The sequence below is a fragment of the Nonomuraea sp. NPDC004186 genome (assembly GCF_053603495.1).
Genome location: NZ_JBSGFQ010000042.1, coordinates 1 through 55,850 on the forward strand (window position 1 = coordinate 1; position 55,850 = coordinate 55,850).

General features: G+C 68.2%; 59 protein-coding genes and 3 pseudogenes (1 of these 62 running past the window's edge). 37 read left to right on the top strand and 25 right to left on the bottom strand.

Annotated features, from left to right (window positions below):
• The 4 genes from modA to ACWEPL_RS30560 form a co-directional block, all read left to right on the top strand.
• Positions 1 to 711: molybdate ABC transporter substrate-binding protein (modA, locus tag ACWEPL_RS30545; RefSeq protein WP_452438183.1), on the top strand; the 711-nt coding region annotated here is incomplete at its 5' end.
• 6 nt (positions 712 to 717) lie between these two features.
• Positions 718 to 975, top strand: a complete 258-nt coding sequence (locus tag ACWEPL_RS30550) for a hypothetical protein (protein ID WP_452438184.1) — start codon at positions 718 to 720, stop codon at positions 973 to 975.
• Positions 972 to 1,229 (top strand): hypothetical protein, encoded by a 258-nt coding sequence (locus ACWEPL_RS30555; protein WP_350735482.1) that lies wholly within the window; start codon positions 972 to 974, stop codon positions 1,227 to 1,229. Before ACWEPL_RS30550 ends, ACWEPL_RS30555 begins: the two co-directional genes overlap by 4 nt.
• 316 nt (positions 1,230 to 1,545) lie before the next feature.
• A complete protein-coding gene (locus tag ACWEPL_RS30560) occupies positions 1,546 to 1,887 on the top strand; it encodes an aldehyde dehydrogenase family protein (RefSeq protein WP_452438185.1) in 342 nt (113 codons plus the stop codon).
• 376 nt (positions 1,888 to 2,263) lie between these two features.
• Here ACWEPL_RS30560 and ACWEPL_RS30565 read toward each other — a convergent pair whose 3' ends face one another.
• Positions 2,264 to 2,485 carry a hypothetical protein gene (locus ACWEPL_RS30565; protein WP_363975334.1) on the bottom strand — a complete coding sequence of 74 codons (222 nt, stop codon included), beginning with the start codon at positions 2,483 to 2,485 and terminating at the stop codon, positions 2,264 to 2,266.
• A 127-nt stretch (positions 2,486 to 2,612) separates the two neighbouring features.
• On the opposite strand from ACWEPL_RS30565, the gene ACWEPL_RS30570 reads away from it, so the two are divergent.
• Positions 2,613 to 3,131, top strand: a complete 519-nt coding sequence (locus ACWEPL_RS30570) for a PadR family transcriptional regulator (RefSeq protein WP_452438186.1) — start codon at positions 2,613 to 2,615, stop codon at positions 3,129 to 3,131.
• Positions 3,132 to 3,141: 10 nt separating this feature from the next.
• Here ACWEPL_RS30570 and ACWEPL_RS30575 read toward each other — a convergent pair whose 3' ends face one another.
• Together ACWEPL_RS30575 and ACWEPL_RS30580 are read right to left on the bottom strand one after the other, a co-directional pair.
• A complete protein-coding gene (locus ACWEPL_RS30575; RefSeq protein ID WP_452438260.1) occupies positions 3,142 to 3,906 on the bottom strand; it encodes a cytochrome c oxidase assembly protein in 765 nt (254 codons plus the stop codon).
• A 148-nt stretch (positions 3,907 to 4,054) separates the two neighbouring features.
• Positions 4,055 to 4,288, bottom strand: a pseudogene (locus tag ACWEPL_RS30580) (CopD family protein); the annotation flags it as partial.
• Between ACWEPL_RS30580 and ACWEPL_RS30585 the strand changes: the two are divergent.
• Positions 4,176 to 4,643, top strand: coding sequence for a hypothetical protein (locus ACWEPL_RS30585; protein WP_452438187.1), 468 nt, complete (start codon positions 4,176 to 4,178; stop codon positions 4,641 to 4,643). The pseudogene ACWEPL_RS30580 and the gene ACWEPL_RS30585 sit on opposite strands and share 113 nt — an antisense overlap.
• Positions 4,644 to 5,022: 379 nt before the next feature.
• Here ACWEPL_RS30585 and ACWEPL_RS30590 read toward each other — a convergent pair whose 3' ends face one another.
• The 7 genes and pseudogenes from ACWEPL_RS30590 to ACWEPL_RS30620 form a co-directional block, all read right to left on the bottom strand.
• Complete coding sequence (locus tag ACWEPL_RS30590; RefSeq protein WP_452438188.1) at positions 5,023 to 7,311, bottom strand: polysaccharide lyase 8 family protein; 2,289 nt, start codon at positions 7,309 to 7,311, stop codon at positions 5,023 to 5,025.
• Between the two features lie 383 nt (positions 7,312 to 7,694).
• Entirely contained in the window at positions 7,695 to 8,516 is an 822-nt protein-coding gene (locus ACWEPL_RS30595; protein ID WP_363975346.1) for an SAM-dependent methyltransferase, read from the bottom strand.
• A 183-nt stretch (positions 8,517 to 8,699) separates the two neighbouring features.
• Positions 8,700 to 9,248 (bottom strand): DUF2278 family protein, encoded by a 549-nt coding sequence (locus ACWEPL_RS30600; RefSeq protein ID WP_452438261.1) that lies wholly within the window; start codon positions 9,246 to 9,248, stop codon positions 8,700 to 8,702.
• Positions 9,182 to 9,385, bottom strand: a pseudogene (locus ACWEPL_RS30605) (DUF2278 family protein); the annotation flags it as partial. The pseudogene ACWEPL_RS30605 and the gene ACWEPL_RS30600, both read right to left, overlap by 67 nt.
• A gap of 61 nt (positions 9,386 to 9,446) precedes the next feature.
• On the bottom strand, positions 9,447 to 10,085 hold the full coding sequence (locus ACWEPL_RS30610) for a hypothetical protein (RefSeq protein WP_452438189.1): 639 nt from the start codon (positions 10,083 to 10,085) through the stop codon (positions 9,447 to 9,449).
• A gap of 112 nt (positions 10,086 to 10,197) precedes the next feature.
• Positions 10,198 to 11,052: a D-alanine--D-alanine ligase family protein gene (locus ACWEPL_RS30615; RefSeq protein ID WP_452438190.1), complete on the bottom strand. Its 855-nt coding sequence runs from the start codon at positions 11,050 to 11,052 to the stop codon at positions 10,198 to 10,200.
• A 65-nt stretch (positions 11,053 to 11,117) separates the two neighbouring features.
• Positions 11,118 to 11,672, bottom strand: coding sequence for a hypothetical protein (locus ACWEPL_RS30620; RefSeq protein WP_452438191.1), 555 nt, complete (start codon positions 11,670 to 11,672; stop codon positions 11,118 to 11,120).
• Here ACWEPL_RS30620 and ACWEPL_RS30625 point away from each other — a divergent pair.
• Together ACWEPL_RS30625 and ACWEPL_RS30630 are read left to right on the top strand one after the other, a co-directional pair.
• On the top strand, positions 11,666 to 13,651 hold the full coding sequence (locus ACWEPL_RS30625) for a TIM-barrel domain-containing protein (protein WP_452438192.1): 1,986 nt from the start codon (positions 11,666 to 11,668) through the stop codon (positions 13,649 to 13,651). The two genes, ACWEPL_RS30620 and ACWEPL_RS30625, sit on opposite strands and share 7 nt — an antisense overlap.
• 15 nt (positions 13,652 to 13,666) lie before the next feature.
• Complete coding sequence (locus ACWEPL_RS30630) at positions 13,667 to 14,707, top strand: amidohydrolase family protein (protein WP_452438193.1); 1,041 nt, start codon at positions 13,667 to 13,669, stop codon at positions 14,705 to 14,707.
• A gap of 78 nt (positions 14,708 to 14,785) precedes the next feature.
• On the opposite strand, the gene ACWEPL_RS30635 is transcribed toward ACWEPL_RS30630, so the two are convergent.
• Both ACWEPL_RS30635 and ACWEPL_RS30640 read right to left on the bottom strand, forming a co-directional pair.
• The gene (locus ACWEPL_RS30635) at positions 14,786 to 15,628 is read right to left on the bottom strand and encodes an LLM class flavin-dependent oxidoreductase (protein WP_452438194.1); all 843 of its coding nucleotides are present in this window, start codon (positions 15,626 to 15,628) and stop codon (positions 14,786 to 14,788) included.
• A gap of 35 nt (positions 15,629 to 15,663) precedes the next feature.
• On the bottom strand, positions 15,664 to 16,608 hold the full coding sequence (locus tag ACWEPL_RS30640) for a zinc-binding dehydrogenase (protein WP_452438195.1): 945 nt from the start codon (positions 16,606 to 16,608) through the stop codon (positions 15,664 to 15,666).
• Positions 16,609 to 17,061: 453 nt separating this feature from the next.
• Between ACWEPL_RS30640 and ACWEPL_RS30645 the strand changes: the two genes are divergently transcribed.
• On the top strand, positions 17,062 to 18,519 hold the full coding sequence (locus tag ACWEPL_RS30645; RefSeq protein ID WP_452438196.1) for an FAD-binding protein: 1,458 nt from the start codon (positions 17,062 to 17,064) through the stop codon (positions 18,517 to 18,519).
• Between the two features lie 180 nt (positions 18,520 to 18,699).
• On the opposite strand, the gene ACWEPL_RS30650 is transcribed toward ACWEPL_RS30645, so the two are convergent.
• Both ACWEPL_RS30650 and ACWEPL_RS30655 read right to left on the bottom strand, forming a co-directional pair.
• Entirely contained in the window at positions 18,700 to 19,257 is a 558-nt protein-coding gene (locus ACWEPL_RS30650; protein ID WP_452438197.1) for a hypothetical protein, read from the bottom strand.
• 185 nt (positions 19,258 to 19,442) lie between these two features.
• On the bottom strand, positions 19,443 to 19,814 hold the full coding sequence (locus tag ACWEPL_RS30655; protein ID WP_452438198.1) for an ATP-binding protein: 372 nt from the start codon (positions 19,812 to 19,814) through the stop codon (positions 19,443 to 19,445).
• 518 nt (positions 19,815 to 20,332) lie between these two features.
• Here ACWEPL_RS30655 and ACWEPL_RS30660 point away from each other — a divergent pair.
• Entirely contained in the window at positions 20,333 to 20,794 is a 462-nt protein-coding gene (locus tag ACWEPL_RS30660) for a GNAT family N-acetyltransferase (protein WP_452438199.1), read from the top strand.
• A gap of 480 nt (positions 20,795 to 21,274) precedes the next feature.
• Entirely contained in the window at positions 21,275 to 22,090 is an 816-nt protein-coding gene (locus tag ACWEPL_RS30665; protein WP_452438200.1) for a CPBP family glutamic-type intramembrane protease, read from the top strand.
• Positions 22,091 to 22,510: 420 nt separating this feature from the next.
• On the opposite strand, the gene ACWEPL_RS30670 is transcribed toward ACWEPL_RS30665, so the two are convergent.
• A complete protein-coding gene (locus ACWEPL_RS30670; protein ID WP_452438201.1) occupies positions 22,511 to 23,500 on the bottom strand; it encodes a DUF5937 family protein in 990 nt (329 codons plus the stop codon).
• 101 nt (positions 23,501 to 23,601) lie between these two features.
• Here ACWEPL_RS30670 and ACWEPL_RS30675 point away from each other — a divergent pair, with 101 nt between their 5' ends.
• Positions 23,602 to 24,780: an MFS transporter gene (locus ACWEPL_RS30675; RefSeq protein WP_452438202.1), complete on the top strand. Its 1,179-nt coding sequence runs from the start codon at positions 23,602 to 23,604 to the stop codon at positions 24,778 to 24,780.
• A gap of 787 nt (positions 24,781 to 25,567) precedes the next feature.
• Entirely contained in the window at positions 25,568 to 25,984 is a 417-nt protein-coding gene (locus ACWEPL_RS30680) for a hypothetical protein (RefSeq protein WP_452438203.1), read from the top strand.
• Positions 25,985 to 26,050: 66 nt separating this feature from the next.
• Here the strand turns inward: ACWEPL_RS30680 and ACWEPL_RS30685 are convergent, their stop codons facing one another.
• Complete coding sequence (locus tag ACWEPL_RS30685; RefSeq protein WP_452438204.1) at positions 26,051 to 26,563, bottom strand: SecDF P1 head subdomain-containing protein; 513 nt, start codon at positions 26,561 to 26,563, stop codon at positions 26,051 to 26,053.
• Positions 26,564 to 26,854: 291 nt separating this feature from the next.
• Positions 26,855 to 27,733, bottom strand: a complete 879-nt coding sequence (locus tag ACWEPL_RS30690; protein WP_452438205.1) for a hypothetical protein — start codon at positions 27,731 to 27,733, stop codon at positions 26,855 to 26,857.
• Between the two features lie 840 nt (positions 27,734 to 28,573).
• Here ACWEPL_RS30690 and ACWEPL_RS30695 point away from each other — a divergent pair.
• Positions 28,574 to 28,846: a hypothetical protein gene (locus ACWEPL_RS30695; protein ID WP_452438206.1), complete on the top strand. Its 273-nt coding sequence runs from the start codon at positions 28,574 to 28,576 to the stop codon at positions 28,844 to 28,846.
• A gap of 44 nt (positions 28,847 to 28,890) precedes the next feature.
• On the opposite strand, the gene ACWEPL_RS30700 is transcribed toward ACWEPL_RS30695, so the two are convergent.
• Positions 28,891 to 29,064: a hypothetical protein gene (locus tag ACWEPL_RS30700; protein WP_452438207.1), complete on the bottom strand. Its 174-nt coding sequence runs from the start codon at positions 29,062 to 29,064 to the stop codon at positions 28,891 to 28,893.
• Positions 29,065 to 29,538: 474 nt separating this feature from the next.
• Between ACWEPL_RS30700 and ACWEPL_RS30705 the strand changes: the two genes are divergently transcribed.
• The 6 genes from ACWEPL_RS30705 (at position 29,539) to ACWEPL_RS30730 (ending at position 32,686) form a co-directional block, all read left to right on the top strand.
• Entirely contained in the window at positions 29,539 to 30,027 is a 489-nt protein-coding gene (locus ACWEPL_RS30705; RefSeq protein WP_452438208.1) for a hypothetical protein, read from the top strand.
• 472 nt (positions 30,028 to 30,499) lie between these two features.
• Entirely contained in the window at positions 30,500 to 30,889 is a 390-nt protein-coding gene (locus ACWEPL_RS30710; RefSeq protein ID WP_452438209.1) for a DUF2690 domain-containing protein, read from the top strand.
• A 35-nt stretch (positions 30,890 to 30,924) separates the two neighbouring features.
• A complete protein-coding gene (locus tag ACWEPL_RS30715; protein ID WP_355199773.1) occupies positions 30,925 to 31,272 on the top strand; it encodes a hypothetical protein in 348 nt (115 codons plus the stop codon).
• A 736-nt stretch (positions 31,273 to 32,008) separates the two neighbouring features.
• Positions 32,009 to 32,245, top strand: coding sequence for a transposase (locus ACWEPL_RS30720; protein WP_452438210.1), 237 nt, complete (start codon positions 32,009 to 32,011; stop codon positions 32,243 to 32,245).
• A complete protein-coding gene (locus ACWEPL_RS30725) occupies positions 32,169 to 32,495 on the top strand; it encodes a hypothetical protein (protein ID WP_452438262.1) in 327 nt (108 codons plus the stop codon). Before ACWEPL_RS30720 ends, ACWEPL_RS30725 begins: the two co-directional genes overlap by 77 nt.
• Positions 32,496 to 32,521: 26 nt before the next feature.
• A complete protein-coding gene (locus tag ACWEPL_RS30730; RefSeq protein WP_452438211.1) occupies positions 32,522 to 32,686 on the top strand; it encodes a hypothetical protein in 165 nt (54 codons plus the stop codon).
• 373 nt (positions 32,687 to 33,059) lie between these two features.
• Here ACWEPL_RS30730 and ACWEPL_RS30735 read toward each other — a convergent pair whose 3' ends face one another.
• Positions 33,060 to 33,605, bottom strand: coding sequence for a TetR/AcrR family transcriptional regulator (locus ACWEPL_RS30735; protein ID WP_452438212.1), 546 nt, complete (start codon positions 33,603 to 33,605; stop codon positions 33,060 to 33,062).
• A 128-nt stretch (positions 33,606 to 33,733) separates the two neighbouring features.
• On the opposite strand from ACWEPL_RS30735, the gene ACWEPL_RS30740 reads away from it, so the two are divergent.
• The gene (locus ACWEPL_RS30740) at positions 33,734 to 34,609 is read left to right on the top strand and encodes an SDR family oxidoreductase (protein WP_452438213.1); all 876 of its coding nucleotides are present in this window, start codon (positions 33,734 to 33,736) and stop codon (positions 34,607 to 34,609) included.
• 11 nt (positions 34,610 to 34,620) lie between these two features.
• Entirely contained in the window at positions 34,621 to 35,358 is a 738-nt protein-coding gene (locus tag ACWEPL_RS30745) for an SDR family NAD(P)-dependent oxidoreductase (protein WP_452438214.1), read from the top strand.
• Positions 35,359 to 35,450: 92 nt separating this feature from the next.
• On the opposite strand, the pseudogene ACWEPL_RS30750 reads toward ACWEPL_RS30745, so the two are convergent.
• Together ACWEPL_RS30750 and ACWEPL_RS30755 are read right to left on the bottom strand one after the other, a co-directional pair.
• Positions 35,451 to 35,564 (bottom strand): annotated as a pseudogene (locus tag ACWEPL_RS30750) (transposase); the annotation flags it as partial.
• A gap of 974 nt (positions 35,565 to 36,538) precedes the next feature.
• Positions 36,539 to 37,147, bottom strand: coding sequence for a TetR/AcrR family transcriptional regulator (locus ACWEPL_RS30755; protein WP_350736214.1), 609 nt, complete (start codon positions 37,145 to 37,147; stop codon positions 36,539 to 36,541).
• 94 nt (positions 37,148 to 37,241) lie between these two features.
• Here ACWEPL_RS30755 and ACWEPL_RS30760 point away from each other — a divergent pair, with 94 nt between their 5' ends.
• From ACWEPL_RS30760 to ACWEPL_RS30775, 4 genes are all read left to right on the top strand, one after another.
• Positions 37,242 to 37,982 carry an SDR family NAD(P)-dependent oxidoreductase gene (locus tag ACWEPL_RS30760; RefSeq protein WP_452438215.1) on the top strand — a complete coding sequence of 247 codons (741 nt, stop codon included), beginning with the start codon at positions 37,242 to 37,244 and terminating at the stop codon, positions 37,980 to 37,982.
• A gap of 94 nt (positions 37,983 to 38,076) precedes the next feature.
• Complete coding sequence (locus ACWEPL_RS30765; RefSeq protein ID WP_452438216.1) at positions 38,077 to 38,469, top strand: ester cyclase; 393 nt, start codon at positions 38,077 to 38,079, stop codon at positions 38,467 to 38,469.
• Positions 38,470 to 38,703: 234 nt separating this feature from the next.
• The gene (locus ACWEPL_RS30770; protein ID WP_452438217.1) at positions 38,704 to 39,390 is read left to right on the top strand and encodes an SDR family NAD(P)-dependent oxidoreductase; all 687 of its coding nucleotides are present in this window, start codon (positions 38,704 to 38,706) and stop codon (positions 39,388 to 39,390) included.
• Between the two features lie 4 nt (positions 39,391 to 39,394).
• Entirely contained in the window at positions 39,395 to 39,694 is a 300-nt protein-coding gene (locus ACWEPL_RS30775; RefSeq protein WP_452438218.1) for a hypothetical protein, read from the top strand.
• Positions 39,695 to 39,953: 259 nt separating this feature from the next.
• On the opposite strand, the gene ACWEPL_RS30780 is transcribed toward ACWEPL_RS30775, so the two are convergent.
• A complete protein-coding gene (locus tag ACWEPL_RS30780; protein WP_452438219.1) occupies positions 39,954 to 40,886 on the bottom strand; it encodes a hypothetical protein in 933 nt (310 codons plus the stop codon).
• 858 nt (positions 40,887 to 41,744) lie between these two features.
• Here ACWEPL_RS30780 and ACWEPL_RS30785 point away from each other — a divergent pair.
• The 6 genes from ACWEPL_RS30785 to ACWEPL_RS30810 all read left to right on the top strand — a co-directional run bounded on the left by ACWEPL_RS30785 (position 41,745) and on the right by ACWEPL_RS30810 (position 47,756).
• On the top strand, positions 41,745 to 42,446 hold the full coding sequence (locus tag ACWEPL_RS30785) for a response regulator transcription factor (protein ID WP_452438220.1): 702 nt from the start codon (positions 41,745 to 41,747) through the stop codon (positions 42,444 to 42,446).
• Positions 42,443 to 43,900: a sensor histidine kinase gene (locus ACWEPL_RS30790; protein ID WP_452438221.1), complete on the top strand. Its 1,458-nt coding sequence runs from the start codon at positions 42,443 to 42,445 to the stop codon at positions 43,898 to 43,900. Before ACWEPL_RS30785 ends, ACWEPL_RS30790 begins: the two co-directional genes overlap by 4 nt.
• Before the next feature lie 86 nt (positions 43,901 to 43,986).
• A complete protein-coding gene (locus tag ACWEPL_RS30795; RefSeq protein WP_452438222.1) occupies positions 43,987 to 44,946 on the top strand; it encodes a VTC domain-containing protein in 960 nt (319 codons plus the stop codon).
• Entirely contained in the window at positions 44,943 to 45,629 is a 687-nt protein-coding gene (locus ACWEPL_RS30800; protein WP_363975446.1) for a DUF4956 domain-containing protein, read from the top strand. Before ACWEPL_RS30795 ends, ACWEPL_RS30800 begins: the two co-directional genes overlap by 4 nt.
• Positions 45,630 to 45,639: 10 nt before the next feature.
• Entirely contained in the window at positions 45,640 to 47,307 is a 1,668-nt protein-coding gene (locus tag ACWEPL_RS30805; RefSeq protein WP_452438223.1) for a CotH kinase family protein, read from the top strand.
• 311 nt (positions 47,308 to 47,618) lie between these two features.
• Positions 47,619 to 47,756 (top strand): hypothetical protein, encoded by a 138-nt coding sequence (locus ACWEPL_RS30810; RefSeq protein WP_363975452.1) that lies wholly within the window; start codon positions 47,619 to 47,621, stop codon positions 47,754 to 47,756.
• Between the two features lie 46 nt (positions 47,757 to 47,802).
• Here ACWEPL_RS30810 and ACWEPL_RS30815 read toward each other — a convergent pair whose 3' ends face one another.
• Together ACWEPL_RS30815 and ACWEPL_RS30820 are read right to left on the bottom strand one after the other, a co-directional pair.
• Positions 47,803 to 49,116: an MFS transporter gene (locus ACWEPL_RS30815; RefSeq protein WP_452438224.1), complete on the bottom strand. Its 1,314-nt coding sequence runs from the start codon at positions 49,114 to 49,116 to the stop codon at positions 47,803 to 47,805.
• Positions 49,117 to 49,374: 258 nt separating this feature from the next.
• The gene (locus ACWEPL_RS30820; RefSeq protein ID WP_452438225.1) at positions 49,375 to 50,010 is read right to left on the bottom strand and encodes a TetR/AcrR family transcriptional regulator; all 636 of its coding nucleotides are present in this window, start codon (positions 50,008 to 50,010) and stop codon (positions 49,375 to 49,377) included.
• Between the two features lie 102 nt (positions 50,011 to 50,112).
• Here ACWEPL_RS30820 and ACWEPL_RS30825 point away from each other — a divergent pair, with 102 nt between their 5' ends.
• From ACWEPL_RS30825 to ACWEPL_RS30845, 5 genes are all read left to right on the top strand, one after another.
• Positions 50,113 to 51,324, top strand: coding sequence for an FAD-dependent oxidoreductase (locus tag ACWEPL_RS30825; protein ID WP_452438226.1), 1,212 nt, complete (start codon positions 50,113 to 50,115; stop codon positions 51,322 to 51,324).
• The gene (locus tag ACWEPL_RS30830) at positions 51,321 to 51,971 is read left to right on the top strand and encodes a DUF3159 domain-containing protein (protein WP_452438227.1); all 651 of its coding nucleotides are present in this window, start codon (positions 51,321 to 51,323) and stop codon (positions 51,969 to 51,971) included. The genes ACWEPL_RS30825 and ACWEPL_RS30830 overlap by 4 nt, the downstream gene beginning before the upstream one ends.
• Positions 51,972 to 52,483: 512 nt before the next feature.
• Entirely contained in the window at positions 52,484 to 53,332 is an 849-nt protein-coding gene (locus tag ACWEPL_RS30835) for an oxidoreductase (RefSeq protein ID WP_363975469.1), read from the top strand.
• A 234-nt stretch (positions 53,333 to 53,566) separates the two neighbouring features.
• Positions 53,567 to 54,535 carry a patatin-like phospholipase family protein gene (locus tag ACWEPL_RS30840; protein ID WP_452438228.1) on the top strand — a complete coding sequence of 323 codons (969 nt, stop codon included), beginning with the start codon at positions 53,567 to 53,569 and terminating at the stop codon, positions 54,533 to 54,535.
• 15 nt (positions 54,536 to 54,550) lie between these two features.
• Positions 54,551 to 54,823, top strand: a complete 273-nt coding sequence (locus tag ACWEPL_RS30845) for a hypothetical protein (RefSeq protein ID WP_363975475.1) — start codon at positions 54,551 to 54,553, stop codon at positions 54,821 to 54,823.
• A 148-nt stretch (positions 54,824 to 54,971) separates the two neighbouring features.
• Here the strand turns inward: ACWEPL_RS30845 and ACWEPL_RS30850 are convergent, their stop codons facing one another.
• Positions 54,972 to 55,850 carry the end of a S8 family serine peptidase gene (locus tag ACWEPL_RS30850; RefSeq protein ID WP_452438229.1) on the bottom strand. It continues 2,448 nt past the right edge of the window, so the window shows 879 of its 3,327 coding nt (coding positions 2,449-3,327); its start codon lies beyond the right edge, outside the window; its stop codon occupies positions 54,972 to 54,974.

Here is a 55,850-nt window from a genome sequence, read left to right on the forward strand (position 1 = left end):
CCGGCCGGGGCCTCGTCGCCCCGGGCCGCCGGTGGCGGGGCCAAGGAGGTGACGGTGTTCGCGGCGGCGTCGCTGACCGGGACGTTCACCGAGCTCGGCAAGACCTTCGAGGCCGCGCACCCGGGTACGACGGTGAAGTTCAACTTCGGCTCCAGCGCGACGCTGGCCCAGCAGATCACCCAAGGGGCTCCGGCGGACGTGTTCGCCGCGGCGAGCCCGGCCACGATGAAGACGGTGACCGACGCGTCGCTGGCGAGCTCGCCGACCACGTTCGTGCGCAACAAGCTGGAGATCGCCGTGCCGAAGGACAATCCGGCCAAGGTGGACGAGCTGAAGGATCTGGCCGACAGCAAGGTGAAGGTGGCCTTGTGCGCCGAGCAGGTGCCGTGCGGGGCGGCGGCGATCAAGGCGCTGGACGCGGCCGGGCTCAAGGTCAAGCCGGTGACGCTGGAGCAGGACGTCAAGGCCACGCTGACCAAGGTCGAGCTGGGCGAGGTGGACGCGGCGCTGGTCTACAAGACCGACGTGATCGCGTCGGCGGGCAAGGTCCAGGGCATCGCCTTCCCCGAGGCCGACAAGGCGATCAACGACTATCCGATCGCCACCCTGGCCAAGGCTCCCGCGGGTGACCTGGCCAAGCAGTTCGTGGACCTGGTGGTGTCGCAGCAGGGCAAGGACGTGCTGACCAAGGCCGGCTTCGAGGCCCCCTGATCCGGGATGAGCTCTTTGGCACCGGAGCAGCACGATTCGGCGGGCCCGCGTGGCGGGCCCGCCGGGCGTCCGGCCGCTCCGCGTGCCGGTCTCCCCGGGCGTCCGGCGGGTCCGCGTGGTGGGCTCGCCGGGCTCACCTCCGAACGGCTCGACGGGCCCGCGTCCGTCGCCTTCCCGCCCGCCGTCGCCGACCTCGGCCGGACCCCCGGCCGGCAGATCCGGGCCTCGGTCAAGGCCGCCGAGACCCACGCCCACCCCGCATGAACGAGCTCCCGCCCGACGGCCGCCACGACTGCAACGCCATCTGCCTCGGCGGACCCTGCCACGGTCTGCTCACCCACGTCGACCAGGACATCGGCATCCTGACCGTCCCCGTGCCGCGCCTCTCACCGGACGAGCCCGAGACGTGCGCCCGCTACCGCATCACCCGCGAACGGGTGCGCTACTTCGGCCAGGCCGAGCCGTACATCGCCCTGCACTGGGCAGACCCGCCATGCTCGTGCGGCCTGGACTCATAGCCGGTCGTCGGCGCACACCGGGCTTGTGGCGCCGCGGCCCGGAAACGCAGTACTCATCTGCGAGGTGGAATCAGCCTGCTCATGGCGGATGAGATGGAAAGACGGCTACCGACGCCGCTTGTGAGTGCCCACGCCTCTTGCCTTCTTACGCCGTCAGTAGTCTCATGGGGACTACCAAGCGCCGGCTCGGTCGGCCAAGCCAGGCCCCGGGCGAGCGCACGTTCATCGACAGGAAGCCGACGCTGATGACGGTGACCTTGGACAAGAGCGTCGAAGACTTCGTGGCGACGCCTCGGCAGCTCTTCATCGACGGCCGGTGGGTGGACGCCGCCTCCGGCAGGACCTTCGCCACCCCCAACCCCGCCACCGGCCGGCCGCTCGCCCAGGTGGCCGAGGCCGACGCCGAGGACGTCGAACGCGCCGTGCGGGCCACGTTGATCATTACGGTCTCGGCGCGGGCATCTGGACCCGCGACATCTCCAAGGCGCACGCCCTGGCGAGCAAGCTCCGGGCGGGCACCGTCTGGATCAACTGCTACAACGTCTTCGACGCGGCCCTGCCGTTCGGCGGCTACAAGCAGTCCGGCTGGGGCCGGGAGATGGGTCACGAAGTGCTGGAGGCGTACACCGGGGTGAAGGCGGTGTGCACCCAGCTGTAGAGGACCTCCCGGGCTCGGGATTGGCGGACCCGGGAAACGAGGGGTGGGCGCGGGCGGCGCGCTGCCAGGCGGGAACCTGCACGCCGCCGGCCGCGCCCACCCCTTCTCATGACCGGCCGGTCAGTTCCCTGGCCCGTTGGCGGGCCCAGGTCTCGGCGGCCAGGACCGCTTCGACCGTCGTCGCCTCGCCGGCGATCTGGTCGTGCTCGTCCATCACGCGCTCCACCGTGTCGATGATCTCGAGGAACGGCAGGTCGCCGGCCAGGACTCGATCGCCTGGGTGCCGATGGATCCCGTCGATCCCAGGAGGACCAGGCTGCGGGGCTCGTGGAAGGCAGAAGTCATGGCATGCCAGCGGCGGCGGCGCGCCGCGACCTCAGAGCTGGCCGTGGGCGGGCTCGACCCAGCTGAGCACGACGAACGGGGCGGCACACGAAGGATGGTGGACACGACCCGCCGTGACCCGATAGGGGGCGCCGCGCGTCGAGCCGTCAGCCTCGAACGCGAAGACCTCCACGACGCCGACGTCCTGGTCGATGCGGGTCAGCATGCCGTCGTGCGGGCCGCCGACGCAGATGGCGTTCGGGACGGGTCTCATCCCTGGCGGCGCCCTAAGGTGCCGGCCTCGTTCTCCCTCACAGAGCAGTCCTCCGCAGCCGTGGCTAGTCAATGCGAGACTACTTGGCGGCCCTCTGACGCCCGCGACTGGCCCTACCCTTGAGCGTGTGAATCCTCGCGCGCTGTCGCTCACCGAGTGGATCGTGCTCGCGCTCGTGGCGGAGGGGCCCACGTACGGCTTCGCCGTCGCGAGGCTCACCGCTCCCACCGGTGCCGTCGGCGCGATCTGGCAGGTGCCGCGGCCTCGGGTCTACCGTGCGCTCGATCGGCTCGCCGACCTGTCTCTCATCGAGCCGTGCGGCAAGGAGCGGGGGCAGGGCGGTCCACAGCGTACGGTATTCACCGCCACGTCGGCCGGGACCTCGGCCGTGAACGGCTGGCTGATATGCCCGGTCGAGCACATCCGCGACATCCGTACCGAGTTCCTGATCAAGTTCGCCCTGCTCCAGCGATCCGGCGCGGACCCGCGCCCGCTGCTGGACGCGCAGGCGGAGCGCATCGAGCCGATCATCCGCAGCCTGCGCAGGCAGCGGGACCAGGCGCATGGGTTCGACCACGTCGTGGCCGCCTGGCGGTATGAAACGGCCGAGGCGGCGCTGCGCCTGATGCACACGGCCCGGCACTGACAGAGCGCGGTCACTTCAAGGGCGGGCTCGTCCGTACGCGGGCGAGCGCCGCCTGCCTGAGCCAGGCCATGCGTACGGCCAGGAGAGCGAACACGGGCAGCGGAAGGAGCATGGCCACGGCTCCGGCGAGCCGCTGGTCGGCGAGGAGGTCCGGGACGCCGGGCGGGGCCGCGAGGGAGAACCAGTCGGTCGCGACCGGCGGCCCGAGCAGCAGGAACGCGCCCAGAGCCAGATGAGTCAAGGCGACGGCGGCCAGCAGCCGGGCGCGGACGGCCCAGGGAATCGGGCGGGGGAGCGGGTCGACGCCCGCCGGCACCCAGAAGGTCAGCAGGCCGAGGCCGACGAACAGGACCTGGGTGAGCAGGTGCTGGGCGTAGCCGGACAGGGACCATGGGAGCCACGGCGTGGCGTACAGCAGCAGGAAAGCGACCGGGTAGACGGCGAGGAGGAAGGCAGGGTGGGTCAGGCGGCGGGCGGGGAGTTCGAGGTCCTCGCGTAAGGACGCGGCCAGGGTGAGCGGCGCGCCCAGGCAGAGCAGGAGCGGGGCGACGGCGGTGAGCACGACGTGCTGCAGGACCTGCGCCGACAGCATCGCCCGCGCGTACCCGCCCACGCCGCCGAGCAGCACCAGCGCCATGAGTGCCACCCCCGCGCACCAGGCGACCGTACGTCCGACCGGCCACGACGCGGCCCGGCGCACGCCGACCAGGTAGGCGACGGCGGGCAGCGCCAGGAGCAGCAGGACGGTCGGGTCCAGGCGGACCTCGGTGATCAGTGCGCTTGGGGTTGAAGGGGGCGAGCGGGTACTCCAGGACGAGGTGGTCGTGGCCGCCGCCGCTGCCTGGCGGTGGCGGGGTGCGGGACAGGCCGACGGCCAGCCCGATGACCGCCGCCATCACGGTCAGCTCGCCGGTCGCCAGCCGCACGAAGGTGTGGCGTACGGTCCGGTCGGCGACGCCCGCGACGGTGCGGCGGCGATGCGTCCAGCCGAACAGGCCCAGCGTCACGAGCGCCACGGTCTTGGCCACCAGGAGCTGCCCGTAGGTGCTCTGCCAGAGGTCGGACGGGCTGCCGAGCCGCACCCAGGCGCCGGCAACGCCGGAGACGGCGACGGCGGCGAAGCAGCAGAGGGCGAGCGTGCTGAAGCGGGGCAACACCGTCGGAAGGTGTTCGGAGCGGCGGAAGTGGACGAGCACCGCGGCCAGGCCGCCGACCCAGATGGAGACCGAGACCAGGTGCGACATCAACGCGGACACGGCGATGTCGTGGTCACCGGCGGAGGCGGCATGCCCCACGTACGCGGGCGGCAACAGCCCGACGGCGGCGATCATCGGGCGTACCCAGGCGGGCAGCGTCCGCAGCCGCGAGGAGACGGCCGCCAGCGCCGCCACGGCCGGGACCCACAGCAGGGCCTGCGTCTGCGGCAGCGCCGTGCCGAACCGCAGCAGGTCAGGGGCCCCGAGCAGGTCCGCGACGGGCAGGGGGATGAGGTTGGACAGGGTCAGCACGTAGCTCAGCAGCGCGGCGAAGGTCCAGCCGAGCGCCCACCAGCCGGCCGCGCGCAGGCACGCCTCGGACTCTTTCGTACCGGTCGGGGCGAGGGCGGCCGCCGTGAGCGTTCCGACACAGGCGAGCGCGCACAAGTCGTAGCAGAACCGGACCAGCGGCAGCCCCCACACGGTGACCGGCCCGGCGGTGGGCAGCCCCGGGAGCTCCGGCTGGATCGCGCCGCCGAACCGGAGCACGACGACCAGCACGACCACGCCGGCGGCCACCGCCGCACCGGCGTAGATCCGTTCCGGGGCCTTCATGGCGGCTCCGCCCGGTCAGTGTGCCCATTCGCATCGTGCCACACCGGCGGTGATCAGCCCATGGGCTCGCCCCGGAGGTTTCAGACGCGCACCACAGCGGTGTGGGCGTGCCCGCGGCTGCCGCCGACCTCCACCTTGACCGATTTCTTGGACTTGCGCACGCTGCGGTCGCTCTCCTTGACCGATTTCACCGGCCAGGGCAGCGTGATCTTCACCTCGTCGGCGGTCCTGGACGGGTCCGAGACCGCCAGCCGTACCCGCTTCTGGTCGCGGCGGATCAGCAGCGTGCAGGGGCCGTCGGCGGCGAGCGGGCCGTCCGCGGTCTCGACGGTCCCCGCGCGCCAGAAGACGGCGGCGAGCACGCCGTCGCGGGAAATGGCCTGCACCGTGCGGGAGTTCGCGAGGATCTCGACCCGCCCGCCGTACGCCGCGGTCTGGGCGACGGAGGCGTCGGGGAGCACGGCATAGGCGTAGCGCGCCCTGCGCGGATTGACGCCGTGGTCGACGAGGATCGTCGTGTAGTGCCTGGTGACAGGGGTGTCGTCGCCTCCGGTGGTGGCGCCCTTGTCGATGTCCCGCCAGCGGCCGGTACGCTTCCCGCGGATCACCTTCGCCTTGACGCCGTCGAGCAGCACATAACCGGCCACCCCGCACAGGTGGACCCAGCCGTCGTCCTGGGTCAGCGGCGGATGACTGTCGTGGGTGTTGCGGTTCTCCACGACGGTCTCGATGCGGCGGCCGTCGGAGGCGGTGATGCCGGAGCCGAGGGCGATCACCGCGTCATCGAGGAGGAACCACGCCTTCCTGGCCCGCAGCGAGGAGCCGTCGGCGATCAGCCTCATGGCCGCCACGCCGTACTCGCCGTCGAGCGCCACGCCGCCCGCCCACGGGGTGGGCGGCAGGCGACGCTTGCCGTGCCGGAGCTCGGCGCGTCTGCGGGTGTCGACCGTCGTGCCCGGCAGCCGGTACGGGTCGATCGTGGGCCACAGGTCGTCGTTCCAGTGGGTGAGGTCGCCGGTGTAGAGGTAGGTCATGCCGTCGCCGGTGTACCAGCCGTGCAGGTTCTCCAGGTTCATGGCCTCGGCCGCGCCGATGCGCTCCGAGCTCATCGCGATCGCGTAGGCCCAGGTGGGACGGTGGTGCACGACCCGGTCCATGTCCGCGAAGACGTACGTGCCCGTCGGACGCGGACCGACCGGCACCGACGGGTCCGCCAGCAGGGCCTTGGCCCCCGCGATGCTCGGCAGCGGCGCGAGCGTGTCGTACGGGATGGCCTGGTTGCGGGTGAGCCAGCCCTTCACCAGCGGCCGCCAGCGCTGGGCATAGCGTTCGGGCGCCGCCTCCAGCAAGGTGAGGATGGCCTCGACCGCCTTCTGCCCCGAGTGGTAGTCGCGGTGGCCCTGCACCGAGATCTGCCGGCCGCGTACGCAGTCCATCATCAGCCCGTCGAAGATGAACGGCGTGAACGAGCGGTCCACGATGTCGTAGACGTTCCCGATTCCGCCGATCTCCCACGGTGACTTCGCGAGCATGGCGATCAGCTTGGCCACGCTGTCCAGATAGTCCACGCCGTAGCTGCCGGTGTAGGGGAACACGTCGTGCTGGATGAACGACCCGTCACGGTAGAAGCCGTCGCCGGGGCCCTTGGTCCGCCGCAGCAGATCGGAGACGGCGTCCCTGGCCCGCTTGACCAGGCGTGCGTCGTGGGTGAGCAAGCCGCGCATCGCCACCGCCATGGCCTTGCCCGCCCGGTTGGCGCCGGTCTCGACGACGCCGGGGTGGCTGACGCGGCGTTCCGGGTCGGGGCACCAGCGGCGTAACGGACGCAGCCAGCGCTCGATGCGGTCCTTGGGCAGGCCGTCGTACATCAGGGCGCAGGTGTCGGTCAGCGCGCGGGGGACGCCGATCTCCCACCAGTACCAGTTGCTGCCCCGCCGGTCGAGCCCTTCGCGGTAGGCGTGCTCGTACAGGAAGTCCAGCGCGCTGATCGCGGTCTCGGCGACCTGCGCGTTCCGGTGCAGGGCGGTGCCCGGCGTGGCCCAGCCCAGCGCCAGCGTGCGCATGCGGTTGTAGGCGCGGTTGAAGTTGCCCGTCCGGGGGTCTCCGAGCGGCAGGTCGGGCCACAGGCTCGGGGCGCCGGGGGTGAGTTTCAGCTTGCGCAGCACCGCGTTGGCCGAGCCTTCGACCGCCTGCGTCTTGTCGGCGTACGCGGCGTCGTACGACCCGCCGGCCAGCAGGCTCACCCACCGCTCGCGCGCGGCGTCGAACGCGGCGGCGCCGACCGCCTCGGCCGGTCGCTCCCACAGGGAGAGGCCGGTTAAGGCCGCGGCGCCCAGAAGGGCGGACCGCCGACTGAGGGGGTGGGTCATGGAGGCCTTCCGACAATCGGGCAAATACCTGCTGAAACGATCATATGTCCCCAGGAGGGTGGATCATTCGTTCGGAAACCACCCCCTGCGCGCCGAAGCCGGCGGCGCCCCTGGTCGATGAGGGCGAGCGTTCTGTGATGGAGCACATCACGCTCCTCGCGCACGCCGTCAAGGGCGACGTCGACGCAGAGAGCTACGCGAACACGATGCGTTCGGTGCAGAACCAGCCCGAGGACGGCGAGTCTGCGACGGATACGGTTTCCGGCGAGGGGAGACCGCGGCAACGACACTCGGGTCGGCCTCGCAACCTGCTGAAACGGCGGGGTGTCAACCGAGACCTCGCCCGCCCTGAAGTCCGGTCGGTCGGGCGGGCGAGGCATCCATCAAATGCCGGCGTCGAGCCTATTGGTCCTCGTCCGGGGGCGGTACAGGGGCCGCTTGACATACGTGACGGGGACCGAGGAGATGGGCTCGTCGAGTGCGACGTCCGGCCGGCGACGGGCGACCGCGCGCACATAGCCGAGGTGGCGTCCGCCATCGGCGGTGAGGGCGTCGATTTCCACCTGGTTGTCCGGTGCGATCGCCCGCTGCCATTCCAGCCAGTACTTCCACCCGTCGGCCATCGTGTCGGCCACGTCCACCTGGGCGACACCGCTGCGATCCCAGTGGCGGCGCCACCACTCGGCCGAGTGCAGGTTGGCCATGCTCGGCTCCCACCACGCCGCCAGGTGCTCGGGCGTCGGTCCGTCGATCTCCTGGACCAGTCCGGCACCGGCGATGCCGATCTGCCCGCCCGGCCGGACGAACCTGGCCAGATAGTTCAGGTACAGATCGTCGGTGCCGTAGTAGACGAACGAGTCGATGCTGACGACGGCATCGAAGAAGCCCGCGGCGAACGGCAGGGCTCGGGCGTCGGCGTGGATGGGGAACGCCGCGTGCTCGGCGCCGGCGTCGTAGATGCGTTGCATGCGTTCGTCGGGGCTGAACCACAGGTCGGTGGCCCATACCTGGACGTCGTACTCGCGGTACAGGAAGATCGACGAGGCGCCCCGGCCGCAACCCAGATCCAGCACCCGCATGCCGGGCCCCAACGACATCGCCTCGGTGAGCCACTCGGCCAGCCACAGCGAGTTGGCCCCGCCGCTGACGCTGGAGCGGATCCAGTCCGGGTTGTAGCGGGAGGTCCGTGGGAACCGTTCTGACATCAACGGGTCAATCGGCATCGTCGGGTGTCCTCCTGTGTAGGTCCGCGGTGGCAGGTTGCGGTGGGGAGGGTAGCGGAACGTGACGCAGTGTTCCCGCATGAAACGCCGCCCGATGAGTAAAGTCTGCAGCCGGTACGGCTGATCGGCGGTTACCTGGTGACAGAGAGCGACTCCACGCGGCAGTCAATCGAGAGGCGACCCGGGATGGGCTTCGCATCTCCACACGGGTCCGTGGCACGCCCGGCGTGTTCCTGCCCTAGGGTGATCGCGCCGCCGTTGTTGCCCGGCTGCAGCGCTTCGCTGACCGGCACCACCAGGGTGGCCCCGGCCGCGAGCGGCCCGGCCGGTCTGCCAGGTGCCGGCCCTGCAAGTCGATCGGATCGGGCGGGGTGTTGATCGGTGTGACGGTCTCGCGCTCGGGCGCCGGTCCGTCAGGGTTGACCAGCGCGGCCACAATCCGCGCCGGTTCGCCGCCGCCGGCGGGCCGGGCGGGCGCGGTCTCGATGCGTGCCCGGTGCGGTCGTCGGTGTGCCAGGCCTGGGATTGGCAGGCGAGGAAGACGGCGATGCACCGCGATGCGCCAGGGAAGTGGAGCAGCAGGCCACCGTCCTGCCAGACCCGGTCGTCGGACCGGAACCGGCCGCTGTTGCCTTGGCCGGAAGCAGCTGGACGACGGGGTGGCGGAAGTCCTCGGCCACCAGGTACGGCAGCTCGGAGGGGGCCAGCTGCGATTGCACGTTCACCGCCACCCTGTCATCGGTCCCTGCGGTGTCGGTGAGGTGGATCTGGCAGCGCGGGGTGTCCGCGCCCCCTTCGCGACGCCGGTCGACCGCGCGCCCGGCCAGCACACCAAAGGACCGCAGCGGCACAAGTCCACTCCTCCTGAACGACGATCACATCCCGCGCCGGTCCGGATGACGCGGCGCCCCCTCAGTCGGCCAGGTAGGAGATCGAGCGAACCTCGTAGCCGGCGGTCCTGGAGCCGCGTACGTGCATCAGCATCGCCCCGCCCTCATAGGAGTAGGCGCACGAGTAGCCCTGCGGCTCCTTGCTGCAGCCCTGGAAGAAGTGGGTGGCGCCGCGCGGGTCGTACTTGACCTTGAACAGCTTCTGCACCGTGGTGGAGGTGGCGACCTCGAGGCCGCTGTACTCGTCGCCGCGCTTCCAGGCGGCGAAGAGGTGCTTGGCCACGGTGGGCGGCTCGGTGATGTGCCGCGACAGGTAGACCTTGCTGACCTTCGAGCCGGTGAGCACCATCGCGATGCCGTCAAGCCCGCCGGGCACGCGCACGCTTGTGTGCACGAACCGGCACACGTTGCTGGAGCAGCCGTCGAAGCGGTCGGGCGCGCGGTAGACGTAAGTGAAGATCGTCTTGACCGCGGTGGGGGTGGCCGCCTTCGCCGCGGCCGCGCGGTCGGCGGCCAGCCAGGCGTGGAACAGCTTGTTCGCCACCGTGCCGGGCGTGGGCGTCCCCGCCGAGGCGGGAGCGGCGAAGGCGGGGCCGGTGGAGGAGAGCGTCAGTGTCGCAGCCGCAGTGAGGGCGGCGCCGAGGACCAGTCGTTTGAACACGCTGCGACACTAAGGGGGACGCCTTGCGCAGGGATTGAGCCCGGCTTGCAGTGGTCCGGGCGCTTCGCCCAGGCCGGGCAGCTCACCGGGTCATTGTGCCGCACGTCCGGGCTCAGGCCCGGTAGCCGGTCGGGGCGCGCAACGCGGTGGACAGGACAAAGGAGACGAGCCCGTCGTAGTCGAGTCCACCGGCCCCGGCCATCGTGGCCAGGTTCCCCGGTCGCGACAAGCCGGGGAGCGTGTTGGTTTCCAGCCACCACACCTCTCCATCGGCGCCCACGACGAAGTCGCTGCGGGAGTAGCCCCAGCAGCCCAGCGACCGGTGGGCGACGCGCGCCCATTCGGCGATGAGCACCTCGGCCTTTTCCGGCAGCGCGGCGGGGCAGTGATTGGTGAACCTGCCGGGGTCGTTCTTGGTCTGGTAGTCGTAGAAGCCGTTGACGGGACGGGTTTCCAGCAGGGGCGGGACCCACAAGCCCGGCTCGTGGTCCAGGACGGCCGCGGTCACCGACCTGCCGGGGCAGAATCGCTCGGCGAACAGCTGCTGTCCGCCGGAGCGCAGCGCGCGGATCGCGCTCAGGAGCTCCAGCTCGGTGGTGGACAGGTGAATGTCGATGGATCCGCCTTCGGAGACGGGCTTGAGCATGAGCGGCAGCCCCAGGGTGGAGGTCAGCTCGGCGGCGAGTTGCTCCGCCGACAGGCCGTCGTCCAACTGGCGGCCGGGCAGAATGCCCACGCCGTGCGCGCCGACCATCGCCTTGGCCGCGCACTTGTGCATGGCCAGCGCACTGGCCAGCACTCCCGAGCCGGTGTACGGCATATTGAGATGCTCCAGCAGCCCCTGCAGCTTGCCGTCCTCGGCATACTGCCCGGCGATGGCCAGGAACGCGACGTCGACCGTGCCCAGCCGTCGCAGGAAGGCGGCGCTGGCGGTGTCGATCATCACGGCGTCGACGCCCTGCCGCATCAGTGAGGCGTGTACGGCTCTGCCGGACAGAAGAGACCGGGCGCGCTCGCGGGACCTTCCGCCGGTCAGGACGCCGACGCGCACGCCGAGGGCTCCGGCTTCTCGATGCAGAACACGGTCTCCGCGCCGAACTGGGTGTCGGTCCGCACGTCCGTACGGCGGACCGTTGCGGCGCCGAAGGCCAGCAGGACCTCTGCCTCGGGCAGGCGGTAGACCGGGATGGTCTCCGGGACCTCGATCTCCAGGAACTCCGGCGCCAGCGGCGTGAACAACACGACGACCAGCTTGCGGCGGAAGGAGGCGACCGCGTTGCCGAGGATCGCCTCCCAGTCACGGTTGTGCTCCAGGACGTGACGCAGGAAGATCGCCTCGACGTCGCTCTTGTACGTGGTCAGATCGACGATGGCGTCCGCGAAGGGCGTGCGCGAGCCGTCGATGCCGCGGTAGCGCTGCCCGGGAGCGAGGCAGGTCCGCAGCCAGCCCCGGCCGCATCCCCAGTCCTCGATCTCCGCGCAGTCGGCCAGGAAACGCGCGCCGATTTCGTAGGTAGTGGTTTCGCCGAAGGGCGTCGGCTCGATGATCCCGGCATAAAGGCTGTCCCATTTTCCAACGAGTGACATCCGCGGCTCCGTCTGGCTCGTTTGCTACCACCGTTGAACTACCGATCCACCGCGAAGTCAACATCTTTTCCGGTAGGTCGTTCTGTGGTTTACTTTGCTGGCCCGGCAGCAAGCACCCGATTCAAGGTGGGTATATGCGCGATCCGGTTGAGTTCTTGCGGTCCCATTGGCGCATTACCGTCGACCCGGAACTGCCGGGCATGGAGATCGGACTCGACGGCTTCCGTCAGTTCCTGCGGCTGGACGTCAACGCCGACACTCTGGAATCCTTCGACCGCAACGTGTCGGCGTCCTGGCACGGTGTCACCGACCAGGGCACCCACGAGAGGCTGGACTGGACTGCGAAGAGCACGCTCTGGAGTAAGCGCTATCACCTCGACATCCATTCCGGACATCTGGATTTCCACGCCGAGATCTACGGCGAAGGACTGATCGATCGCATCCGGTACTTCGACGTCATATCCGATCGCGACCACCGCCCGTTCTCGACCCGGACGATGCATCTCATCGATTACGGCCGGACCCCGGTGCGGGCCTATACGACGGGCTCGCCCATATCGTTTCGACGGGTCTTTTCGCCGGAGCCGAACTATTACGGCCGACGCGAATTCGAACCATTTGAGTACGCCCAGATCAGTGTCGCCGGAGACAGCGAATACTGCGGGGGCAATCTCATCGCCAATCCCGGGCTGCTGTGCTTCGCGGTCGCCGCTGACCCCAGCCGGGAATGGCTGGCGTTCGGCCTGGCGGTGCGCCCGGGTGAGCACTTGTTCTCCGACTTCGAATATCTCGGCGGCGCCGACTTCTCCTTCGCCCTCACCTGCTGGGGAGCCCTTCGGGTCACGGGCACGTACCTGACTCCGCACATGGTGATCGTCCGCGGCGACACCGCCGAGCTGGCCGTGGCCGCCTACGTGGACGTGTTGCGCGACTCGGGGCTGGTGCCCAGCCCGGTCCGGGAGCAGCCGGAGTGGTGGAGCAGGCCGATCGTGTCCGGCTGGGGGCACCAGTGCTACCAGGCCGATCTGTTCCGCGTGCGCAGCGGGGCGGAGCGGCAACCGGACAACGCCGCCTACATGCTCTGCGCTCAGGCCAACTACCGGGACATGCTCGACCGGCTGGACGCCCACGACCTTCCGTGGGGAACGCTGGTCGTGGACGCCCGCTGGTTTCTCTCCGGTGGCCTCAAGGACGTGGACGTCGGCCGCTGGCCTGATCTGCCCGGCTTCATCGAGGCTCTGCACCGGCGGGGCAAGCGCGTGCTCATCTGGTGGAGCCCATGGGACACGGAGGACATACCGGCGGGCGACTGCGTCACCTACCGGCCCGAGGTGAGCCTGGGACTGCCGAACAGGCCCGGGCGACGGGCGAAGACCCCCAAGGGCAACCTGCCGATGAACACCCTGCCCGCCGGAACGAAGCTGGCCGTGGACATCACGCTGCCGGCCGTGCGCGAGCGCATCAGGCAGCAGGTGCGGGCGTTGCTCGGCCCTGACGGGCTCGGCGCCGACGGGCTCAAAATCGACCACATGTGGGCCACGCCCGGAAGCTACGGCATGGCCTTCCCCGAGGGCTCGGGGCGGCTGTTCGGCCTGGAGGCGGCGCGTGCGTACCTGAGCCTGCTCTACGAGACGGCCAAGGACATCCGGCCGGACGCGATTCTGAGCGGACACTCGCCCAACCCCTACCTGGCCGACGTGCAGGACATGGTGCGCATCAGCCCCTGGTCACGCTTCCCGGAATCCGTCGTGAGCGAGGCACGGCACAGCGCCGCCATGGCCCGCCTGGCCGACCCTGGGTGGCTGATCGACACCAACGGCCACCCGATGCCCTCCCTGACCGCGTTCCGTGAGTACATGAGCCTCCAGCCCGAGCTCGGCGTGCCCAGCCTGTTGTACGCCACCCATTTGGACACCACGGGCGAGGCATTCACCGACGACGACTACGCCATGATCCGCAGAGCGTGGAGACACGGCTGACCGGGCGGGGAGTCCATGCGGGATCTGCGCTTGTCCGACTACCGGCCCGTTTCCAGCCTGCCGCCGCTTCCTCCGCCGCCGGCCAGGGCCGCGACGCCGGCGGTGGACGCGCACACGCATCTGGGGCGCTGGCTCACGGAGGGGCGCTGGGCCGCGCCGGACGTGCCCGCGCTGATCGGCTTGATGGACTCCGTGGGCCTCTCGGCGATGGTCAACCTGGACGGCCGCTGGGGCGCGGAGCTCGAGGCCAACCTCGACCGTTACGACCGCCGCCATCCCGGGCGCTTCGCCACGTACTGTCACGTCGACTGGACCGCCCTGACCGGGCCCGCGCCGGGCGAACAGCTCGCCGCGAGCCTGGCCCGCTCGGTGTCGGCCGGCGCCAGGGGACTGAAGGTATGGAAGGACCTGGGGTTGTCGGTGCGCGACGGCGACGGCGCGCTGGTCCTGCCCGACGACCGGCGGCTGGCTCCCCTCTGGGAGCAGGCGGCGGAGCTGAGCGTGCCGGTCGCCATCCACGTCGCCGACCCGGTGGCCTTCTTCGAGCCGGTCGACGAGCACAACGAGCGGCTGGAGGAACTCCTCGCGCACCCCGACTGGTCGTTCGCCGCCCCCTGCCGTCCGCGCTTCCCCCGCCTGATGGCGGCGCTGGAAGCGCTGGTGGCCGCGCATCCGCGCACGATCTTCATCGGGCTGCACGCCGGATGCAACGCCGAGGACCTGGCCTGGGTGTCGCGGATGCTGGATTCCTATCCCAACTTCCACATCGACATCGCCGCACGGATCAGCGAGCTCGGCCGCCAGCCGCGGCGTACCCGGGCGCTCGTGCTCCGCCATCCCGGCCGGATCCTGTTCGGCACCGACCAGGTCATCCAGCGCCGGGCCACCTACGAGATCTACTTCCGCTTCCTGGAGACCGCTCACGAGTACTTCCCCTACTCGGTCCTGGAGCCCCCGCCGCAGGGGCGCTGGTGCATCTCCGCTCTCGACCTGCCGGCCGAGATCCTCGCCGGCGTCTACTCGGGCAACGCCCGGCGGCTGCTGGGGATCGGCTGAAGCGAGCCCAGGAGGACCTTGAGGTCGGCGTAGAAGGCGGGCGTGGGGCTCACCTGGTAGTCCGGCAGGTCCAGATCTTCAGGGGTTGAGGAGGCGGTTGGTCTCGGCCAGCAGCTCGCTCTGGCGGAGGCGGTCGGCGGGGAACGGCATCGCGATGACGCGGTGCACGCCGACCTCGGCGAGTGCGGCCAGCCGTTCGGCGGCCGCGGCGGGTGGGCCGGTGACCAGGCCACCACGGGCCTCCTCCTCGGTCATCCCGTACTCCATCAGCGACCGGGCCTGAGCGTCGATCACCGACGCGGGCAGGTCACCGAGACCGACGCTGAGGCCGATCGTGACGCGCGGCACCGGGCGGCCGTATTCGGCGGCGAGGCCGGCCAGTTGGCGGGTCTGTTCGGCGATCTCAGCCGGCGTGGAGAACGCCGGATACCATTCGTCGGCGAAACGGGCGGCTCGGCGCATGGGGCCGGCGCCGATGAGGACGGGCGGCATCGTCGCGCCCGGAGAGAGGGTGATCACCTCGCCGTTCACGTTCGTGGGCTTGCCCTCGACCAGGCTCGGCAGGATCTCCAGGGCGGCGTCGGTGCGCTGCGCGCGTTCGGCGTAGGGGATACCGACGGCCCGCCAGGCTGCGTCGCCGTGCACGCTGCCGCCCGAGCCGACGCCGAGCAGCACCCGACCGCCGGACAGGTGCTGCAGGCTGGCGATCTGCTTGGCGGCCCAGGCGGCCGGGCGCAGCGCCAAGACCATCACCCCGAAGCCGATCTTGACGCGCTCGGTGACGGCGGCGGCCGTGGCCAGCACTATGGTGCTGTCGAGGAACGGCCGCACCGGGATCAGATGGTCGCCGACCCAGATCGACTCCAGGCCGAGCTCCTCGGCGTGCCGGGCATGCTCGCGCACCCCAGCGGTCTCATCCACGCCGAACGACGGTAGGTTCACGCCGACCTTGAGCATCAGCGCACCTCGAGCAGGGTCTTGCCGATGCCGGCGCGCGACTCGATGGCGGCGTGCGCGGCGGCGGCCCGGTCGAGGGGGAAGCGCTGCCCGATCAGCGGCCGCAGCCGTCCGCCCACGGCCTCGGCGAGGGCGCTCTCGGTGTACTCGCGCATCATCTCCGGGGTGGGCTTCGCCTGGACGAGCGTGACGCCGCGCGCGACAGCGGCCTCCGCCTCGATGCCGGCCCACTCTCCGCTCGCCAGCCCGAAGCTGACCATCCGCCCGCCCTGGCCGAGCAGTTCGAAGGCGGCCCGAGCGATGTCGCCGCCGACCCCGTCGAAAACGACGTCGACAGGGTCGACCTCGTCGGTCCAGCCCGGAGCCGTGTAGTCGACCACCTCGTCGGCGCCCAGGTCGCGGGCCACACCGGTCTTGCGCGAGCCCCCGGCCGCACCGACGACGGTGGCGCCCGCCGACTTGGCGAGCTGCACGAGGAGCGAGCCCACGCCGCCGGCCGCCGCCTCGACCAGAACCCGTTCCCCGGGCTGTGGTGCGGCCGCCCGGATCATCATGGTCGCGGTACGCCCGTCGGCCAAGACCGCGACCGCGTCGTCCAATTCCAGGCCGTCGGGGACAGTAAAGAGCCCGGAGGCATCCACCGCGACCCGTTCGGCATAACCGCCGGAGCCCCCCGTGGAGGTCACCACCCGACGGCCGACCAGGCCGGAGTCGACGCCCTCGCCGACCGCCGTGACGACGCCCCCGACGCCGTTGCCCGGGATCATCGGCAGCTCCGGCTTGAACGGCGACGGGCCACCCGACCGGAACTGGGTCTCCACAAAGGTGATGTTGGCGTAGGCGACGTCGATCAACACCTGCCCCGGCCCCGGGACCGGATCGGGGGCGTCTCCAGGTACGAGCACCTCGGGCCCGCCGAACTCCTTCAACCACACCGCACGCACAACACTCTCCCCTGTTCAGCTGATGTCGGTCTCAGCATGCAACCTCAACCGAACTCGAGGTCAAATCGCGATCACCAGTACAGCTCGACCGCCGTGTCGGCCCGGTTCTCGGGTCGGCGTCACTGGGGGACAAGGTAGAAGAGTTGACGACCTCTTCTCGCTGGTCAGAGCGAGATGATCTTTCTTTCACGTGTGGCACGTGGGCTGATCCTCACAGCATGTTGCAGCGACAATGCGACCACGCGGGGCGAGGGCGATGTAGGCCGGCCGGGCACGCGAAACTCATCGGTCCATCCTGCCCCGATGATGCTCGCTGCCCCACGGCTCGCCCGACGAGGCCCGCAGCGCCGTAGTAACCCTTTTGTGGCTGTCATCCGGTTTCGTTCGGGTAGCGTCGCCGGGTGCCGTCGGCGATTATCGACGCGACGTGACCGCGCTGCGAAAGGATCGGGTATGACGTGGTATCCGTGGAGACAGGCGTTCCTCACAGCGGGGGCGGCCGTGGTCGGCTTCGACCCGTCAACGCGCACATGGGTCACCGACGCCGCCCAGTCTCAGGGGATGGTCGACCTGCCGCCGCTGAAGGGCAAGGTGGTGACCGATCCCGCCTCGCGCGGCCAGGCGGCCGACGACTTCGGGCACCTGATCCATCGGACCCCCGGGGCCGTGCTGGAGCCCGGCGCCGTGTCGGACATCATGGCGATGATGAAGTACTGCCGGACGCACAGCCTGCAGGTGGCCGCACGCGGCCAGGGACACGCCACCTTAGGTCAGGGCCAGGTCGCGGGCGGTCTGATCATCGACATGACCCCGCTCAACGCGGTTGAGGTGCGGGAGGACACGGCCGTCGTGGAGGCGGGCGCGCTCTGGAGCAGCTTGGCGCAGGCGACCCTGGCCCACGGCCTGACCCCTCCGGTCTTCACCGACTACCTGGAGCTCTCGGTCGGCGGCACGCTCTCGGTGGGCGGTCTCGGCGGCCAGACCCACCACCACGGATCCCAGGCGGACAGCGTCGTGGAGCTGGAGGTCGTCACGGGGGAGGCCAGCCTGAGGAGGTGTTCCGCGCAGTCGCGCCCCGACCTCTTCCGCGCGGCGCTGGCCGGAAGAGGACAGTGCGGCATCATCACCAAGGCCACCGTGCGCCTGCTGCCCGCCCCCGCGACGGTCCGCCACTACCTGCTCTCCTACCCGAGCGTCGCCGCGCTGACCGCCGACCAGCGGCGCGTGGTCAACGACGGCCGCTTCGCCTACGTGGAGGGAGAGCTCGGGCTGCCGACCGGCTCCGCCGACTGGAGTTACCAGCTTGAAGCGGTCGCCTTCTTCAACGGCACGACCCCGCCCGACGACGCCAGGCTGCTCGACGGGCTGGGCGACCAGCCCGGTGACCGGCAGATCCAGGACATGTCCTACTTCGACTTCCTCAACCGGCTCGCCGCGGGCGTCGCCTATCTGAAGTCCACAGGCGAGTGGTACCGCCCGCACCCCTGGTGGAACATGTTCCTGCCCGCGAGCCGCACCGACGCCTTCGTGGAGACCGCCATCAAGGACCTGACCGAGACCGAGGTCGGCGCCAGCGGCGTGGTCCTGCTCTATCCCTTCCCCCGCGCCCGCCTGCACCTGCCCTTGCTGCGCGTGCCCGACGAGGAGACGGTCTTCCTCTTCACACTGCTCAGAACCGCCTCGCCCGGAGCCGAGAGCCCGCAGGACATGGTGGAGGCCAACCGTTCCCTCTACCTGCGCGCCCGAGCCGTCGGGGGTTACCAGTACCCGGTCGGCTCCATACCCACCACGCCTGAGGAGTGGCGCACCCACTACGGCCCCGCATGGGCCGACTTCGAGGCGGCCCGTGAACGCTACGACCCCGACGGAATCCTCACTCCGGGCCAGGGCGTCTTCCCTCCGGGACCGTGAAGTCCGCAGCCGGATCACCGTGCCGAGTTTCGCCACCAGGCGAAGGGCGCGGTGTTGCAGGGGGACGGCCGGTCGGGTCGCGCTGTGTCCGCGTACTTCTTTGAGTGCTCCACGAAGTACGGAGACAAGTGCACCAGCGCAGCGGCTGTCTCCAGCGATTCCCCACGGAGGCTCGGGGCGTCATGAAGGCATCCGCTGACCGCGGGTGGGGTGACGGCGCAGGTGGTAGGCGTTGGCCAGGGCGAGCACTATCGGGCCCCACAGGGCAATCGGGGTGATGCATACCATTGCCAGAGCCTGCCACCAGCCGTTCTCATACGCCGTGCGGTCAAAGACGCCGACCCAGGCGAGCACCATCCAGACCGAGATGACGGTCAGAAGGAGCCCACCGATCACGGCCGGGACGACCGCCGCCATGGTCGGCACAGCTCTGCCGCCGATGACCGGGACCCAGTTCGGGACCACCTCGCCCCAACCGCGCACCAGACCGATGCTGAGCAGCGCCACCAACTCGGTGATCACACTGAGCCCGAAGACATAGGGGATTGTGATCCACAACGGTGATACAGGCGCGTCGTTGAGCTGTCCCATGTCGCAGTGAAAGGCGAACGGCAGCCTCCACAGGCACGAAGGGAGCAGCAGCCAGGGAAGCGCGTAGGCGACACGGAGTGCCCATCGGGGGACGGGCTGTTCGGTGTCGCTGGTGGCTGGTGCCGCGTGCAGCAGTTTGATCGCCATGGCTGGAGTCTCTTCGGGCACCGAGGATGAAAGATCACCTGTGAGAATGAACCGCCTCCCCCACGCGAGCTAGTCAGGTGAGCGCGGCACGAGGAGGCACCGCAATATCGACCGCCTGAAGGCCCGCGGACAGCTCGGTGCGTTCCCGTGATCAGTTGGATCTATGGAGACTTGAAGACAAGCGCTCAGGCGACCTCAGTGGCTTGTTCGATGTTCCTGAGCCGGTAGCTGGGGCCGTTGATGGAGATCACATCGCAGTGGTGGAGGAGCCGGTCGAGGATGGCGGTGGCCAGCACCTCGTCGGCGAAGACCTGGCCCCACTCGCTGAAGCTCTTGTTCGAGGTCAGGATGATCGAGCCCTTCTCGTAACGCTTGGAAATCACCTGGGAGACCAGGTTGGCCTCGCCGCGTTCGAGGATCTCGTAGCCCACTTCGTCGATCACCAGGACGCTCGGCCGTAGGTAGGTGCCGAGTTTGCTGCTCAGGCGTACGCCGAGCACCACGTACCCGCTGTTGGAGTAGGAGAAGACGGTGTCGAGCGGGAGGAGTTGGTCCACCTCGGCGAGGGTGGCGACGAACTTCTCGATCGCGTCATCGTTGCGACCGGTGTCGGTGAAATGGTTGCCTTGATACCGCCGGTGTGGGTGAGCAGGTGGCGGGCGGTCAGGGACTCGGTCGCGGCCTCGACCTGGGTGCGCAGACTCAGCACGCCCGCAGCCTCGTCCTGGATTTCCCGTTGGCCGGCACGGCGACCTGTGCGCCTGGTACGTCGTATTTCGCGACAAGCTCGCCCGGATCCCATTCCATCCCACCAGGCTAGCTCCATGATCGAAAGCCTTCGCCGGGTTAAGGGGACGCACCGTGCGGCTTCACCAGTTGAGGGGCCACGGTTATTCCGGACAGCCGTCTTACGGGCGTAGCCTATGCGGCTGTTTGGGCTGAGAGGGACTCGTTTGAGTACCTCCAGGGGGGCCGGGTGCCGAGCGCCGAGTGCAGGCGCCGACGGTTGTAGAACCCTTCTACGCTGTTCGGCAGGGAGGTGTTGTCGATGTCGGCAGTCGTAATAAGTCTGTCAGTGCGTGATCTGACCCAGGAGGATCTGCAGTGGTGTTCGTGGTCCGGTTCGGCTCTGCACCTGACTCAGGTCGCGCGAGAGCTCAAGCGCTCGCGGAGCGGCGTCGTGGACTACTTGGCCGTTTGTCCCCCATCTGACCGGCCGGTGGCGATCGGCGGTGTTGACTATGAGGCAAGCCCAGGAGCAGGAACTCTATGGCAACTGGCTGTGCTCCCCGCTCTGCAGTCCTGCGGCATCGGGACTGTTCTGATTCATGCGGCCGAGCAGCGCATTATCGCCAGGGGGTTGCAGCGCGCGGAGCTAAGCGTTGAGGAGAGCAATCCTCGTGCGAGAGCGCTGTACGAACGACTCGGATACGTTGCTCATGGCCGCAAGCCTGCCGCATGGGATGCCGAAGGCCCAGACGGTGTGATCCGACGCTATGAGACAGTCTGCACGCTGATGGGCAAAACGTTGACGTGACGTCGCTTCCAGCGTGACGGCGATACCTCTGCTCCGCGCCGCTCGTCGGCCAGCAGCGGTCCCTCCGCGCGCTGTGCCGCGGGGGGTGCGTGCCGGGCAGGGCGTGTGGCTGCGGTCGCGGGATCGGGCGCGCTGGCCATCAGAGTCGTGCCGGCCAGGGGGTCGCGCCGGTGAGTATGGAGCTGATCAGGCCGTTCGGTTTCCCGTCGCCGTAACCTCGCACATTGGAGGACTTCGGCTGGCGTGCAGCGCGGCGAGGATGGCCTACTTCGCGCCGTGGCGCACAGCCAAGACGGGACCAGAGCCCGTGCTGTTCAGCACGCGGGCGGGTGACTCCCGAAGGAAGGCCAGGTGCAGACCGCCGCCTGCTGAGCTCCCGCCCGGTCCGCACCCGCCGTGACCTGCGCCTTTCACGGTGACTCGAAGCCGTATCAGAGCGACATCAGGTCCGTGTCAAGTCGCGGGGCCACACTTCCCGACATGGATACAGCAATGCAGCCCCCGGCCGACACCCGAGGCGCCCAGCCGAAAGGCTTCGTCGCCAAGCTCCTCGCCGACCGTCACTCCGTCCCGTTCTCCATTGCACTACACCTGGTGCCCGGCGCGGTCATCGTCGCCGTGTACGCGTTCATCGCCGCCCCCCTGGTCCGGGCGATCGACTTCCCGATCTTCCTGGCCTGGGCCATCGCCCTCGCGGTTGTGCTCTTCCCGCTCCAGCTCTTCCTGCTGTGGCTGGGCAAGAAGCAGACCGGCCGCTTCACGATGAAGGGCGTCGTCCACTACCGCGACAAGCCGCTCTCGCGCGGCAAGGTCTTCTGGCTCGGGGCCGCGTGCCTCGTGTGGATGACCGTGGTCTCGCTCTCGCTGACCCCGCTGGACAACATCGTCTACGACTGGTTCTTCACCTGGGTGGACTACCAGGGCGCCGGCCCCGACGGCACCACCTACCTCCAGGGCTACCCGCAGGAGCTCGTGCTCACCACGCTGCTCATCTGCGCACCGTTCACCGGCTTCACCCTGCCCCTGCTCGAGGAGTACTACTTCCGCGGCTTCCTGCTGCCCCGCCTCCCGCAGCTCGGCAAGTGGGCTCCGTTCTTCAACACCTTCTTCTTCTCGGTGTACCACTTCTGGGCCCCTTGGACGGTCCTGTCGAAGCTCGTCTTCCTCTACCCGGGCGTCTGGCTCGCCTGGAAGAAGCAGGACATCCGCATCTCGATCGCCATGCACCCCGGCTCGGCGCTGCTGATGACCGTGGTCGGCGTCATCGCCCTCGCCTCCGGCGCCTACTCCATGTAAGACCGCCTCGAAACGAGGGGTGCCGTCCGCCGGCCGAGGGCCGGATGCGCCGCTCCGGAGCAGTCGCAAGCGCCGCCGAGCAGGCCGACCCCGGGCTGCTCGCGGCGCTGGATGCGCTGGTGGAGCAGGTCACTCGGGGCGATCTCGCACAAGCCGGGGTGTGTAGCCGCCAGCTCGCACCATCCGACCGCCACCCCGGGGTACATCTTCGAGGCCGGATGTTCCCGCTCGGCGAGGCTGCTGCGGGAACTGCAACAGGGTTGGGTCGGACCGGGGCGTGGTGTCAGCCTCGCGGCTGATCCGTTTCCCCGGCGCGCCCGCCGCACTGACAAGCGTGAACGTATCTACCAGGGCGCTGTCGGCATCGTCTCGATCAGGATCTGGCTCCGTGGCCCGGTTCAATGATCCACGAGATACTTCCTAGATGACTGTCCCGCTCAGGGAAGCCCCAAGAGCAGTCGTCATATACAAGACGCTGCGCCCGGATCGCTCGCGGGTGACCAGCCCGCTCTCGCGCAGTACGCGGAGGTGTCGTGACACGGCGCTGGGCATGATCCCGAGTACTCGGGCCAAGTCCGTCGTCGTTGCGGGGGACCGCAGTGCCTCAAGCAGTTCGGCGCGCGCCCGACCGAGCAGCCGGACCGTGCTGCCCGCGGGTGCCCGCGTTCCGGCGGTCCACAGCGCCCCGACGCCTCGTGCCGGATAGTGCACTGTGGTCTGCGTGGACGTCCTCTTCTTGATCAGCGCGTAGGGTGAGCCGAGAACCACCGGCATGAGCACCAGCCCACCCGGACCGCGCTCCACGACACGCTCGACCCGCCAGCGTGCTCCCCCCAGTATCAACCGGCCATCGCGCCAGCGCAGATCCGGATGCAGGTCGGCGAACAACCTCTCGGCACCGCCCGCAGCCATCTGCTTGGCCCGATGGATGACATCCGCATCGAGGACGGCCCGGATCCGTGACCAGTGCGGCGCGATGAGCCGGTCGTGCGCCGTACGCAGTTCCGCGGCGATCGCACGCAGCCCTGCCGCCGGCTGTTCAGCGAGCGCGGCGGCCGGGGCGGGGAGGTCCTCGCCGAACACGCGCCGGAGGCTGATCCGCACTTGAGATGCGGGTGTCCTGCGCAACGCGGCAAGGTCGTCGTCGATGGATGCCCCCGAGCCGAGCGGGGCAGGAACGAGGAACTCCGGCCAGTTCGGCCGGTCGCTGACGATCAGCGGCCATGTATACGAGAGATCCAGGGGATTTCTGGCGAGCTCATCCGCCGCCCACCGCAGCCACCGCAGGTGGAGCGGGTTCCGATCAAGATCACCCAGCTGCTGCAAGCCGGACACGGTCTCCGACAGCGGCGAGATCGCGAACCGGGTCGCCGCCAACTCGGCCACACCAAGATCGATCAGCAGCGCCACAGATCGATTATGTAGCACTCGCCTAAATACTGTCGTGACGGCGCCCGGCAGCTGAAGATCACCACATGGCACGGAACACGCAACGTGAGACCGAGCCACGCTTGTCTGCGGGCTACTGGCGGTTGTGGTGGGCGACCGGTATCAACAGCGTCGGCGCCGGGGCGTTCGCCGCGGCTGTTCCCCTGCTGGCCGTCACGGTCACACGCGACCCCCGGCTCGTGTCGATCGTGTCCGCGGCGACATACCTTCCCTGGCTGCTGCTGTCCCTGCCCGCCGGCGCGCTCGTCGACCGGCACGACCGCGTCGCCCTCATGTGGCGCGCTCAGGCGATCCAGGCGTTGATCGCCGCTGTCATCGCGGTCCTTGCCGCTTTCGGCCAGATCGGCATCCCGGTGCTCGCCATCATCGCCTTCGGGCTAGGAGCGTGTACGGTCGTTTTCGCCAACGCCGCCCAGGCGGTGCTGCCGGACATCGTCGACGAGTCGCTGCTGCACAAGGCGAACGGCCATCAGCAGGTCATCACCACGGTCGGCTTGCAGTTCGCGGGGCCACCGGCCGGCAGCCTGCTGTTCGCGGTCGCCGTGGCGTTGCCGTTCAGTGTGGACGCCGCCTCGTTCGTCCTGTCCGCCGCGCTGCTGGCGACGTTGCCCAGGCGCAGGCGCGAGCGAATCGAACATCCACCGATGCGGACGGCGATCGCGGACGGCCTGCGCTGGCTGGCCCGTCACCGGCTGTTGCGTACCCTCGCCATCCTGCTCGGCGTCAACACCTTCTGCTTTCAGCTCGGCAACGTCTCCCTGGTTCTCCTGGCGACTCAGACACTGCGCCTGGATGCGCCCGGTTACGGGCTGCTGCTCGCCGGCGCCGCGATCGGCAGTCTGCTCGGCGGGCTGGTCAGCGCGCGCCTCGTCCAGAGGATGGGCGAGCTCTCCGCGCTCCTTGCCGCGCTCATCACGAACGTCGTCATCTTCGTCGGGATCGGGCTGAGCCCGAACGTGATCGTGCTCGGCGCCTTGCTAGCCGTCAACGGCTTCGTGACCACGCTCTGGAGCATCGTGACCGTCAGCCTCCGGCAACGGATCGTGCCGTCCGAGATGCTCGGCCGGGTGAACAGCGTCTACAGGATGCTCGGCTGGGGGCTGATCCCGCTCGGGGCACTGGCCGGGGGGCTGGTGGCGCACGCGTTCGGGCTGCGCGCGCCGTACCCGGTCGCGGGGGCGCTGAGAGGAATCGCCTTGCTCGTCGCGATGCCTGTACTGATCCGTGCCATGCGTCACTGAATCGCCGAGGGCCTCATGGGGCGGCGGTGGCGAGAAACGATCGGCGCCCTCGAGGGAAGCGATCTTCGTAGCCCAGTCTCAGCCGCTGGTCCAACCTGTCGTGAACACCCCACCTGGCCGGCCTCCGGCCACGACATCCGCCTGGGCGAAGAAATCTCCGCTCGCATCACCGCCGAGCACGACTCCGCCCGCCGCCGCACCCGCTGACCAAGCCAGCCCCAGCGCCGACATCGGTTCCGCCATCGATGCAACATGCCTTCAACGCCAGCCAACATGCCTTAAAAGATCACCTCGCTCTGACCTGCGAGAAGAGGGGAGAATCCAAGACAACGATTGCGGAGGCGAAGCCCCTGCGCGCCGACCTCGACCAGCTCTGCGCCGGTGATGCGGAGGGCGGCGTCGCGGTCGCCGAGGGCCTGGTGACGTTCACGATCCCCGCGCGCCCGGGGTCCGCGTCGGCGGCCGGCGCAGCCGCTCCAACTCCGAGACCCGCCACCCTTCCAGCAGCGCCATCAAGTCCCCGGGAGCGCGGTCCGCCCGGTGCGCGGCCCTGGCGACCTTCGCGTAGGGCCGCTTCTCCGTGACTGCCGGGCCAGCACTGACATCCCTGGCAGCAGGCGCGCACCCGGAACCCGGGAACGCGCCTGCGGGGCCTGCGGCGGGCCGCATCACAGACCACGGCGGCCCCGGGCTGCTGGTGCCGATCTCCAACGGCGGGCAGGGAGTCGGCGCCCTGGACGCCCTGCGGGTGCAGCGCGCACTGGGCAGCAGGACACCATCGCCGGCCGTGGCCACCACCAGGCTCCACTTCTCGGTGGCCACCGCGGTCGGTCTGGCCACCGCCGCTACCAACATCAACGGATACAGCGGATTCATGGAGTGGGAGCCTATCGATGATGTGGCCTCCCACCGCCGCCTCGTAGCGCCCGGCTTCGCCGAGGAGCGCCCCGGCGCCGGAATCCTCTCCCCTCCGATGACCGCCACGCAGGATTACCCGAAGATTTCGATCAGCGGGGTGACGGGCCCGTGCAGTCTGGCCCGGTCGATGAACCTGCTCGCCGTCAGTGTCATGGTCCCCCCCCGACGAGACAGCCCGTCCCCGGAGCTGTCAGTCGCCCTCGACATGCCGGGCAAGGTCGCCGACTTCCTCCGCACCGCCGAACGGGAAACCGCCGCGCGGGCCGCTGATTTCGTCGAAGCCTGATTGCGTCTCCCAGGCACCTTCCTGCGACTCAGAGTGCGTAATCACATAGGTTGGCGAAGGCATCGGTCAGTCAGGCACGCCAGTCAGCCGGCTGGCTAGGTCGCTGGCGTCCTTCTGGGTGAAGGCACCACTGATCTCCAGCACGGGACCAGAAATCGGCTGTGTAATGGCCGGGGCGGTGACCACTTTGCCGTCGATGACGATGGCGAGCTGGTTCCGCGGGGCGGGCAGCTGGTACAGGGCCGATGTCAGCGCGGCGAACTTGGCACTGTCGGTGTTGTCGAGCGTGACTTGGACTACCCAGGTCACCCCTCCGGACAGGCCGGCTGCCGCCTTCTCTGCTGTGATGTCGGTCATGCCCTGGCCGAGCTTGTAACACGAGGTGCCGTCGAGAGCGCCCACCGTACCCGTAGCGCAGGGAATGGAGGACGTCTCAAGCACGGGCAGCAGCGCAAAGGACGTCACGTGCGGCTCAGATCGGGGCGCTCCGGTCATCGCTGTGAGCACTCTGGCCGTCATGAAGATCATGACGACTGCCAGCCCAAGAGTGACGATCGTTCCCGCGACAATAGCGATCACATGAACACGTCTCACAGAACCTCTCCCACGAGGCGAGCCATCCCTTCTCGTATGACTGTCAGGGAGTTCTCCACTTCCACTCATGACGACGGGAGCCTCTCGGTCAAACTATGGCGGCTGAACCTTATGGCCATCAACTTCCAGTGACATTGGTCAGCCTGTCGATGACAGAGGACATCAGTTTGGACAGCATTCTTGGCCAATGCAGTCGAGAAATGTCGGTGAGAAATCTGCTGGCCGCCAATCCCGCCCGCCGCCTCCTTCCTTCACAGCCGGATTTGGGGTCCGGAACTAACAGACACCGGCCTGTTTCCGTTTCGCGATGATCTGGGCGACGGTGGCGGTGAGCATGCTGACGCACAGCCCGATCACCACCGCCAGCAGGGAGTAGGCCCACAGAGTGGCCTGAATGCTGTCCTGGTTGTCCAAGCCTGGGTCGATCGTGAGATAGACAGAGGAGAGCAGAAGCGGGCCGGCCACGCCCGCTTGGACACCGCTCTTCCATCGGCCGTGCTGTGCCGCCGCCCACGCCGCGATGATTCCGCTGACCATGACTGGTCCGAACAGCCCGGCAGTGATCCCACCGGCCTCGATGAAGTTCGCCTCCACCACGTACTGACCGGTCTTGCTACTCAGCCCGCCTTCCGTGAGCATGGGGTCGAAGGCGGGCGCCCTGTCCCACCACCACGGTCTGGCGAATTCCAGGAGGGAGACCCACAGGGTGTAGGCCAGCAGGCCGACCCCGATCTCCCGATACCGCAGCGCCGCCATCGCAGCGGCGACGCCGATCACGCCGCCGAAGATGGTCGCCCAGGCCACCTCGAGTGGGCTGGAGTTGATGCCGTCTTCCGGCGCTGCGGATGCCAGGCCGTACAGAAGCGGGGTAGCGGTCAGACAGGAGCCGAGCCAAGCCGCCGGCGGCAGCCACAGCCACGACCACGGCGCATGCTGAAACACGCGGTACGTGATCGCGGAGGCGACCAGTGTGGAAGCGGCCGGATACCAGGTGGAACGAGTTACTGCGTGGTCCCAGTCGATGTACTCCGAGTACGAACCCCCTGCGGTCGTCCATTCGTTGATGCCCAAGCGGTGCGCGGCGAGGATCTGTGCGGCGGCCAGCACCGCAGCGACCAGCGCGCAAACGATTGAGGCTGCGAGCCGCCACCTCATGCTTTCGCCCAAAGACGCTGCAAACGGGACGGAGTCTCACGCCCGCCGACTAGTGCGCACAAAGCCGTCATGGTTGAGCATTCTGCACCACCAAGATCGGAGCCGAAGGCGGCATCCGTCAACTCCACCTGTGCGCCTGCCGATAATTACATCCACCCTGTGAGAGCTTCGCGTGGCGTGCGCGAGCTCCGATCTTCAGGAGGGGGCGGGTGCGGCATGATGATCGGCCGTGCTCCTTCGCCTGGCCTATGCCACCGTTAGGAACGCCTTCGCCGCGCTGCGGCTGCTACCCATGGCAATCGGGACAAGGACGTCGAGATACTCGCCCTGCGCCATCGGATCACCGTGCTTGAACGGCAACTCGGCGCCGATGCCAGAGTGAGGTTCATGCCCGAGGACCGAGCCTTCCTGGCCGCGCTGCTGACATCGCTGCCACGGGGGGTCCCACGCCAGGTACGGCTGCTCGTCCGGGACGCCGCGATCTGATGAAACGGCGTCACGCCCAGACCTGCCGGCCGAACAGGCGAGGGCGCCCGCCCACGGTTCGCTCCATTCGTGTCCTCGTGCTGCGACTGGTTCGTGAAAATCCCTCGTGGGGATATCGGCGGGTGCACGGTGAACTCACCACGCTCGGCATCAAGATCGCCCCGTCCACGATCTGGGAGATCCTCAAGCGGGAAGGGCTTGATCCGGCGCCCGAGAGGGCGTCCACGACGTGGGCCGACTTCCTGCGCTCGCCAGTTGACGCCCTGTTGGCCTGCGATTTCATCGAGAACATCACCTTGAACGGGCCGGGCGCGCTACCTGATCCGAGACCGGGATGCCAAGTTCCCGGCTCTCATGGACGAGATCCTGCCCGACGCCGGCATCCAGACCGTGCGGACCGGCACCCGGATGCCGCGTATGAACGCGGTCATGGAGCGATGGGTGCAGTCGTGCCGCCGTGAGCTGCTCGACCGCTGCCTGATCTGGAACGAACGCCACCTGGGCACGCCCTGCGCGAGTACGAACACTTCTACAACGAGCACCGAGCCCACCAAGCCCGGGCTCAAGCGGCTCCGCTGCGTACCGTCCCAGATCCGATCACGGATCCGAAGCGAATCGATAACCTGAATATACGCCGACGAGATCGGCTCGGCGAGGTTCTCCACGAGTACTCACATGCCGCTTGAACTGCATGGATGGACTTTCCGGCAGGCGCAGGCCTCCGCGCGCAGGGACTCGGCGCCGTCGTCGGTCAGGCGGTAGTAGCGCCGCAGCCGCCCCTGCTGTGCCTCTTCGCGGTCGAGTGCGACCTGGCTCTCGGCCGAGAGCCGGACTGACGATCCCACCCGCCTTACACCCGGGCGGCAGCACGAGCGTGCAAGCCGCCAGGCCTACCGGCCGCCGCCCGGCCGCGACGTCGATCGCGGGCCCGGCCTGAGCCGCTGACCACCTCGGGTGGTATTCGGCTTCCCGACTACTACGGCCGGAACCTGGACGCCTCCTCAACGACCGCCTGAGCGAAGCCGCTGTATGAGTCCGATGGGAGTCGGGATGCACTTCGGCGTGCGCAACGGCTCGCCCGGCCGACGAGGTGTGCCTGCCGGCTAAGAAGGTGCCACCGAACCCCTCCTGACGTTCCTGTACGGGTGAGCACCGGTGCACCCAGAGCCGCGAATGAAAGAAGGATGGTTTAGTGTGCATTTCGGCACAGACTTTCGCGGCGAATGTCCCAGAGGGTAGACAGGGAAACGGCGCATGCCCAGAGACGGGACCACGGGCCGGGCGACGCCCCATCGGACAAGCAGGCCCGCCGTCACACCATGAGCAACAGCACGTTCAAGCGAATCCTCACGATCCTCACGGCGGCAACGACGGTCTCGGCGACGGCGATCGCGGTTCCGTCGGCGGCGAACGCGGGCGCCTACGGCTGCCGCGGCAACCTCGTGGGAAGCTGGCGAGTGCCGCTGAAGGACCTGCTCACCGGCGAAACCTACTACCGCAGCGACATCAAGCTGTTCTACAACCCGGCCAGCGGCTGGAACTGCGCCGCCCTGGTCAAGCGCCCCGGACAGGCCCGCTACGGCGAGAAGACCCCGCTGTCCATCGAGATGTACAACGAGCGCTACGCCGAGGACGCCATCAAGAACAACCACGACCGGGAAGAGGGCAGCTTCAAGTACTACGCCGGCCCGGTCAAGGTCTACGGGAAGAACTTGTGCGTGAGCATCCACGCCATGCACGAGGACGCCACTGGCCCTCACGAGAGCTACAACGGTCGTCGTAGCCTCACGGGCGTCGCCTGCCACTAGTTGGCTTGACCCGCAGGGTTGTCGACGCAGGTGGCCGGTGGCTGTCCGAGTCGGTCAGGTGCCGTCCGGTAAGCCCTTCACCTGCGGTTTCATTCGGAAGATCTCGATGGGCCCGGTGTGAGAACTGGCTACAACGGCTCATCCGCAACCCCATCGCATGGTCTGAGTGGCCCGCGTCGTGCTCAGGCGGTGGCCCGGAAGGGGCACCTGCTTCAAGCCGGCGTCGACACATGGCCACGTGGTGAGGGGGCGTTTTCAGTCCGTCGGCGACGGTACCAGGGTTCGAATCGGACCCATCCACGGTGGTCAGCGTGGGGTGTGGCAAACCGTCGTCGACCAAAAGAACCCCTGGGCATGCGGAGTGCTTTCTGGCCGTCCTGCATGCCTGGGCCTGTCGCAAAGGAGTTGGTTCGACGTGAAGATCCATAGAGCAGCGGTTGCGGTGTCCGTAGCGGCGATCTCATCGGTCGTGATGACCACAGCACCAGCGAGCGCTCACCCCTACGACGGAAAGGACCCCTACACGACCGGGTGCGCCAGCACCAAGGTGAACACCGGGAAGAAGGCCTCGCTGAAGAACGAGGTGGGCGACAGCCTGGGCACGATCTGGCTGTTCTACTCTCGTCGCTGCGGCACCAACTGGGGCGAGGTATCGGTCGCCAAGAGCGGTTCCGGTGCCATCACGGTCTTTACCAGCAAGACGAGCAGATCCTTCAGCTACCGCCCCGGGAACGGCGGGCACCACTGGGGCAACATGGTCTACGCCCCCAGCGGCGTCTGTGCCAAGGCCACGGGCAGTGTGACGACCGGGATCGGCCGCGCCAACAAGGGCAGCGGCACCACTCCGAAGGCCTGCGGCTAACCCACGCGGCGCCCCGACAAAAGGAGGGAAACACTGTGCGTATCGCGATCATAGGGGGAGCCCTCGTGCTGGCCGGCGCCCTCGCCGGAGTCGGCTTCGTGGGCACTGCTCACGCCGGCACAGACGGTGCCACGGCACCAGCCGCGCGGTCCGGGAACCTGTCAGGCAGGGTTGGCGCGAAGGTGTCCTGCTACGACATCTGGATCAACGACGTCGGCTTCTACCGTAGCGTCACGATCAAGAACAAGTGCGGGCAGACGAAGCAAGTGCGGGCGAGGATCGCCTGGTGGCCCAATGGACCGTGCTGGACCATCAGACCTGGTGGGTATCGGACCCACTACTACAGGTCGCCCGGCACGTTCTACAACCTGAAGAAGTGTTGACGACCTGCTCATGACCCGACTCCAGCGCCCGATCCGATCCCGGACGTTCCTCAGGGCCCCGAGACGGCCTCATCCAAGATCGGGGGTTGACGATGAGGCCCATACGCACCCCGAGGAGACGCGGGCCGCGGTACGGGAGAGCGCAGGGGCAGGATTGCGCCTGGCTACGACGCGGACCTTATCGCGGTGGGCGGCGACCCGCCGTCTGATATCGGCACGCCGGCCGCCGTGATCGAGGTCTTTCGCAAGGCCCATCAGATGACGGAGCTCGGTGTCCCTGCGTGCTCCGCTGAGTTTCGCTCGCTGAAAGGGTTTTGCCCGTCGGGGACGGGTACGTCGAGAGGTTTGCCGAACGGCGGGCTCGTCGCACCGCAGACGGGCCCGCCGAACCAGTATCGCTGAGAGGACAGAGCCCAGAGAGGGAACTCAGATGGACCCGGCAGGCTGGATCATCTCCGCCATCGGCATATTGATCGCCATCGGTATCGCTGTATTGCTGGAGAGCGGCAGGAAGAAGGGCAAGAACGCCGATCAAGGTCGGCCCGACGACAGTAACAGGCGATGGCGGTCGTGGTCGTGGTCACGGTGGCGGTGACCGCACTCTGCGACTCGCATCGCTCGATGGCGTGATTCCGGGATCGCTATTTGGCGGCTGAGGGGTTGCTGGAGCGGGCCAGGACCGTGTACCGCGTCACGGGTTGAGTGGAGGTGGATTTCTGGATTCTTGTGCCACTTGATGAGAGGAAAGTGGCATGGGACGACGGGGCTACCCGCCGGAGTTCCGGTGCAAGGTGCTGGACCTACCCGAGCGGGCCGCACGGCTACCGAGCTGGCCCGTGACCTGGACATCAGCACCCAGACGATCTACACCTGGCGACGGCAAGACCGCATCGACCGTGGCTGCGGTCAAGGCACTTATTCTGCGCGTGGCCGCGGAGAACCCGAGCTGGGGTCACCGGCGTATCCATGGTGAACTGACCCGCCTCGGCCACACGATCGCCGCCTCCACCGTCTGGAACAGACTGAAGCAGGCCGGGATCGACCCCGCTGCGCGCCGTAACGGTCCGACATGGAAGCAATTCCTGACCGCCCAGGCCGAGCGTATCGACTTCCTCCATGTGGACACCATCAACCTCACACGCCTGTATGCCTTGATCATGCCCGAACGCGGCAGCCGTCGTGCCCTCTGCTCGGCGTCACTGCCAATCCCACCGGCACGTTGACGGCTCAGGCCGCTCGCAACTTCTTGATGAACACCGGCACCGACATGACGGAGCTGAATTTCCTGATCCGCGACCGTGGCGGCCAGTTCGCCGGTGCCTTCGACGCGGTCTTCGTCGACGCCGGCCTGAGGGTCATCACGAGTCCACCAAAGGCCCCGAAAGCGAATGCGCACTACCGGATCGCCAGCTGATCAGTGGCCAGCCGCGAATTGGCAGGACGACCGTGGCAAACGGCATCGCCGTCCAAGCTGCCGGCGGCGCCACTCGAGCCGACCTCCAGCAGGTGGCCGACATGGCCCTGCGGGGCTGGCCACCAGCTACGGGCCCGACTCGGCCGAGCGGCCGAGCGGCTGAGCGGCTGAGCTGGCACTGCCCGCTTCGCCGGCTCGGGCAGCGACGGCGCCTCGGTCCAACTCGCGTCCTGCGACCAACCCTCCCCAATGAACGCGGGTGACGTTGCCGCGATGTAGAGCACGAACAAGATGCCCCGCAACGCCAGCCGGTCATCCAGCCGTTTCCGGCCCGGATGATGCCGGCGCCGTTCCACGTGTCGTTGGATGGTTCTCAGGAGTGGGGTCGGGGTGGCTGAACGAGCCCGGCCACGGCGCTCACCACCGCGGCCCGGCGGCTGGCGAGATCGTGGAAACCGAATTCCGATTGCAGCGCCTTCAGCGACCAGGCGGCGCTGTCCCAGCTGATCACCACTCCGATCACCATGGCCATGAGCTCTGCCGGCGGGATGTCGGCGCGAAGCTTGCCCGCTTGCTGAGCGGCCGCGATCGCGACGACCCTCGCGCGGTATCCCGCGACCTCGGGCTCGAAGGACTGTTCTCGTTCCAGCCCTGCCCACAGGTAGAGCCGCCGGACGTGCGGCCACTTCTCCAGGCGGTCGAACAGGTCGCCGGCGTAGCCGATCAGGTGATCGTCGCCGAAGGGGATCGATGCCGCGAGCTCCAGGAAGGTGTCGGCGACAACCTTGTCGAACAGCTCTTCCTTGGTGCCGAAGTGCATGTAGATCGACCGCTTGTTGGCCGCGGCATTCTCGGCGATGCGGTCGACCCGGGCACCGGCTAGACCGTACCGGGCGAACTCGTCGACCGCCGCTTTCATGAGTCGCCGCTTGGTCTCGGTCGCGTCAGGTGGCATCCACTCATCGTACATAACTATCCAGGGATTTACATACGGCATGGCATGCCGTATGAATATATCTAGTTAGTTACCAACGAAAGGGAGCCCTCATGCGCACCTGGTTCATCACCGGAACCTCCTCCGGCTTCGGCCGTGAACTCACCGAACAACTGCTCGCCCGGGGAGACCGGGTCGCCGCCACCGCACGACGCCTGGAGTCCCTCGATGGCCTGGCGGCCCGCTACGGCCGGCAACTGTGGCGAGCCCGCCTGGACGTCACCGACACGACAGCGCTGCGTCAGGTCGTGGACCGCGCGTTCACCGACCTCGGCCGCATCGACATCGTGGTGTCCAACGCCGGCTACGGCCTGTTCGGGGCACCCGAGGAACTCACCGACGAGCAGATCGACCGGCAGATCGCGACCAACCTCACCGCCTCGATCCAGCTCGCCCGCGCCGCCACCCCGCATCTGCGCCGGCAGGGCGGCGGACGCTATATCCAGATCGCCAGCGTCGGCGGCCAGATCGCCTTCCCTGCCATGAGCCTCTACCACGCCACCAAGTGGGGAATCGAGGGATTCTGGGAGTCGTCCGCCGCCGAGCTCGCGCCGTTCGGCATCGGCGTCACGATCGTCGAGCCCGGCATGTCCCGCACCAACTTCGGCGCTGGCAACGCAGTCCTCGGCGCACCGCTGCCCGAATACGCCGACGGCCCGTCCGGGCAGCTGCGACGCGTGCTCTCCGGCGAACTGCCACCGCTGCTCACACCAGGAGACCCCGTCAAGATGGCGGCGGCCATCATCGCCTCCGCCGACCAGGCCGAGGCGCCGCTCCGCCTGACGCTGGGCTCCGACGCCTACGAGCTGGCGACCACAGCCCTGCGCGGCCGCCTCGAAGCCCTGGAGGCCGGGCGAAGCCTTGCCTACTCCACCGACGCCGACGACGTCGTCCACGCACCTGCCCTCACCACCTCCACCTCCCACTGAAGGAGCCCGTCATGTTCGATTTCACCGGCAAGACCGTCCTGATCACCGGTGCCTCCGGCGCGCTGGGCACCACGCTGTCCGTCCAATTCGCGCAGGCCGGCGCGAACGTCGTCGCCGCGTCCCGCAGCCGCTACGACGAGGTAGCCGAGAAGGTCGGCGGCAACAGCCTTGGCGTCCGCCTCGACGTCACCAGCGAGACAGAGTGGGCCGAGGCGATCACCCGGACCGAGGAACACTTCGGACCATTGGACATCTTGGTCAACAACGCCGCCTACCTGCGCATCGGCACCACTGAGAGCATCCCGCTCGACGAGTTCCGGCGGGTGCTCGATACCAACCTCACCGGCGCACTGCTCGGCATCCGCGCTGCGGCCCCGTCCATGCGCAAAGCCGGCGGCGGCGCCATCGTCAACGTCAACTCCATCGCCGGGCTCACCGCCGCGCCCGGCCTCGTCGCCTACAGCAGCAGCAAATGGGCACTGCGCGGGCTCATGCGCGCTGCCGCCAAAGAACTCGCCCGCGACAACATCCGCGTCAACGCCGTCCATCCCGGCATCATCGAAACGCCCCTGGCCTACGACCCCGACGGCAACCCGATCGTCCCCATCGACAACCTCGCCGTCCCCCGCAACGCAGCCCCCGACGAGATCGCCGACTTCATCCTTTTCACCGCCTCCGACCAAGCGCGCTTCGCCACCGGCTCCGAAGTCCTCGCTGACGGCGGCTACATGCTCGGCGCCATCGCCTGACAACAGGCAAGCTCATCACCGGATCGGGGGCAATCAAGCTCACCATTGTTCAGCCGTGACCACGTAGCGCCTCCGGCACTGCCACGCACGAGCCCGCGAGCCTTGGTGGCCTTGCGCAGCTGATAGTTCAGGTCCTCGATGCGGTTGGTGGCGTAGAGCAGCTTGCGGACCGCGGGGAAGAAGGCGAAGAACGGCGTGAAGCGGTCCCTGATGGCGCTCGCTGAACTGCTCAGTTCTGCTCGTTGAAAGTGCCCATCGGAGGACTCGCTGGTGGCGGTGTCATCTGTGCGGGTGGGCTCCCCTGAACACTTCGGGCGTTCGAGGTCCGTTGCGGTTCGGGGGAGCCCACCAGGAGATGTTCACACAGGGGAAGACGCGGTAGCGCAGGCGTAGCACTCGGCTCGTACGGTGCGCACCCATCGCTCGGAATAGCAGTTGCCCCGAGAGCGCCGTCACGCCCGCGCCGGTGAAAACGGCGTCGAAGATACTGATGTACGTGGCATCTCGATCGCGGATGAGGAAGCGGAGGGAGCCGAGCCGCTCGCCGAGGTCCATGAGCAGGTTATACGGGCCTGCTGGGCCGTCCAAGCGCCGGTCGGGTTCGTGGTCACGCCCGGGACGTGCACACGCCGCGTCGCCACCTCGATGAGGACCAGCACATGCAGCCGTTTGAGCAGTACCGTCTCGACCACCAGGAGGTCACACGCGACGATCGCGTGCGCCTGGGCGGCCAGGAACTGCCGCCAGCTCCTAAGCCCCAGGTCGGATTCTCCCGCGCCATCCGCACGATCAGCGCCTTGACCGGCCGACGGGTGCTGGGCCGTCCCGGGCGGCTCCTGCCGGTGAAGGTCCACTTACGCGCTACGAGTTCACGGTGCCGACGCAGGATTGTCGCCGGGGTGAGCGGGAACAGCTCCGCCCACCGGCGGCGGTGGATCAGCCGGGACAACGCCGCAAACCGGAGCCGGCCACCAAGTTGATGGCGGAGCACTCGGTTCTCCTGACGAAGCACCAGCAGCTCAACGTTCTTGAACAGATCAGAGCGGACCGGCACCGCCAGCAGGCCGAACAAGCTCCCTCATCAACCGGCAGACAAGCGACAACACCACCTCGCGATGATGGCAGCCGCCGCTCTGATCGTGCAGCGAAACCCCAGCTCACAGCGCGAAACTGTGTTTCGTCAGGAGAGCGGCCAGTTGCGTAGGGCGGCGTCGGCCAACTCCTGGAGTTCGTCGCGGCCGACACCGCTCGCGGCCTGCACGGCGATACCGAACGCCAGAGTGGTGACGTACCGGGCCAGGAGCCCCGGATCGGTTTCCGGAGGAAGGTCGCCGTCGTCGACGGCTCGCTGGAACCGCTCTCGAACACAGGAGTAGGAACTGTTGCGCCAGGCGACGAGAAGGTCGCGGACTTCACGCCCGGAGTCGCTGGCGGCCAGGGCGCCCTGGACGCCCAGGCACCCGTGGGGATGGGCCGGGCGGGTGGTGGTTCGAACGGTGCCGGCCAGGATCGCGGTGGCGACGCCGAGGGCGGTCGGCTCCTCCAGAGCCTGCACCAGGTATGCGCTCGGGCCCTCGGTGTAGCGCTCCAGGGCCTTGCGGAACAGTTCTTCCTTGTTGCCGAAGGCTGCGTACATGCTGGTGGTGGAGATGCCCATCGCGTCCGCCAGGTGGGCCGTGCTGGCCCCCTCGTAGCCATGCTCCCAGAAGGTCAGCACGGCGCGCTCGAGAGCTTCGTCGGCGTCGAATTTTCGCGGCCGGCCCATGGGGCCGCTCTGCTTTCTCCCCACTCCTTCAGCCTACCGTCTTTTGCAGCGATCGCTACAGAAGTGCTAACGTCGGACTTCTGTAGCGATCGCTGCAAAACTCGAAGGGGGCATCATCGTGGGGCTGCTTGACGGTAAGACCGCTCTCGTCACCGGGGGTAGCACCGGAATCGGCCTGGCCAGTGCCGTGCGACTGGCGGCTGAGGGCGCGCACGTGTTCATCACCGGCAGGCGCAAGACCGAACTCGACGCGGCCGTCGAAGTGATCGGTTCAGCGGCTACCGCGGTGACCGGCGACATCTCGAACCTGGCCGACCTGGACCGGCTCTATGAGACGATCCGCAGCCGGGGACGGGGCCTGGACGTCCTGTTCGCGAATGCCTCCGTCGCCGCGCTCGTGCCGCTCGAGCAGGTCTCTGAGGAGCACTTCGACACCCTTTTCGGTATCAACGTCCGGGGCATGCTGTTCACCGTTCAGAAGGCGCTGCCGCTGCTCAACGCCGGCGCCTCGGTGATCTTGAACGGCTCCACCAACGTGGACGTCGGCGATGAGGGGCTCGGCGTGTACGCGGCAACCAAGGCCGCCACCCGGCAGTTCTCCCGGACCTGGGCCAACGAGCTCAAGGGACGAGGTATCCGGGTCAACACCGTCACGCCCGGCCCGACCGATACCCCTGCTTTGAGGGGGCTCACCCCCGACCCGGAGCAGTTCGAGCAGTACCTGGCTACGCGTGTGCCGCTGGGCCGGCTCGGGCGCCCGGAGGAGATCGCCGCGGCCGTGACCTTCCTCGCCAGCGAGCAGAGCAGTTTCATCACCGGTTCCAGCCTGTACGTGGACGGCGGCCTGAACCAGATCTGACAGGCGAAACATCAGGGGTCGGGAAGGGCGTCGCGTCCTGACGACATGTGGTCGGAGCCCCGACTCGGGGGCTGCCATACAGAAGGGTCATCTCATGTCCGACAGCGATCTACGCGCGTTCTACCTGCGCTACATCCAGGAGCTCAACGCCCACAGGTTCGATGGCATGGACGAGTTCATTAACGACCGGACCACGTTGAACGGTGAGCCGGCCACCCGGGACGACCTCATCGCGGTTCAGAAGGCTGACGTGGACGCGGTTCCGGACCTGCACTGGGAGCTCAAGGAACTGCTCTTCGACGGTGACCGCCTGGCTGCGCGTCTGGTCAACACGGGCACTCCGGTGAAGGAGTGGCTCGGTGTGGCTCCCACCGGCGCCTCGTTCGAAATCGTCGAGTACGCCATCTATCAGGTCCGCGACGGCCGGTTCGTGCATATGACGGCCCTGCACGATGCCGGCGAACTACACCGGCAGTTGACCGGCTGACCTCCGCGATCGGCGTCAGCAACCCGGAGAACGCCGCTGGGTCACTGCAAGTCTCGGCACCGGGCGCAGTTGAACGCGGTGGCGGCCGTCAGCATGGCTCAGGCCGGCATCGCGCTCGACTTCCCGGGCCGGTGGCATAGATCGGAAAGCCGAACACACGGGCGGACACGGCCGGCCCGGGCTGTCAGACGCCGGCCGTGGCGGCATCGCTCCAGATATGTCGAAAGGAAAAGCATGACCATCACACTGATCACCGGGGCCAACAAGGGCATCGGCTTCGAGACAGCCAAACAGCTTCTGGAGTTGGGCCACGTCGTCTACCTCGGCGCGCGTGACGTCGAACGAGGCGAGAAGGCCGCAGCAGCACTTGGCGCACGATTCGTTCAACTTGATGTGACCGACGACGCATCGGTGAGCAGCGCACTGGCGACGATCGACGCGGCTGAGGGCCGGCTCGACGTTCTGGTGCACAACGCGGGCATCTTGGGAGACGGAGCCATCGACGGTCCCACGGCTCTCCGCGTGTTCGACACCAACGCGGTGGGAATCGTGCGCGTCACGGAGGCGGCACTTCCCCTGCTGCGCAGATCATCGAACCCTAACGTGGTCACCGTTTCGAGCAGCGCCGGGTCATTTTGGGCAGTGAACAACCCCGACCGGCCGGAGTTCCACTTGCCCCTCGCGCTTTACTCCGCGTCCAAGTCAGCAGCCACCATGCTCACGGTTCAGTACGCCAAGGCCCAGCCGGGCATCAAGTTCAATGCAATCGAGCCCGGCACCACCGCCACCGACATGACCGCGGCCTTCGGAATCGGAAGGTCACCCGAAGAGAGCGCCAGAACTGTCGTACGCCTGGCAACCCTCGACGCGGACGGTCCAACAGGAACATTCCGCGACGAAAGCGGGGAATTGCGCTGGTAGGCGCGTGGAAACGATCGAGGGGCAGCGCGACCGCGCTGCCCCTCGATCGTTTTCCAATCGCAACAACAACCCAGCGACGCCGGGCGCTTGGACGGCACAGCTGGCTCGCAACCCGCTCATGGAGTTTGGGAGGTGGATCGGCTCCTTCCGCTTCCTCATCCGTGACCGGGACGCCAAGTTGACCGATGTCTTCGACGAGGGTTTCGCCGACGGGGGAGTGGCGGTGGTGAAGACGCCGCCGTGGACGCCGCGGGCGAACTGCCACGCCGAACGATGGGTGCGCACCGTGCGGGCTGAGTGCTGATCTACGACGAACGGCATCTGCGGTTGGTGCTGATCGATTGTGCCGATCACTACAACGGGCATCGCCCGCACCGGTCCTGTCGGCAGTTGTCACCCGATCATGACGAGCGGACCGTCGTACCCCTGGAAGGTCCGATCAAGCGCAGGACGCTACTCGACGGGTTGATCAACGAGTACCACCGAGTCGCGTGCCCTTTCGGAGAACTCCCAGCTCAAGCCGTATGCGATGAGTTTTGAAGCAGGTCAACTCGTTCAGGCACTCACCGGACCGGATGTGTCGCGTCGGTTCGCGGGACCCAGCCGACGAAGACGCCCTCGGGGCTGTGCGTCGACAGCGCCGCCGCGATCGAGCCGTGCAGGGTGGCGTCGTCGGGCAGCCTGAGGTGGTGCTCGTCCGGCTGGTCGTAGAGGGACAGGTCGAGCCGCGCCGACGGGTACCTGCGGACTCCGTCCACGACCGCCGCTTCGCCCTTGTACGACAGGGTGACCGAACGGAGCCTGGGCCAGGGGTGTTCGTTGAGGTGCCGCTCGGTCACGGTCAGGACGCCCATGGCTGCGGCCTGGAGATTTATGCGGATATATCCGGCGATGCCGACGATCACCACCAGCACCACGCCGACCATGAAGGCGATGTAGTCCGGGGCGTTCATCCCCCGGCCCTCGGGCAACATCGCGCCGATGACGCCGACCGCGAGCAGCATGAGCACAGTGACGACGATCATCAGGCAGCCGAACATGCCCCTGTTCTGCCGGAGCGCGACGGCCCGCAGATCGAAGGCGGTTCCGTCGGGCGGCTGACGGACCGTCCTCGCCGCGACGGTGGACAGGCTCCATCTCTTGACGTCCTCCCGGCGGAGCAGCACCCCGCCGACGATCCCGCACAACGCGGCCGCGACCCCGATCATCTGCGACGGGTACACCTCGCCGTCGGTGATGCCGATGGCCACGGCGGTTGCGGCGATCATGATCGGGCAGATCGCGAAGAGCGCCTTGCGCATCAGCCCGATCGCCATCGGGCCGCCCAGCCAGATCCGGGCAAGCCAGAAGTACCAGACCGAGCTCCAGAACACCCCCGCGAAGATCTCAAAGGGGGCGGCATCGTTCCGCCAGACGAGCACGACGCCACCGATGAGGCCGGGCCAGAGGACGGCAAGCAGGCCGACGGCCGACTTGTGGGCGAGGGGGCGCTGCATGCGCGGAATCCTAGCCTTCCCGGCATATCGCCCTAGACGGCGGACGGCAAAACGGTCGGCGTGTTCCGCGAGGGAAGTGGACAGCGAATGGGCTGGAAGCGAGGGATTCCGAACTTCCGATGCGACAACAGGGCCTTCGGCGCCGACGATTCGAATATCGAGGATCGTCGCGGCGGCTGCCTCAACACCAGGGCAAAGCGCATATTTGTCATTGCGCCTGCCGAAAATTCCATCCGTGCAGTTCAAGCGGCATGTGAGTACTCGCGGGGGCCTCCGCCGGGTCGGTCTCGTCGGCGGATGGTCAAGCTGGCGATTCGCTCTGGGTCAGTGTGATCGGATCCGGGACGGGATGCAGCGGGGCCGCCTGGAAGTCGCACGCCAGTAGAGCTTCGGCCTGGGAGTGCAGGAAGTCGGCCCAGGTGGCAGACGCCCGCTCGGGGTGCTGGGTCAATGCCTTCCTGCTTGAGGATCTCCCAGACCGTGGGTGGACGGCGCGACCGTGATGCCGAGCGTGGTGAGTTCGTGGACCCGCCGGTAGCCCCAGGACAGGCTCTCCCGGACTGAGCGCAGGACGAGGGCGGATGGAGCAGACCGTGGGTGGGCGTCCGCACCGTTTCGGCGTGCAGGCGCGAGCATGGCGTCGTTTCATCAGATCGCGGTGCCACCGCACGACGGTGTCGGGCCGAACGAGGAGCGTCGCGGGGCAGCGGCGCCAGGAGAGCGGCGAGGAAGTACGGCGGCACGGAGCAGCAGAGCGACACCTCGGACAGGTGGCCGTTCGGCGGTGGCCAGACGCTCTACTGATGCGGCGGCGACACTTCACACGTTGCTCTCACCATGAGCGTGTAGAACGAGGTCGTGAACGAACAACCTGCCGCGAAAGTCCTGGTCGTCGATGACGAGCCGAACATTCGCGAGCTGCTGTCCGAAGCTCTGGAGCTGAACGGCTTCGCCGTGCGGACCGCCTCCGACGGACGCCAGGCGCTGGCGGAGGTGGCCCGCGAGCGGCCTGACATCATCGTGCTGGACGTGATGATGCCCGGCGTGGACGGGTTCGCGGTCGCCCGCAAGCTGCGCGACGCCGGCGACAGCCCCATGATGCTGTTCCTGACCGCCAGGGACACGGTGTCCGACCGGATCGCGGGGCTGACCGCCGGTGGCGACGACTACGTGACCAAGCCGTTCAGCCTGGAAGAGGTGGTGCTGCGGCTACGGGCCATCATGCGCAGGACGCGGCCCGTGGAGGAGCAGGCCGACGACGGCGTGTTGCGGTACGCGGATCTGGAGCTCGACGAGCAGGCCCACAGTGTGCGGCGGTCCGGGCGGCCGATTCATCTGTCACCGACGGAATTCAGCCTGCTGCGCTACCTGATGATCAACGCCGAGCGGGTGGTCAGCAAGGCGCAGATCCTCGACCGCGTGTGGGACTTCGGCTTCGACGGCGAGAGCAGGATCGTCGAGTCCTACATCAGCTACCTGAGGCGCAAGATCGACGCCGATGGCCCGCCGCTGATCCACACGTTGCGTGGGGTCGGCTACCGGCTGCAGGGACCCTCGTGAAACCGGCTCTGCCCCTGCGGCATCGGCTGCTGATCGCGCTGCTGGGGCTGTGCGCTGCCGGACTGGCGGCCTTCGCCACGGCGAGCGTGCTGCTCCTGGACCGTTCCCTGCTGGCGAGGGTGGACGCCCAGCTGGCCGAGGTGGCCACCACGTTCGGCCGGCGCCCGGTACCCCCTCCGCCGCCGGTCGACATGGGCCGGGCCGTTGAGCTTCCGACGCAGTTCACGATCGCCTTCTACAGTCCTTCCGGGGCTCTGCTGCGCAACCTGCCCACGGAGAACACGAATGGCCCGGCCATCCCCCCTGCCGTGATCTTCACGGTCGCGCGAGGTCCCGTCACCGTGCCCGCCAGGACGGGGTCGGAGCAGTGGCGCGTGCTGGTGAAGGACCTGCCCGACGGCACCAGGCTGGCGGTGTCGATGTCGCTGGAGCCCAACCGGGCGACCGTGCACCAGATCCTGATCATCGAGGTGGCGGTGGGCAGCCTGGTGCTGCTGCTGCTCGGCACGCTCGCCCTCGCGGTGGTGCGCCTGGGGCTGCGCCCGCTCACCCGCATGGAACGTACGGCCGAGGCCATCGCCGGCGGAGACCTCGACCGCAGAGTCGGTGACACCGACCCGACAACCGAGAGCGGGCGGCTCGGCAGAGCGCTCAACATCATGCTGGAGCGCCTGGCGATGGCGCTGCGCGAGTCCGAGCGCTCCGAACGGCGACTGCGGCACTTCGTCGCCGACGCCTCCCATGAACTGCGCACGCCGCTCACCTCGATCCGGGGCTTCGCCGAGCTCTACCACCACGGCCAAGGCCCCCGGGACCCGGCGGCCGAGCGGCTGCTGCGCAGGATCGAGGCCGAGGCCGCCCGCATGGGCGTCCTGGTCGAGGACATGCTGCTGCTGGCCCGCATGGACCAGGAGCCCACGCTGGAGCCTGCCGTCGTGGACCTGCACGTGCTGGCCGGGGACGTGGTGCACGCCGCCCGGGCCCGAGACCGCGATCGGCCCATCCGGCTGGCCGTCTCCGACGAACCGGTGTTCGTGCTCGGTGACGAACACCGGCTGCACCAGGTCATCGCCAACCTGGTCGGCAACGCCATCCAGCACACGGCCCCGGGAGCGGAGGTCCGGGTCGAAGTCGGCCCGCGCGCGGTCGCCGGGGTGCCCGCTCCCGGGGTGGTGCACGTCGGCTCCGGACCCGCCCCCCACGCCAGGGCCGCGCTGATCGAGGTGCGCGACGAAGGTCAGGGCATCGATCCCGAGCACCTGCCGTACCTGTTCGACCGCTTCTACCGCGCCGATGCGGGCCGCTCCCGCGACAGCGGTGGAACCGGGCTGGGCCTGGCCATCGCCGCGGCGCTCGTGCAGGCGCACCACGGCCGGATCGAGGTGACGAGCACCCCGCGCCGCGGCACCACCTTCCGCGTGCTCCTGCCGCTCAAGCAGCCCGAAGACGGCTGAACCCTCCGTTCACCTTCACGTCAGATTCGGTTCACACATTATTCCCAGCTTCATGCTGTCGGATGTGTGCTGACGAAAGGAGGGACATGCTGGAAAGGTTCCGCAAACGAGCGGTTTCCGCCGCTGACGGCGCTGATCGGCCGGTGTCCGGTGCCGAGGTGGACGATGAGCTGGGTCACCGGCTGCGGGCGCCGAGCAAGCTGCACGCCTTCAACCGGTACGAGATCAAGTACCTCGTGGACGCGGCAGAGGCGGTCGAGCTGCGGGAGGAGATCGAGCAGCGGCTGGATCGCGACCGGCACAGCGGCGACGCGGGCTACGGCATCTGGAGCGTCTACTACGACACCCGACAGCTCCGCTTCTACTGGGAGAAGATCGAGGGGTTGAAGTTCCGCAGAAAGCTGCGCATCCGCCACTACGGTGACCGGTTCTCGGTGAACCTGGACACCCCGGTGTTCATCGAGATCAAGCAGCGGGTGAATCGGGTCACTCAGAAGCGGCGGGTACAGCTGCCGTACACCGACGCGCTGCGCCTGTGCGACGGGCGGCAGATGGTCGAGCACGACCCATCCCAGCGGGCCTTCCTGGAGGAGGTGCTCGACCTGGTGCTGCGCCTGGACCTGCGGGCCGTCGCGATGACCGGTTACCAGCGGCACGCGTACGTGGGCCGCGGCGCCGACGTGGGCCTGCGCGTCACCTTCGACCGCCGCATCCGCGGCCGTGACCGGGACTTCCACCTCGGCGCCGACGCCGAGAACCGGCTCATCGTGCCCGCCCGCAAGGCGATCGTGGAGGTCAAGGCGAACGAGCGCGTGCCGTACTGGCTGACCGACCTCACCGCCAAGCGGAACCTGCAGGTGGTGCGGGTCTCCAAGTACTGCCAGAGCGTCGAGGCCCACGGGCTGGCCCCGCGCTCGATCTTCCACATCCCCGACCACGACGCCCACCAGGACGCCGGCCACGGTGCCGATCGCGGGGCCGGTCGCGGCGCCGGCTACGACCCTGACCTCGACCGCTGCCGGTCGACCGTTCTCTCGGAGGCATGACCCCCATGGACTTCTCCTTCCAGGACCTGTCCGGCACGTTCAGCGTGGCTGACATCGCGATCGCGATGTCCCTCTCGTTCGTGCTCAGCGCGATGATCGGCTGGGTGTACCGGGCGACGCACCGCAACGTCTCCTACAGCCAGTCGTACGTGCAGACGCTGGTCATCCTCGGCATGCTGATCTCGCTCATCATGCTGGTCGTCGGCTCGAACATCGCCCGCGCCTTCGCCCTGGTCGGCGCCCTGTCGGTGGTCCGCTTCCGCAACGCCATCAAAGAGACCCGCGACGTCGGGTTCATCTTCCTGGTGATGGGCGTCGGCATGGCCGTCGGCACCCGCTTCTACCTGCTGGCCATCGTGGCCGCCGTGGCGATCTCGCTGATCATCATGGTCATGCACCGGTTCAACTGGTTCCAGCTCAACGTGCGCCGCCAGGTCGTCAAGGTGCAGGTGCCTTCCGACGACGACTACACCCACGCCATCCAGGACGTCCTGGTGCGCCACACCGACGAGTTCGAGCTGGTCAGCATGGAGTCCATCAGGGCCGGCGCGCTCACGGAGCTGATGTACACCGTCAAGATCAAGAAGGGCAGCGAGCCGTCGGACGTCATCGCCGCCCTGCGCGAGCGCAATCACGGCCAGTCGGTCACCGTCCTGACCGGGTACGACCAGACCGACCTGTAGGGGCACGCGCATGACAGCACAGCCCAAACGGCTCAAGCACCGCATCCCCGTCAAGCTCCGGCACAACTGGAAACTGGTCGCGCTGTGCACGGCGTTCCTGGCGGCGTGCTGGGGCGTGTTCGGCAGCGGGACCATCCGCCCGTACGTCACCAGCGCCCAGGCCGCCGAGACCGAGACCGTCGTCACGAACCTGACCGGCACCAAGGACCTGTTCGACGCCTCCGTGGCGCACGACGTGAAGCTCACCTTCACCGACGCGGCGTACGAGGACATGCTGACGGAGTACTTCAAGGACGGCGAGAAGGAGTACGTCGAGGCGGACCTGACCATCGACGGCACCCGCATCCCCAGCGTGGGCGTCCGCCTCAAAGGCAACTCCACCCTGATGGGGCTGACCTGGAAGGGGCAGTCCAAGCAGCGCGGCATGCCCGGGGGCGGCCGGCGGCCCGAAGGGCTGCCGGAGGGCTTCCAGATTCCCGAGGGCTTCCAGCCGTCCGAGGGCTTTCAACCGCCTGGCGATGGACAGCCCGCGGCCGGGCAACCCCAGGCCACGCGATCCCCGGCCGGGCAGCCACAGACCGGCCGCGGTGGCGGGTTCGGCGGTGGTGGCGGGCCGGGGGGCTTCGGCGCCCAACTCAAGGGCGAGGAACCGGAGAACCTGCCGTGGCTGATCAGCTTCGACGAGTTCGTGGACGGCCGCCGCTACCAGGGCCACAGCCAGATGGCCGTGCGCCCGGCCTCGACGAGCTCGACGGCGATGCTGAACGAGGCGCTGGGCATCTCGGTGGTCGGCGCCGCCGGCGAGCCGACCCAGAGCTCCACCTACGCCTCCTTCACGGTCAACGGCCGCTCTGCCGCGCCGCGGCTGCTGGTGGAGTACCTGGACGAGGGATACGCCGAAGGTCTCGGCAACGGCGTGCTGTACAAGTCGCTGGCCTCGGGGTCCTTCGACTACAAGGGCGAGGACCAGACCGAGTACACCGAGGACTTCAAGCAGATCAACAAGGTCGGCGGCAAGGACCTGCAGCCGGTCATCGACCTGGTCAGGTGGGTGAACGAAGCCTCCGACGCCGAGTTCGCCGAGGGTCTCGACGAGCGCCTGGATGTGGAGTCGTTCGCCCGGTACCTGGTCCTGCAGAACCTCATGGTGAACTTCGACGACATGGCGGGGCCCGGGCGTAACTACTACCTGTGGTACGACCTGGACGCCAAGAAGTTCAAGGTCGTCACCTGGGACCTCAACCTCGCGTTCAGCGGAAACGCGGAGAGCGGCGTGAACGACACGATCAGCATGGGCTTCGGCCGGGGACGCCCCCAGCAGACCCAGCAGCAAGGTCAGCAATCCCAGCAGGCTCGGGGCCTCACTCCGTCCGACGGCGGCGAGCAGACGCGCCCGGAAGGTGGCGGCGGCATGATGCGGATGGGCCATCCCTTGAAGGAGAAGTTCCTTGCGAACGCCACCTTCAAGAAGCTCTATGAGGAGCAGTACCGGGCCCTGTACACCAAACTGCTGGCCGGCGGCACCGCCTCCGGCCTGCTCGACGACCTCGTCGCGGCCTACAAGCTGAACGAGAAGGCCGACACCGCCAAGATCGAGGAAGAGGCGAAGACCCTGCGCACCTTCCTGCAGACCCGGACCAAGACCTTGGGCTTGGACAAGGCGATCAGCGGCACTTAACACCTCCGCAGCGATGGGTCCGCCGCGCCTCAGAGCCCCGGCGGACCCATCACCACCTGCGGCGATCGCCCGTTTCTACGCCGACTTCGGCCTGACCCCCGTCGGACACGGGACTTTCGCCACCGTCGACGGAGGCGAGCAGCTCACTTTGGCCACCGCTCCTCTCCGCCGCCTGCCGGAGTTGGGCGTCGGCATGGAGCACGACGACGACCTGCTCCAGGTGGCGACTGCACTGACGCGGCTGGACCTGCCCTTCCTGCGCGACGCGACCACGCTCACCGTGCGGCATCGTGCACATCCACGATCAGACCGTGAACGACGAGGCCAACGCCCCGTTCGGCTGCGTGCGGACCTACGACACCGGATCGCGCTACGGCAGCGCCGAGGCCAACATCGAAGCGTTCACCGAGGACCCGCTGGATCGCCCAGTACTCCCTCTGAACCGGTAGCGTGCCGTCGCGTCAGCCGGCGGCGAAGGGCTGGGGGGCCTCGGCGTCAGCGGTTCCCGTTTCGGGTTCGTCCTCCCGCAGCCTGCGGTCGGGCAGGAAGAACGCGAGTGCCAGGGCTGCGAGGGCGACCACGGACAGGCCCGCGAAGATCGGCAGGAGCGCATCGACGTAGGAATGCACCACCTGATCGCGGACGGACTCGGGCAGCGAGCGGACGAGCGCGGGGGTGAGCGAGTCGGTGCCTGTCCCGCCCAGGCTCGGCGCGAGGCCGGACAGGAACCGGTGAGCCGCTCGGCGAACAGCGCGCCGACCGCTGCTGTGGCGATGGTCGCCCCGATCTCAGCGAGTCCGCGTTGAGGGTCGAGGTGGCGGTGCCGACCTCGCTGCGCGGGAAGGCGTTCTGCACGGCCAGGACCAGGTTCTGCACGGCCAGGACCAGGTTCTGCATGAGCAGGCCCATGCCGGTGCCGAGCAGCGCCAGATAGGCGCACACCAGCTGGCGCGGCGAGTCCGCGTTGAGGGTCGAGAGCAGGTACACGCCTGCCGGGACGGTGACCAGACCGGAGATGACGAAGCTCTTGTAGCGGCCGATCCTGGCGATGAGCTTGCCGTAGACGGGCATGCCGATGGTGACGGCCAGGATGTAGCCGGTGGTCACCCAGGCCATCTCGGACAGTCCGTCGAGCTCGCCGACGATGGTCGGCAGAGCGGTGGCGACGATGGTCTGGTCGAGCGCCGGCAGCAGCATCGAGACGATCAGGGCGGCGTAGATCCAGCCGAAGCGCGCCGGAAGCTTCGAGGCCGTCGCCGTCACAGTGGCGTGCGGGGCGCCGGTCATGTCAGCGGACCCCAGTACCGGCAGGATGACGGCGTCGACGAAGCGCGCCGAATGGTCCTCGTAGACGCCGCGGCCGGTGCGGGTGCGGCGCACGAGGACCGAGGACAGGAGGAGTTCGGGGATGAACTCGCGGCCGGGGGAGTCGGGGGCGATCTCGCCGCGCGCGGCGGCCCGGTCGATGATGCGGCGGGCGGCCTCGACCATCGGCGCGGCCAGGACCTCGTTCATCGCGTCCTGGAGTTCGGGATCGGTCCTGGAGGCGTGCGCCAGGGCCGACATGATCGCCTCCTGGTCGCCGGCGATGGCGGCCATGCGGCGTCCGCCCTCGAGGAAGTCGCCACGCAAGCTTCCGGTGTCGATGTCGGCCAACGGCGGCGGCGCCGCATGCCTCAGCGCCTCGGTGACCAAGCGGGGCTTGCCCTTCCAGCGGCGGTACAACGTCGCGGTACTCGCCCGCGTGGCGGCCGCGATCTGCTGCATCGTCAACTGTTCGTAGCCATGCTCGCCGACCAGGCGCACCACGGTCTCGTAGATCTCGGCCTCGCGCCCGGGCGTGAGCTTTGAACGACCTTCCACCATCTCTCCTATCGAAACGAAATGATTTCGTTTCGATACGAGGCGAGGATCGGTTGCCCGCCCGGCGCACAGCCTGTACGACCCTGTACCGCTCGAATGCTGAGTTACGGGGCCTGAGCTGCGGTCAATCGGCGGATGGACCGCGGGTCGTTGAGGTCGGTGACGTCGCGGAAGGGCCGCATCGTGGAGTCCGGGTGACGTCGATCACCTTCCACTGCCCGGCGTGTTGGTAGCGGTAGTAGCCCCCTGTCCGGTGAGGCACTGCTGCACGACCGGGCCGAGGCGGGCCACCAGTTCATCGGTGGACGCAGAGGCGATCGGTTCGAGTCGTACGATGTAACGCGCTACCGCCAGGCCCAGGATCTGGACGTTCACCATGCCGGCCCGTAGCGCGGCGTCGGGCGTGTCGAGCATCGCCGCAAGCCGACTGGTGATTTCCCGGTCGATGAATTCGCGGAGTAGTGCTTCGGATGCCTCGTGAGTGGGGGCTGATCGGGTGAGCATCATGAGCGGCGTGCGGCCGGGTTTGTCCAGGTTCTCCAAGAGCGTCCGGATGATGCGTTCTCCGATGCCGTCGAGGCCGCCGGTGAAGATCGATTCGATGGCTGACGGCAGATGGGGTGGCATCTCCGTGGCCGCGGCGAACAGGCCCTGCTTGGTTTTGAAGAAGTAGAACACCATGGCCGGATCGACTTCCGCCTGGGTGGCGACGGCGCGCACGGTCGTGCCGCCATAGCCGTGCTCGCGGAACAGCGCGCGGGCGGCTTCCAGGATCCGTTGCCTGCTTTCCGCGCCGGATCGCCAGCGTCCGGGGCGAGCAGAGGGACTGTGTTCTGTCATGGCAGGGCGAGTCTATCGGTTCTTTCCTCATCGATTGGTGAAGTTATTGCTCCGGTACGTGTTACCTTGAACTTCATCAACCGGTGAAGAAAGGTCGGCACGGTGAAGGTGGTCGTGGTAGGTGCGGGGCTTGGCGGGTTGACGCTGGCCCACGGGTTGCGACGGGCGGGAATCGACGTCGTGGTATACGAGCGGGAAGCGGAGCAGGGGCGCCCGCAGGGCATCAGCCTGCATTTCGATGACCGCGGAACGGCTGCGCTGCGGGCGTGCTTGCCGCCGCCGCACGTGGCGATGGCGGAGGCCACCATGGGCGGACCGCGCGAACAGAGGCTGCTCCTGTCCGAAGCAGAGGGAAGGCTGGTGGTTGCGCGGAGCCAACCGCTGGACGGCACATCGGGGCCGGCCCGGCCCGGTCGGCAGGTACACCGGCCGCTGTTGCGGGCGGTGTTGCTGACCGGACTGGAGGACACGGTGCGGTTCGGGGCGGAGTTCACGCGGTTCGAACAGCGGCCCGACGGGACCGTCCGGTCGTGGTTCGCCGATGGCAGCACGGACACCGCGGACGTGCTGGTCGGTGCGGACGGCATCGGTTCGGCCGTTCGCCGCCAGTACCTGCCTCACGTGCGGGTGGTCGACACGGGCAAACGCATGCTGATGGGCGCGACACCACTGCGGGCCGTGGCCGGTACCGGGCTGCCTGAACTGATCGGCCACAGCCCCGCCAACGCACAGGCGCACGGCACGATGATGGCGATGGGCGTACTGCGGTTCAGCCAGCCGCCGGTCGCCGCGAGGAAGGAGTGGCTGCCTGCTCTGCGTTCCCGCGTCGTCGCCGATGCCGAGGACTACGTGATGTGGGCGCTGCCCGTCACGCAGGAACTGCTCGGTTCGGCCGAATCACCGGCCACGGTGTGGCGCCGAGCGCAGGAAGTGTCCGCCGGTTTTCACCCGACGTTGCGGATGGTCGTCGACCACGCATGGCCGCACCTCACAGTCGCCCTGCGGGGCGGGCTGATCCCGCTGATGCCGGCATGGCCGGCTGCTCCGGTGACGGTCATCGGCGATGCGATCCACGTGGCACCGGGTTTCGGCGGCAACTTGGCGATGCAGGATGCGCACCGCCTCTGCGATGAACTGGTCCAGGCCTGGCGTGGGCAGCAGGGTCTGCTGGCCGCGATCGGTGCTTACGAGGACGCGATGCGCCGCGACAGCTTTCCCGCCCCCGACGCCACCGCAGGCACCCCCCGGATGGTTGCCACCCCCGCCGGATCCGGCGTATCCAGCGGATCCAATGGTGCGGAGGTCGGCACATGAACTTCAACCTGCTGACGCAGAAGTCGCTGTCCTTGTTCGCCGTAGTGGGCGGCTGGCGCACGCTCGCGGAAAGCATCGCATCCCGAGCGCTGTTCACGGTTGTCTATCTGATAACCGGCCAAGTCACGACCTCCGCCCTGATCGCAGTCGGCGGTGTGTTCGTCATCGCGGTGGCCCGGGTGTGGACCGACCGAAAGTACTGGCAGGCAGCCGGCGGGCTGCTCACGGTGGGCGTGTCCGCGTTCTTGGCCGGGAGTAGCGGGGTGGGGGTCAACTTCTACCTTGTCGGTGTGCTGGCCAGCGTGGCCGGCTCGGTCGTGTTCCTGGTATCCATGCTGGTGGGGTGGCCGTTGATCGGGTTGGTGGTGGGGCAAGCGCGCGGTGAACGGTTCACCTGGCGGCGCGATCGTGCGAGGCGGCGCCTCTACCAGAAGTGTTCGGCGGTCTTCCTGGCGAAATTCGCCATCGGCGCGATGGTGATGGTGCCTTTGTACCTGGCCGGGAACGTGATCGTGCTCGGGATTGTCAGCACACTGCTGACCATGCCCGCAACCGCCGCCTGCGCCTATGTGATCTGGCGGATCCTGCGCGCCGAAGCGGACCCCACGGGAGCTGAATCCGCAGTTCCCATCTCGAACCGTGGTTAACAACTGCAACCGGTTCGGCCGTTGGATGTTCCGGCACGCCGCACCTTCTACAACACCATCCGGCTGCACGAGGGCATCGGCTACGTCACTCCGACGACGAACACCACGGCACACCTCGGTCCATCGAATGAGTGGCCAACAGGATGGCGCTTCTCTCCCCTCGCGAGCGTCCAGGAACGATCCCTGTCCGTCCAGGCATCCGATGGATCCCGTTCGGTCGGTTCGATCAGTGGGAGTTCTTGCCAACGAGGTTCCCGCGCGAGTCACCTTCCTCGAAAAATAGTATTGATTGATACTATCGCAAATGATACGGTAGTGGATGTGCAGAGCCAGCAGCGCTGCCCTGGGTTCAACCCACTCCCGTGATCACCGACTGACGACGCTCGGCACGTTGGGCTTCCTCCGGCTCCTGAAGAAGTGGATTCCCGGCCCGTGCCACGAGGCTGCCCCGCCTCGGCGCCGACCGAAGTGACGGCCCGTTTCTCCAGGCACCACACACCACGAGAAGAGACATGACCAACCAGTTCCGCCTCGGCGGCGACCGTACGATCGACCGGCTCGGTTTCGGCGCCATGCGCCTACCCCAGAGCGGCTTGGGCGGACCCGCCCGCGACCCCGAGTCCGGTCGCGCCGTCCTGCGCCGAGCCGTTGAACTCGGCGTCAACCACATCGACACCGCCGACTTCTACCGCACCCAGGACGGCTCGGTACGCGCCAACACCCTGATCCGCGAGGCTCTGTCTCCGTACCCGGACGATCTGGTCATCGCCACCAAGGTCGGCCCGGTCTTCGGTCCCGACGGTCCCGGCCAGGGCACCGCCGCCGACCTTCGGCCCCAGGTCGAAGCCAACCTCCAGAGCCTGGGCCTGGATCGCCTCGACCTGGTCTACCTGCGCATCGGCACGGTGGGGCCGCCTCACGGCGAGTCGCTCGCCGAACGCTTCGAGGCGCTCGCCGCGCTCCGCGAGCAGGGCCTGATCCGCCACCTGGGCATCAGCAACGTCGATGCCGGCCAGCTCGCCGAGGCCCGCACGATCGCTCCTGTCACGGCCGTCCAGAACGACTTCCATATCGCCAACCGTGACGAGACGGCCGTCCTGGACGCCTGCACGCAGGCCGGCATCGCCTTCGTCCCCTTCTTTCCCCTCGGTGGCGGCAGGGCCGACTTCAACGACCCCGCCCTGGTCAAGGTCGCCGAGCGGCACCGCGCCACCGTCCAGCAGATCGCCCTGGCCTGGCTGCTGGCCCTGTCCCCGATCGTCCTGGCCATCCCGGGCACCGGTTCCGTGGCCCATCTGGAGGAGAACCTGGCCGCCCGGTCGATCACCCTCACCGAGGAGGACCTCGCCGACCTCACCTGATCGCAACGGGCCGCATCGTTCGCTCCCCCCTCGCGGCGACGACTTGGACGAACAAGTTGGCCGACGTAGTCACCGATTCGGTGGCCGACCGGTCTTGGTCGAGGAATCGAGCGCCGTGGTGAGAGAGGGCGGAGCATGAGGGTTGCATATCGCCGGAGATCGGCCTCCTCGGCTCTCGCTGGCGTCAGCGAGGGCGGCTCGCCGGGTGGTCACGGCGATGCGCAGCGTCAAGCCATGACGGACGACGAGAGGACGCGCTCCTCGTCATCGAGCCGCCCGGACGCGGGCCCGCAGCCGGTGGGTTTGCGCGCCCTTCCCCGTCCCGTGGCGGTGGTGGTCGGGGGCGGGGGAGTGCTCGGGGCTGCGCAGGTCGGCGTCGGGTGGGCATTGGAGCAGCGAGGATTCGTCCCGGAACTGATCATCGGAACCTCGGTGGGAGCCCTCAACGGAGCCATCGCGGCCGCACACCCCGGCAAGGCCGCACCATGGCTGGATCGCGTGTGGACCCAGGCGCGTCGCCGTGAGGTGTTTCCGTTCGGCTATCTGTCCTCGCGGGCCGGCATCTGCGCGGACCGCGGCCTGCGCAGGCTGATCGCTCGGGCGGAGCTGCCGTCGCGGATCGAACAGCTGGAGATCCCCTTCGCCGCGGTGGCAACGGATCTGGCCACCGGCGACCAGGTGCTGCTCGACCATGGAGATCTCGAGTCCGCGCTGCTGGCCGGCGCGGCCGTTCCGGGGGTCCTGCCCCCGGTGGAACGGGAAGGCCGGACGCTTGTCGACGGCGGGGTGATCGCCTACGTCCCGGTACGGGCGGCTCTGCAAGCAGGGGCGGCCAGCGTGCTGGTGCTGTCGACCGGGCCGGCGAGCTGTCCGCTGCGCCCGATCGTCCCTCCCCTGCGGGCCGGCGCGGTCGCCGCCCGGGCAGGGCAGCTGCTGTGGCACCATCAGATCGAGCGCGACCTGCACGACGTATCCGAACAGATTCCGACCGTCGTGCTGCCGACCGGGATCGAGGCCTGGCCCGCCCCGTGGGACTTCGGCCATTCCCACCGGCTGATCGAGACTGCTTGCCTCGAAGCGGGCCGCTTTCTCGACGGGCTGCGCATCAGTGGGCCCGGCCTGTATCGGGTTGACGGGTCTCCTGCGGCATCGGCCGGCCTGGGCCGGGCACGGACCGCCTCCGCAGCGGGGGTCGGCCGGTGAGTACCATCGCGTGTGGTGCTGCTCAATTACAGCGGTGGCGCCCAGGTCGCCACCGGCGCGGTTGAAGAACTGCACACCCGGCTGCGGGCGCCGCTCCTGCTGATCACCATCGGTGGGTTCCACAGCGGCGCCAACGATCTCACTCACGCCGATCACCTGCATCAGCTCACCAGCGCGAGCGACTGGATTGAGCGGTCAGCACCTGGATCTTCCCTCAGCGTTGGCAGCTTCCTCGACTGCACCGCCGACACCGTGATCGAACTCATCCGCGCCTGCTGCGACGGATGATCTGTGGCCTGAAGGGCCGACCAGGGCCCACAGTGCAGGATGGGCGGTGAAAACCTCTTCATCGGCGACCCACCCGGCCGAGACGTCCGAGACAGACAGCGCGTGACAACGGCGGGCCTCGGGCGACGTGCCCGAGGCCCGCCGGGCGTCATCGCAGGTTGTAGGCGCGGATGACGGTGTAGTCGACGGTGCCGCCGTCGGCCCGCTCCGCGTGCGCGCGCACGGACACCGACCCCTTGTCCGGGTGGATCAGCGTGGCCAGCCACGTGTCCGTTCCGGTCGGGATCAGGACCGCCTTCCGCCACGTCGCGCCCTCGTCGTAGGAGACCTCGACACTGACCCGTCGCGTCGGCGAGGCGGCCGAGCCCGGCTGAGCCTTCAAGCTCACCGGCAGCATGAACGGCCGGCCGGCCGGTGCGCTGTTGGCCAGGTCGACCTGCGGCGTGAAGGAGAACGACGACAGGGGCAGGTACGTCCACTTGTCCGTGCTCACCTCACCGGACTTGAACGTCCACGCACCGCTGATCTTGGTGGAGGCGTTGAACCCGGTCTTACGGTCGACGTCGTACTCCAGCCGATAGGTGCTCTCGGCCGACGGCACCGGCCCGCTGGCGTCGTAGAAGTACTTCGGTATCTCGGCCAGCTGGACGCCGTCGCGGTAGAACCCGACCCGGCCGCCGTCGAGCAGCGAGTAGCCGGTGTGCCCGGAGTCGTCGCCGAACGGCGGGACGTTCAACATGATGGTGTTGCCGGTCCGGGCGACGTACGTGCGCGGGTTGAACTTCGGCCCGGCAGGTCCGCGTTGCCAGTCGACCACGAATTTCCCGCCCGGCTGCCAGGTGGTGTCGTCGTACCAGAACTGCGTCTGGCGCGCTCCGCTCGTCTCCCACCGGTTGTCCCAGACCACGCCCTTCGCGCTGTAGTAGATGGTCCGGGTGCTGGGCACGTCATACCTGATCGGTCCCGACATCGCGCTGCCGCCCTCGGGCGGGAAACCGAAGTTGTGCATGTAGCCCTGCTGCTTGTC

Excerpts from the sequence above, each read along its gene's own strand:
- ACWEPL_RS30650 (WP_452438197.1), bottom strand. The coding sequence starts at position 19,257 with ATGGCGATCAAACTGCTGCACGCGGCACCAGCCACCAGCGACACCGAA.
- ACWEPL_RS30745 (WP_452438214.1), top strand. The coding sequence starts at position 34,621 with ATGTTCGATTTCACCGGCAAGACCGTCCTGATCACCGGTGCCTCCGGC.
- ACWEPL_RS30665 (WP_452438200.1), top strand. The coding sequence starts at position 21,275 with ATGGATACAGCAATGCAGCCCCCGGCCGACACCCGAGGCGCCCAGCCG.
- ACWEPL_RS30615 (WP_452438190.1), bottom strand. The coding sequence starts at position 11,052 with ATGCGGCAGGGCGTCGACGCCGTGATGATCGACACCGCCAGCGCCGCC.
- ACWEPL_RS30620 (WP_452438191.1), bottom strand. The coding sequence starts at position 11,672 with ATGTCACTCGTTGGAAAATGGGACAGCCTTTATGCCGGGATCATCGAG.
- ACWEPL_RS30730 (WP_452438211.1), top strand. The coding sequence starts at position 32,522 with ATGAACACCGGCACCGACATGACGGAGCTGAATTTCCTGATCCGCGAC.
- ACWEPL_RS30565 (WP_363975334.1), bottom strand. The coding sequence starts at position 2,485 with ATGAGACCCGTCCCGAACGCCATCTGCGTCGGCGGCCCGCACGACGGC.
- ACWEPL_RS30645 (WP_452438196.1), top strand. The coding sequence starts at position 17,062 with ATGACGTGGTATCCGTGGAGACAGGCGTTCCTCACAGCGGGGGCGGCC.
- ACWEPL_RS30705 (WP_452438208.1), top strand. The coding sequence starts at position 29,539 with ATGAGCAACAGCACGTTCAAGCGAATCCTCACGATCCTCACGGCGGCA.
- ACWEPL_RS30805 (WP_452438223.1), top strand. The coding sequence starts at position 45,640 with ATGACAGCACAGCCCAAACGGCTCAAGCACCGCATCCCCGTCAAGCTC.
- ACWEPL_RS30765 (WP_452438216.1), top strand. The coding sequence starts at position 38,077 with ATGTCCGACAGCGATCTACGCGCGTTCTACCTGCGCTACATCCAGGAG.
- ACWEPL_RS30735 (WP_452438212.1), bottom strand. The coding sequence starts at position 33,605 with ATGAAAGCGGCGGTCGACGAGTTCGCCCGGTACGGTCTAGCCGGTGCC.
- ACWEPL_RS30770 (WP_452438217.1), top strand. The coding sequence starts at position 38,704 with ATGACCATCACACTGATCACCGGGGCCAACAAGGGCATCGGCTTCGAG.
- ACWEPL_RS30835 (WP_363975469.1), top strand. The coding sequence starts at position 52,484 with ATGACCAACCAGTTCCGCCTCGGCGGCGACCGTACGATCGACCGGCTC.
- ACWEPL_RS30590 (WP_452438188.1), bottom strand. The coding sequence starts at position 7,311 with ATGACCCACCCCCTCAGTCGGCGGTCCGCCCTTCTGGGCGCCGCGGCC.
- ACWEPL_RS30550 (WP_452438184.1), top strand. The coding sequence starts at position 718 with ATGAGCTCTTTGGCACCGGAGCAGCACGATTCGGCGGGCCCGCGTGGC.
- ACWEPL_RS30555 (WP_350735482.1), top strand. The coding sequence starts at position 972 with ATGAACGAGCTCCCGCCCGACGGCCGCCACGACTGCAACGCCATCTGC.
- ACWEPL_RS30830 (WP_452438227.1), top strand. The coding sequence starts at position 51,321 with ATGAACTTCAACCTGCTGACGCAGAAGTCGCTGTCCTTGTTCGCCGTA.
- ACWEPL_RS30780 (WP_452438219.1), bottom strand. The coding sequence starts at position 40,886 with ATGCAGCGCCCCCTCGCCCACAAGTCGGCCGTCGGCCTGCTTGCCGTC.
- ACWEPL_RS30595 (WP_363975346.1), bottom strand. The coding sequence starts at position 8,516 with ATGTCAGAACGGTTCCCACGGACCTCCCGCTACAACCCGGACTGGATC.
- ACWEPL_RS30800 (WP_363975446.1), top strand. The coding sequence starts at position 44,943 with ATGACCCCCATGGACTTCTCCTTCCAGGACCTGTCCGGCACGTTCAGC.
- ACWEPL_RS30740 (WP_452438213.1), top strand. The coding sequence starts at position 33,734 with ATGCGCACCTGGTTCATCACCGGAACCTCCTCCGGCTTCGGCCGTGAA.
- ACWEPL_RS30630 (WP_452438193.1), top strand. The coding sequence starts at position 13,667 with ATGCGGGATCTGCGCTTGTCCGACTACCGGCCCGTTTCCAGCCTGCCG.
- ACWEPL_RS30840 (WP_452438228.1), top strand. The coding sequence starts at position 53,567 with ATGACGGACGACGAGAGGACGCGCTCCTCGTCATCGAGCCGCCCGGAC.
- ACWEPL_RS30710 (WP_452438209.1), top strand. The coding sequence starts at position 30,500 with ATGACCACAGCACCAGCGAGCGCTCACCCCTACGACGGAAAGGACCCC.
- ACWEPL_RS30795 (WP_452438222.1), top strand. The coding sequence starts at position 43,987 with ATGCTGGAAAGGTTCCGCAAACGAGCGGTTTCCGCCGCTGACGGCGCT.
- ACWEPL_RS30820 (WP_452438225.1), bottom strand. The coding sequence starts at position 50,010 with ATGACAGAACACAGTCCCTCTGCTCGCCCCGGACGCTGGCGATCCGGC.
- ACWEPL_RS30720 (WP_452438210.1), top strand. The coding sequence starts at position 32,009 with ATGAGAGGAAAGTGGCATGGGACGACGGGGCTACCCGCCGGAGTTCCG.
- ACWEPL_RS30690 (WP_452438205.1), bottom strand. The coding sequence starts at position 27,733 with ATGAGGTGGCGGCTCGCAGCCTCAATCGTTTGCGCGCTGGTCGCTGCG.
- ACWEPL_RS30695 (WP_452438206.1), top strand. The coding sequence starts at position 28,574 with ATGGACGAGATCCTGCCCGACGCCGGCATCCAGACCGTGCGGACCGGC.